Here is a 56341-nt window from a genome sequence, read left to right on the forward strand (position 1 = left end):
GCCGGCGCGCTCTCTGCGCTCGCGATCGTCGCGCGTACGCTGTCGCGGCCAGGCGACCGCATCGTCGTAGACACCCCGGTCTATCCCAACGCGATGGGCGCGCTGACACTGGGTGGCGCGCGGCTGGTCGCCGCGCCGATGGGCGACCCGCTCGGCGACGCGGGCTGGGACCTCGACGGCATCGAAGCCACATTGCGCGAGACCGCGCCACGGCTGGCCTACGTCATCGCCGATTTCCACAATCCCACCGGCCTGCTGATGGACGCGGCCCAGCGCGCGCGCTGTGCGGCCGCGCTGGCGGCGGCGGGCACGCTCGCCGTCGTCGACGAGACGCTGCAGGCGACACGGCTGTCGGACGCACCGATGCCGGCGCCGTTCGCCACGTTCGCGCGCGACGCGGTCACGATCGGCAGCGCCTCGAAACTGTGCTGGGGCGGCCTGCGAGTGGGCTGGATCCGCGCGCCGCAGCCGGTGGTCGCGCGCCTGGTCGCCGCGCGCGTGCAGTTGGACCTGGGCAGTTCGCTGTTCGATCAACTGGTGGCCGCCGAGCTGCTCGACGACGCGCCGATGCTCGCCGCGCGCCGCGACCAGGTGCGCCGCCAGCGCGACACGCTCGCGCAGGCGCTGCGCACGCACCTGCCCGACTGGCGATTCCGGCTGCCCGACGGCGGCCTGAGCCTGTGGGCGCGGCTGCCACACGGCAGTGCGACCGCGCTGGCGGCCGACCTCGAACGCGACGGCGTGCACCTGGCGCCCGGCCCGGTGTTCGGCGTCGAGGGCGGGTTCGACCGCTGGCTGCGGCTGCCCTATGCGAAACCCGAGGCCCAGCTGCTCGACGCGGTCGAGCGGATGACGCAGCGCTGGGCGGCCCTGCCGCGTGCCGGCGCACGCGGACGGCGCACGGCATCCGCCCCGCCGCTGATCGCCTGAGCGCGCAGCGATGCCCCCCCTTGTCCCTGGAGTCCACGACGTGTCGTTCCCCGATGGCCTGTGTGCGTTTCCGCTGACCCCGTTCGACGGGCAGCGCCTGGACCGGCCCGCGTTCGCGCGGCTGATGGCGCGGCTCGTCGCCGCCCGCGTGGACGCGATCTGCGCGCTCGGATCGACCGGCAGCTACGCCTACCTGCATCTCGACGAGCGCAAGGCGGTCGCGCGCAAAGCGGTGGCCCTGGCCGGCGACATCCCGCTGATGGTCGGCATCGGCGCCCTCGCCACGCGCGACGTGCTGGCACTGGCCGAGGATGCCCAGCGCGCCGGCGCCCGCGCGCTGCTGCTCGCGCCGGTGTCCTACCAGCCGCTGACCGACGACGAGGTGTTCGCGCTCTACGCGACGGTCTGCCGCAACGCCTCGGTGCCGGTGTGCGTCTACGACAACCCGGGCACGACGCACTTCGTGTTCGGCGACGCGCTGTACGCGCGCATCGCCGCGCTGCCGGGGATCGCCGCGATCAAGATCCCGGGGATCGCGTCCGACCAGGCGATCGCGACCGCGCGAATCGCGCAGCTGCGCGGCCTGCTGCCATCCGGCGTCGCGCTGGGCATCAGCGGCGACCCGATGGCGGCCGATGGCCTGATCGCCGGCTGTGACCTCTGGTACTCGGTGATCGGCGGCCTGTACCCGGAGGTCGCGATGGCGATCGTGGCCGCGGCCCGCGCCGGCGATGCCGCGCTGGCCCGCCGGCTGTCGGCACGGCTGGCGCCGCTGTGGGACGCATTCGCCCGGCACGGCGGCAGCATCCGGGTGATCGCCAGCGCCGCCGAGCTCGCCGGCGTGTGCGCGCCATCCTGCCTGCCGGCCCCGCTGCGCTCGCTGGACGGTGCCGATCGCGCTGCGCTCGCGCAGTTGCTCGAAGCGCTCGCGCTGGCCTGACGCGGGCGTGCGCGGCAGCCGCGCCGCGGATCACCGGTACGGGCCGGGTCCGCGCCAGACCGGCTCGCCGCGACGATAGACCTGCTGCATGTTGATGACTTCGCGCGCATCGCCGATGCCGGCCATGGCCGGATCGTCCGGGTCGAGCAGCCGACACGGTCCCGAATCGCGCCGCAGCGCGGTCTCCAGCGGGCAGGCCATGAGCTTGCGCGTCCCCGGCAACGGCAGGAACACCTCGGTCATGCCCTGATCGCGCCAGGCCTGCAGCCGGCTCTCGCTGCGCAGGTCGTAATAGACCTGGTAGCCGCCCACTTCCAGGCTGGGATGGTCGGCGTCCGAATCGCGGCCGCGGGTGCGCCCGGCGGTCGGGCTGCGGGTCATGCCGGCATTCACCGGCGCGGTCTCGGTGGGCAGCATGCCCGGTGGCTGGCCCCAGGTGTGATCGCGCCGCGGCGGCGCCGGCGGACTGGCGGCCTGTGCCTGCGCAGGCGCGGGTGTCGGGGGCGGCACCGCTTGCGGCGGCGCCGGCTGCGGCGCCGGGCGCGGTGGGGCCACCGGCACGTCCGCAGGCGCCTGTCGCTCCGGCGGCAAGGCCAGCTCTGCACGGTCGACGCGCGTGGTCTGCAGGCGCGAGGCGGCCGGCGGCGGTGCGACCGGCGGACGCGTGGGCGGCGGCGGGCTGGGCGGAGCCTCGACAGCCTGCGGCGGCGGGATACCGATGAAGTCCACCACCATCCGGCTGCCGGATGAGGCCCCCTGCGGCGAGGTCACCGGCACTGGTGTCGACGCCAGCAGAAGCAGCACCGCGAGCACGTGCACCAGCAGGCTGCCCAGCGCGGCGAGCCACGGCTGCAGACGTTCGAGACGGGGTTCGGTTCGGGCGTCCGCGCGACGCGCTGCACTGCTCATGCCGCCGGCAAGGCGTCGGGGAAGCGGACCTTCATGCGGATGCCAGGAGGGACGACCGGGGAGTGCGGCATCCTAACGCGAGCCGGCCCGTCATCGTCGCCTCGCCGCACCGCCGTCGCGCACGACTTGGCGCTTGGCGCCGGGTGTCGCGACAAGCCCCAAGCACGCGGCGGTCCGGCATCCGCGCACCGGACCGCCCCCGCAGTTGCCTCAGTCGCGCAGCTCGGCCGGCACCTTGCCGCCGTTCTCGGCCAGCTTGCGCATCACCGCCTTGTGCAGCGCGATGTTCTGCTCGGCGCTGCCGTGCGCACCGGCGTTGACGCCCAACTCGGTCGCCAGTTCCTTGCGGGCGTCGAGGCTGGAGTCGAGGTCGAGCAGCTTCAGCAGGTCGACGATCGAGTGCCGCCAGTCGGACTTGCCGCCCTTCTCCTGCGCGATGCCGGTCAGCACCGCTTCGACATCGACCGGCGCGGCGGGTGCCGCAGGCGCCGGATTGCGCGCGGGCGGCGACACCTTGGGATCGTTTTCGCTGCCGGTGAAGACGACGGCCTTGGGCTGCTTGGTCTCGGCCGGCGGCGCGGGGGTGGCCTTACGGCCGAAAATGCGATCGGTGATCTTGGAAAACAGGCCCATGGACATCGCTCCTGATGAGGGAACCGCAAGTGTGCGGCGGCGATCGCAAAGATCGTATGAAAGCGGCACGGTCCGGGAGCGCATCACATCCTCGGCGGCATGCCGTCGCAGTTTCCGTCGGCCGCATACGTATGCGCCGCCGACGCCTCTGGATGCTGCAGCGCGATGCCCGCTACACCGACGTCGGCGCCACGTGGCGCGGTCGCGGGGGCAAGGCACGATGGACGACATCACCGGAACGACGCCCGGCGCACGCAGGCGCCTGCCCGCCTGCCGCTGGTGCGGCCGCCTGGCGGCCTGGCTGTTGCTGGCCTGCACCACCGGCGCGGCGCAGGCCGACGTCATCCTGCACGCGTTCAACTGGCCGTATGCGACCGTCGAGGCGCGTGCGGCGCAGATCGCGCAGGCCGGCTATCGCAAGGTACTGGTGGCACCGGCCTACCGCTCGCAGGGCGACGAATGGTGGGCCCGCTACCAGCCGCAGGACCTGCGCGCGATCGAGCATCCGCTGGGCGACACCGAATCCTTCGCCAGCATGGTGCAGGCGCTGGCCGAGCACGGCGTGGAGACCTACGCCGATGTCGTGCTCAACCACATGGCCAACGAGGCGTGGATGCGCCCGGACCTGAACTATCCGGGCGCCGCGGTGCTGTCGGCCTACGCCGGCGACCCCGCGCGCTATGCCCGTCTGCGCTTGTACGGCGACCTGTCGGTCAACCAGTTCGGCGCGTCCGATTTCGGCCCGGCGCTGTGCATCGTCGACTACGGCGACCCCGACCAGGTGCGGCACAACCGCATCTGCGGCGGCGACGGCGACCCCGGCCTGCCCGACCTCGTCGCCAACGACTGGGTGGTCGCGCAGCAACGCAATTACCTGCAGGCGCTCAAGGGCCTGGGCGTGACCGGCTTCCGCGTTGATGCGGCCAAGCACATGACCTTCGAGCATATGAACCGCGTGTTCGATGCCGGCATCCGCAACGGCGCGCACGTGTTCGGCGAGGTCATCACCACCGGGGGCGCCGGCACCGGCGATTACGACGGCTTCCTCGCGCCGTATCTCGCGCAGACGCCACACGGCGCCTACGACTTTCCGCTGTTCAACGCGCTGCGCAATGCCCTGCTGCCGTCGGGCGGCCTGCAGGCGCTGGTCGATCCGGGTGCGTTCGGCCAGGCGCTGCCGGCCGCACGGGCGGTGACGTTCGCCGTGACCCACGACATCCCGAACAACGCCGGCTTCCGTTACGCGATCCTCGACCCGGTCGACGAGACGCTTGCCTATGCCTATCTGCTGGGCCGCGATGGCGGCGTACCGATGCTGTACTCCGACAACGACGAGAGCGGCGACGGCCGCTGGGTGGACGCCTGGCGCCGCACGGACCTGGTGCGCATGATCGGCTTCCACAACGCCATGCAGGGCCGCGACATGCAGGTGCTGTCCTACAGCGCCTGTCATCTGCTGCTGCGGCGCGGCGATGCCGGCATCGTCGGCATCAACAAGTGCGGCACGCCCGTCGATGCGACGGTCTCGATGGACAACAGTGTGCTGCACTGGCACGTGCCCTACACCGACGTCCTCGACGCCGGCAGCACGATCGTCATCGACCGCGCGGCCTACACCTTCCGCCTGCCGCCGCGGCAGGCGCGGATGTGGCGACGCTGACGCGCGTCCGCCGCCGGCACGCTGCACGAGGGGACGGCGCGGCTTGCTACGCTTTGTCTTCGTCTGCGCATCGGAGCCTGCATGCGACACCCCGGCACTCGTCTCGCCTGCATGCTGATCGGCCTGGCGATGATCGCCTGCACCGCCCACACGCGCGCAACGCAGCCGCGTACCTACTACGAATCGCTGGACATGACGTCTCCGCAAGCCACGGCGCAGCGTTTCGCCGCCGCCTGGGCTGCCCTGGATTTCATGACCGTCCACCAGCTGCTCTCGCCGCAGGCCGAACGGGATGCGGCGCGCGCGATCGACGACTTCGCACCGCAACACCTGGTCCCGGGCTTCGACACCGCCGATGGCGCGGCCTCGCAGGTTTATCCGGCAACGCCGGTCTCGATCGAACAGATCGCGTCGGGCGACCTGCCGATGGGCGAGTTCGACGGCGATCCGGGTCGACGCTTTGACGCGCTGCTGATGCAGGGCGCCCGCGGCGGCAAACTGCCGTTCGCGCTGACCCCTGCCACCCGCGTCGAGTTGGACGCCGCCGACGACAGCAGCGCGACCGCGACCCTGCACACACCGGATGCGCAGACGCTGACCGTGTCGCGTCATGCGCGTCGCAGGGCGCTGTCGGGCCGCGGCGTGCGATCGGCACACTGGCCTCAGTATGGACTGGCGACCGGGCGCACGATCACTTCGCTGACATCGACATCCGCCGGCTGTTCCATCGCATAGGCGATCGCGCGTGCGACCGCCTCGGGCGCGATCGTGATCCGACGAAAATCGCGCATGCCCTCGGCCGCGCCCGCATGGGTGATCGTGTCGGCGAGCTCCGAAGTCGTGGTGCCCGGGCTGACCACGGTCACGCGCAGGCGGTCGGTTTCTTGGCGCAGGCCTTCCGACAACGCCCACACCGCGTACTTGGTCGCACAGTAGACCGCCGATGTGGGAAACACGCGGTGCGCGCCGATCGAGGCGACATTGACCACGTGCCCGAAGCCCTGCCGCTCCATCGTCGGCAACACCGCGGCGATGCCGTGCAGGACGCCGCGCAGGTTCACATCGATCATCTGATTCCATTCGTCGCGTTTGAGCGCCGACAGCGGCGAGAGCGGCATCACACCGGCGTTGTTGACGATGGCGTCGATGCGGCCGTGTGCGGCGAGCGCATGGTCGGCGAAGGCCTGCATGTCGTCGGGCGACACGACATCTAGCGCACGCGCCTGCGCGCACCCGCCGGCAGCGACGATCTCGGCGACCAGCGCGTCGAGACGTTCGGTCCGCCGCGCGCCAAGCACGACGGTCGCACCGCGCGCCGCAAGCTCGCGTGCCGTGGCGGCGCCGATGCCGCTGCTGGCACCGGTGATCAGGATGATGCGGTCGGTCAGGGTTTGCATGAGATGGTCTCCAGTGGGGAGCGCCCACGGTAGGCGTCGCGCCAGGCGGCCGGAATTCCCTTGCCGCTGGACGCATTGGTTAGACTCGCTAACCAATGGAGCTCGATCTCAACCTGCTGCGCGTCTTTCTGGCCGTCGCCGACGGCCCGAACTTCCGCGCCGCCGCCGACCGGCTCGGGGTGACGCGCTCGGCAGTCAGTCAGGGCATCCGCCGGCTCGAGGATGCGCTCGGCATCGCGCTGGTCCACCGTTCCACGCGCAGCGTGCGCCTGACCGAAGCCGGCGAGCGCCTGCATCGCCAAGTCGCCACGCCGCTGGCCGCATTGGGCACCGCACTCGAGGAAGCCCTCGACGACGGCCCGGCCCGTGGCCTGTTGCGCGTTGCGGTCACCTCGATTGCCGAGCGCTTCCTGTCCGGGCCGCTGATCGCGACATTCGCCCAGGCCTATCCCGGCATCACGCTGGATGTAACTATCACCGACGAGGTCTTCGACATCGTCGCTGCCGGCTTCGACGCCGGCGTGCGCCTGGGCGAGGTGATCGAGCAGGACATGGTCGCCGTGCCGCTGACCGGCCCGCAGCGCGAAGTCGCCGTCGCCGCCCCGGACTACCTCGCCCGCCACGGCGTGCCTGCGCATCCGCGCGATCTCGTCGCCCACCGCTGCATCGGCTGGCGCATGACGCCCGCCGTCGCGCCGCACCGCTGGGAGTTCGTCGAAGACGGCCACCCATTCGACGTGCAGGTCGCGCCGCAGATCACCACCAACGACATGCTGCTGATGATCCGCACCGCACTGGCCGGCGGCGGCATCACCTTCGGCCTCGAAGAGACATTCGCGCCGTACCTCGCACGCGGCGAATTGGTACCGCTACTGCAGGATTACCTGCCGCCGTTTCCCGGCTTTTTCCTGTACTTCCCGAACCGCCGGCACCAGCCGCCAAAGTTGCGCGCGCTGATCGAGCATGTGCGGGCGTACCGGGAGCATGACCGCTGACGGCGTTGTCATTGCGATAGCGGCTCCGTTGCCTTGGTACCGATTGCGGCGCAGAACTGGGCACGGCCGCAAGGCGATCGCAGATGCCGTCGCCGCTCGCCTTTGAAGGCTGATCACGCAGCATCAGTCGGAGCGTGCTTCGAGGTGGCTGACAAGATCAGGCAAGGCAGGCTGCGCGGTGTTCTTTACCACGGCCATGTCGATCTCGAAGTCGCCGTGCGCTACGCCGCCCTCACGCATGTCATCGCGACCGCCTACAGGCATGACCAAACTTGCCGAAGGCCGACGGCGTGCACAACCCCGAACACCAGACAGATCGCTGAGCTGACGTACCAGAATGCAATGCTGTTGTCAGGGAATGTTTCCATGAGAAAGAAGAATCCCAGGCCACGCAACGGATAGGCCAGGGTCATGGCCAGCAGCACCCAGCGCAGCAAGGCCAGGCGGCCAATCAGGCCAGCACCTGAGGCCGCATACAGCGACCCTATCGCCAGGATGCCGGCGATGCTCAATGTCACGAGGGTCGGGTACCAATGCCCAGCCGCTGCCATCTGAGCCATGCCCTCGCCGGCACCGGGCAATCGGTATCCAGCAGGACCCACAGCAATGCAGACAAGATGCAGCAGCGTGGCAAGCGCGCTCCAGGTCGGACGCGATGACCAGATACTTGTTGACTGACGCAGGCAGGTTCATCACCGTTTGTCTAACTGCAGATTCAAGTTGCGCAGCGGAGTCGTGCCAGACGGAGTGAGTGATCACCTGTTTGCAAGGAAGCACGCGAGGGTCTGAGCCCTGTTGCGCAAGCATCCACTTGCTTTGAATAGAGGGGCGTGCGCTTTGCAGCCCGGCGTGGCCTTCAAGTCCCCGCAGGTTCACTTTTCCAGCCGCTTCGATCAGGCTCCTTCTCTTCGCGAACTCGATACCAACCGCCTTGCCCACCGCGCCCAAATCGCTGATGCTCGACGGCACCCGCATCCACGACATCCCGTCGTTCTACGACGAGATCAACCGCGTCTTCATGGCGGAGGTCGACTGGACACTCGGGCCGAGTTTGGATGCACTCGACGACATGCTCTACGGCGGCTACGGCGCGCTCGACGGCGATGCGCCGGTGACGCTGGTGTGGACGGCGTTCGAGAAGAACCGGCAGGACCTGGGCGTGGAAACGACGCGCCGCTTCCTGCAGGCCAAGCTCGCGCACCCCGAACGCTTCAACTTAGCGCATGTGCAGCGCCAGCTCGATGCGTTGGAGGCCGGTACCGGGCAGACGTACTTCGAGATCGTGCTTGAGATTCTGGCCAGCCATCCGAACATCGAGTTGGTCATCCGCTGACCTTGGGCCTCCTCCGGGCATGCCAGCGCGCGGAGGACGGGACCGCGATTGCGGCCCAGCTCCATCACGGCGCGGCCGCATGCGTGGTCTGCGCGTGTGGCGCCGGCGGTGCTGCGCCGGCGCCGTGGCCGTGGCTCAGTGCAGTGGCACGCGCAGCTGCGACGGGGCCTCGCGCGGCGAGGCGAACGTCAACGAGCGCCCCGGCGCGGTGGCATCGGCATAGCGCAGATCGAGGGTGTCCACGACCAGCACCAGCCTGCGGCCCGCGGGAATCTTCGCGGCTGTAGCCTCCAGCGCGATGTCCAGCGTCCGGGGCTGGCCGGGCACGGCGTCGCGCAGGCTGTAGGGCTTGTGGCTGAGCAGTTGGCCCATGCCCAGCGCGTCGACGCTGTAGAGATAGGCGAACAACGAGACCTCGCGACGGTCGGGCACCACGGTGATCCGCAGCGCTGGCGCGCCGGCCAGGATGCGCCCGGTCGGGTAGACCGGCCCGGCCCAGACAGCGGCGCCGAGCCGCGAGACCAGCGGAATCGAGGTGATCACGGGCACACCGAAGCCTTGCAGCAGGCCGCCGATCAGCACCGGCCCGGCGTCAGCGACGGTCGGCACGCCGGTGGCGATGCGGTGGTTCCAGCCGGTGGCGTCGCGTGCGGCCAGGGTGCCGGTCGCCTGCACCAGGCCGGACGGACGGGTCAGTCCGTACGTCACCTCGTCCGCCTGCACCGCATCCCAGTCCGCGTAGGCGAGCCATTGACCGTCGAGCGTGGCAAGCCGCACCTGCGGCGCGGACGTATCCGGATCCCGGCCTTTGAGATGGCGGTCGAACCAGCGGGTGGTGGCCTCGTACACCGTGTTCGGCAGACCCAACGCGCCCGGCAGTTCGGCAGTCGCATGGTCGCCCTGGCTGAGCAGCAACTGTCGGGGGCCGCGCAGCCGTTGGTAGAAATCCACGGACTGGTTGGGCGGGAAGAGGCTGTCGTTGAAGGAATTGGCGATCAGCACCGCGGTGCCGTTGCGGTTGATCTCGTCGACCTCGTGCACCGCGCCGCGGCTGGCCGCCTGCGGCAGGAAGCCCTCGACCGCGCCGTCGTAATCGCCGAGGGCGACCCGGGCGGTGATCGCCGCCAGTTCCGGGCCGGGCCGGCCGGTCAACACACCCGCGCCCACCAGCAGGGCGACACCCTGGCGGCTGACCGTGCGGTTCGCGTAGAGCGAGGCCTCCAGGTCAGCCCAGCCACTCAGCGCCGCGACCGCGCGGATCCGCGGGTCTCGCGCCGCCGCCAGCAGGCTGATGCCCGCGCCATAGGAGATGCCCGACGCGCCGATCGCGTCCGGGTCGGCGGGCGTGTGCGCCAATGCCCAGTCGATCACCGCGCTGACATCCTCGACCGAGGGCGGGCCGGCAATGTCGATCCGGCCCGCCGAATCCCAGAAGCCGCGTGAGGTGAAGCTCACCACCACGTAGCCGTCGCCCGCCAGCTGCGCGGCGCGGCCCACGTATTCCAGATTCGGGAGTGACCAGCTGGCCGGCATGACGATCAGCGGGAACGGCCCGGGTCCCTGCCCGCGCGGCACCAGCACGAGGGCACCCAGCTCGGTGCCGTCCCAGCTGGGGATGCGTTCGTAGGTTTTGTTGAATCCCGCGGCCGAGGCAGCGGTGCAGACAGCCAGCAACACGCACAGCGCAAGCCAGCGGATCAGTGAGCGGCTCATACAACGGTCCTCCAGTAAACGCCGGACAGGTGGGTCCGACCGACATCCAAAGGCCCGCCGCGGGGGAGGTGAGCAACCCGACCATACCATGAAGTATGGAGATGTGGGCAGGGGCGTCGTCGGCTTGTTGGGCGCGGTGGGCGCGCGGTCGGTAACAGGTCGTCAGCGATCACGCTCGGTGCCGCGATCCGGTGTCGGACGGCAGGGGCCGCCGAGCCGCTATCCTTGCGCGCTCGTTCGATCCGCGCGGTCTGTCCAGGCCGTCCCGTTTTCCCGTACCGGCACGGCCATGTCTCTGACGTCCTTCCTGCGCGCGCGCGACATCGAGTTCTCGCTGCGGCGCTATGGCATCGAGGCGCTCAACGCGATGACGCTGGGCCTGTTCGGCTCGCTGGTGATCGGGCTGATCCTCAAGACCGTCGGCGGCTGGACCGGCCAGGCCTGGCTGGTCGACGCCGGCACGATGGCGCAGCAGGCGATGGGGGCTGCGATCGGCGTGGCGGTGGCCTACGGGCTGAAAGGTCCGCCGATCGTGATCTTCGCCAGCGCCGCGACGGGACTGCTGGGCGCCAAGCTCGGGGGGCCGGTCGGCTGCTTCGTCGCGGTCGCGGTGAGCACCGAGATCGGCAAATTGGTCAGCCGCACCACGCCGATCGACATCATCGCAACGCCGGCCGCGGCCCTGGTCGCCGGCTTCGCCACCGCGCACGCGCTGGCGCCGGTGATCGGCAACGTGCTGGCGGTGACCGGGCAGAGCATCGAGTGGGCGATGACGCTGCAGCCGTTGCTGATGAGCGTGCTGATCGCAGTGGCGATGGGGATGATCCTGACCGGCCCGACCTCGAGTGCGGCGCTGGCGATCTCGTTGGGCCTGGGCGGTCTGGCCGGCGGCGCGGCGACCGTGGGCTGCGCGGCGCAAATGGTCGGCTTCGCGGTCATGAGCTGGCGCGAGAACGGCACGTCGGGGCTGCTCAGCCAGGGCCTGGGTACGAGCATGCTGCAGCTGCCCAACATCGTGCGGAATCCGCGGATCTGGATCCCGCCGACGCTGGCCGGCGCGATCCTCGGCCCGATCGCGACCCTGGGCTTCGGCATGCACAACGTGCCCACCGGCTCGGGCATGGGCACCAGCGGCTTCGTCGGCCAGGTCGGCACGCTGGCGGCCATGGGGAACGCGCCGTCGGTGTGGCTGTCGATCGGCCTGCTGCATTTCCTCGCGCCGGCCCTGCTGACGCTGGCCATCGCCGCGCCGATGCGCCGCCGCGGCTGGCTCCAGCCAGGCGACCTGAAAGTCGACGCCAAACTCTGATCCCCGCGATGCGGTCAGTGTGCAGGGGTCAGGTTCGCTTTTCCCTCAGCAAACAGCAGCCACGACGTCACTGCGGGGAAAAGCGAACCTGACCCCGGTGTTGCACCGCGGGTGCAAAGAAAAATCGACTCTGACCCCGGTTTTAGGCCCAGAGTTGCTCGATGGTGTGCAGGGCCAGGCCCTGGGTCGGCGAGGTCGGGGCCTGGGAGATGCAGCCGCTGACGCCGAGGTCTTCACGCATGCTTTCAACTGCCTGACGCGCGGCGTCGACGGCGGCGGCCGCGTTCTGGGCGTCTTCCGCCGCCAGGGCCGCTGCGGCCTCGGTCACCTGGGTGGGGGTCTGCGCAGCGATGTCGGCCACCGTCTGCGCCGCCTGCGCGGTCTGCGATGCCGCCGCTTCGGCGCGCGACAGGGCGGCCTCGGCGGTGCAGGCATCGCCCACCTTGGCAGCCTCGGCGGCGGCCTCGGCCGAGCTCACCGCCTCGGCGGAGGCCGGGCCCATCGACTCGACAGCGCTGGCCGCCGCGTCGTTGGCCGCGGACTGCGCGGCATCGTTGGCGGCATCGGCAGCGCTGGAACCACCGCTACCCGAAACGCCGGAAGCACCGTCCGTCATGTCGTCACTCCTGATCGGAAACTGGGGCACCGGCCTTCGCGGCACGGTGCGGACGGCTGTCAACCTAATCGCGCCCGCGACCGTCTGGACCTGGGGTCTACCCTAGGGAAACGCGCCCCGGTTCATGTTCGCGTCATCCGGTCGCGGCCGCGCCACGCCGCCCATGCGCGATCGATTGGCCCTCGCCACAGCGCAGCGGCGAACGCGCGCTGGTTTGCGTGGCGCCGGCCTGCCCGGTAGGGTGGCGTGGTGGTCATCCACACCGTGTGTCGTCCGGTGTCGTTTCGTCTTCCGCCACGCCTCCCCCTTTTATTCGAATCTCAAGGAGATCCTCATGGAGATCGCCGCTGCACGCGTTGCCAGCATCCACTACACCCTCACCAACGATGCCGGCGAGGTGCTCGACAAGTCGCCCGCCGGGCAGCCGCTGCGCTATTTCCACGGCGCCGGCAACATCATCCCCGGCCTTGAGAAGGCGTTGGCGGGCCGCAAGGTCGGCGACACGCTGACTGTCGACGTGCCGCCGCAGGAGGCCTACGGCGAGCGCAACGACGCACTGGTGCAGGTGCTGCCGCGCGACGCCTTCCAGGGCGTGGATACCGTCGAGCCGGGGATGCAGTTCCAGGCCCAGGGCGGGCAGGGTTCGGTGCTGGTGACCGTGGTGGACGTCACCGACACGCAGGTGCGCATCGATGGCAACCATCCGCTGGCCGGCCAGACGCTGCACTTCGCCGTCGAAGTGGCCGAGGTGCGCGAGGCCACCGAAGACGAGAAGAACGTCGGTCGCGTGCAGGACTGACACTGCGTTGCATCCCGGCCGCGCCGTCATGGCGCGCGCCGGCCCGTCCGCCACCCCAGCCAAGGAGATCTCCGCGATGACATTGCTGCAATGGATCGGCCTTGGCTTGGCGATCGGCGTGCTCTACGCGGCCATCCGCGCGCTGTGGGCACGTTGGCGCGGGCGCTGAGCGCGTCTGTCACGACGCGTTCGACGCGTGGTGTCAGAGCCGCGCAATCCGGAACCGCCGTCCCTTGATCTTGCCTTCGCGCAGGCGTGCCAGCGCCTGTGCGGCCTGGCCGCGTGCGATGGCGACATAGCTGCGAGTCGCGAACACGTCGATCTTGCCGATCGCCTCCTTGTGCAGGCCGGCCTCGCCGGTCAGCGCACCGACGATGTCACCGGGGCGCAGCTTGTCGCTGCGACCGGCGTCGATGCGCAGCGTGGCCATCGCGGCCGGCGGCACGTTCGTCGCCTTGCCCGACAACGGCATCAGCTTTTCCCAGCGCAGCGGCTGGCCCAGGTGCGCTTCGATCGCCGTCGTGCGCGGCAGCTCCCGCGGTGTCACCAGGTTCAGCGCCAGCCCGGTGCGTCCCGCGCGCCCGGTGCGGCCGATGCGGTGCACGTAGGTGTCGGGGTCGTGCGGCAGTTCGAAATTGATGACCGCCGCGAGGTCCTCGACATCCAGACCGCGCGCGGCGACATCGCTGGCCACCAGCACGGCGCAACTGCGGTTGGCGAACTGCAGCAGCACCTCGTCGCGGTCGCGCTGCTCCATGTCACCGTGCAGCGCCAACGCCGCGAAGCCGTAGTGCGCCAGCGAGCCGGCGACCTCGGCCACGTCGGCGCGGGTGTTGCAGAACACCACCGCCGATTCGGGCCGATAGCGCAGCAGCAGCGCGGCGAGCAATGGAGCACGGCGTGCGGGCTCGACCTCGAAGCAGAGCTGCTCGATGGCCGGGGCCTCGGTGTCGCCGCCGATGCCGATGCTGACCGGGTCGCGCAGCATCGCCGCACCCAGCGCGCGGATGTCGTCGGGAAACGTGGCCGAGAACAGCAGACCCTGGCGGGTCTTGGGCGTGCGCCCGACGATGTCGCGGATCGGTTCTTCGAAGCCCATGTCGAGCATGCGGTCGGCCTCGTCGAGCACCAGCGTGCGCACGTGCCGCAAGTGCAGCGCCTTCTTCTTGGTCAGCTCCTGGATGCGCCCGGGCGTGCCGACGACCACATGCGGATCATGAGTCAGCGACGCGAGCTGCGGCCCCAGCGGAATGCCGCCGCACAGCACCGAGACCTTGAGGTTGGGAATGCCGACTGCGAGCCGACGCAACTGCCGTGCGACCTGATCGGCCAGCTCGCGCGTGGGGCACAGCACCAACGCCTGCGTCTCCACGCGCGTGGGATCGAGCCGCTGCAGCAGGCCCAGCCCGAAGGCGGCGGTCTTGCCGCTGCCGGTGGGCGCCTGCGCGATGGTGTCGCGGCCGGCGAGGATCGCCGGCAACGCCTGCGCCTGGATCGGCGTCATCGCCGCGTAGCCGAGGGCGGCGACGCCCTGCAGCAGGGCGGGCGACAGCGGGAGGGTGGAAAACACAGTGGGCTCAGTCATGCGCACATGATCGCAGGCTTCAGGCGCGCGCGACGGACCAGGTGACCGGGATGGCGCGTGTCGCCGCGCCCGCGCAGAGTCGGCTCAGGACGACGGCATCGCCGCGCACATTGCCTCGGCGCAGGCGCTCACGCGTGCAGCCCATCCACGCCAATCGTTCGGGCAGCGGCCGAGGTAGATATCACGCGCGCGCCGCAACGGGGCGCGGCGGTCCTCCGCAAGCCGGGTCATCACGCGATCGGCCGCGACATCCTTGGCGACGATCTCGCCGCTCTCGAGGGTGACCCACATGCGCGCAAGCGTCAGCAATGCGTGGACCTCCTCGCCGACAAGATTGCGTGCGACCTCGGATCGCATGGACAGAATCGCCGCGCGAACATCGCTGCGGGGAACCGTCGGCAGCAATCGTCCGGGCGCATCGCCAAGCAGCGCCAGACCGTGCGCTCGTGCTTGCGTCAGCAGCAACGCGAGGTCGGGATCCTCGACCGGCGGCGCAACGATGCCGGCCTCCAGGTCGGCGCGAAGCCATTCACCGAACTGCAGTTCGCGCCGCGCCGGATGCCGCCAGGGATGGATATCGCGCTCGACGACGCACGTCACCTCCAGCGCGCGCATGTCCGGATCGCCGGGCGGCGCCGACACATCGAGCAAGGCGTCCATCAGTGTCCGGCGCGTTTCGTCGGAGAGTGGATGCGTCACCACAGCAAGCAGGTCGAGATCGCTGGCCGGACGCAGGCCGCCGGCCATGCACGAGCCATAGAGCACCCCCCCCACGCAAGTCCTCACCGATCAGCCGGCGCAGCACCTCGATCGCCATGCGCGCTTGCGCAGGACGCGATACGTTCTCGTTGGCATCGTCGCGGCGCATGTCTCACAGATAGACCGTCGTGCGTGCGCCGTCTTCGACAATGGCGTGGGGCACGAAGCGGGCGCTGTCTCGGGTGATCGGGCCATCGTCCTCGCGAATGCCGATGCCGCAGGCGACATCGCCGACCACCCAACTGCCGACCAGCGGATAGTGACCGTCGAACTGCGGCAGCGGGTGCAGGGCCTGGCGGATGCAGGGGCCGGCATAGGGGCCTTCGCTCTCGAGCCAGCGACCGTCTGGCAGATGCATGGCGACGTTCGCACCTTCGCGCGAATGCAGCGGCTTGCGCACCCAGCCGGCCGGCAGCGCGCCGCCGTCGTCGAACGCTGCGGCCAACAGGTTGGGATGCCCGCGGTGGCGCTCCCACAGCAGCGGCAGGATGCCCTTGTTGCTGAGCAGCGCCTTCCACGGCGGCTCGAGCAGGCGCAGGCCGGAGCCAGGCAGCGCGCGGCCGAAATCCTCGGCGAACAGGTCTTCGAGCGGGTAGAGCTTGAACAGCGTGCCGATCACGCCATCGTCGAGGTCGGTGAAGCGGCCGTCGTCCGACAGCCCGACATCCTCAATCGCGATCGGCGCGCCATGCAGGCCGGCCTGGGCGGCGCAATCGCGCAGATAGTCGACGGTGCCCTGATCTTCCTCCGAGTCGCGCGAGGCGGCGAACAGCAGCGGCGGCGGCAGTTGCATCGACAACACACCGAAGCGCTCGACCAGCGCCTCGTGGATCGAATTGAACTGGTCGGCCTCGGCCGGCAGACGGCCGGTCTCGCGCTGGTCCTCCAGCCACTGCCACTGGAAGAACGCGGCTTCGAACAGCGAGGTCGGGGTGTCGTAGTTGAGTTCGTAGAGCTTGGCCGGGCCCCGGCCGTCGTAGGCGAAGTCCAGACGCCCGTAGAGATGACCGTCGCGGCGGCGCCAACTTTCGGCGACCCAGTCGCGGAACGGCGCAGGAATCGCCAGGCGCTGCATCAGCGCATCGCTGCCGGCGATCTCATCGACCAAGTCGAGCGCCATCGCGTGCAGCTCGGCGCTCGGGTCCTCGAGGTCGTCCTCAATCTGGCGCATGGTGAACGCGTAGTAGGCGCGTTCGTCCCAGTAGCGGGCGCCGTCGATGGTGTGGAAGCGGAAACCGCTTTCGGCAGCGCGCGCGCGCCAGTCGCCGCGCTCGACGATCGGAATCCGCCGCACGCTCAGCCGCCGCTGCTGCGGCCGCGTCCCGAGGCGCCGAAGCCGCCGCGCTGCGCGGTCATCGCGCGATCCGGGGTGGCGGCGACCGGGGTCAGGCCGGCCCGGCCCGCGGCGGTCGCGCCGGACGGCCGCAGCCAGCCGTCGGTGTTGCTGCGCCAGGCCGGCGTGGCCTGCGGACGCGCGGCTGCCGCGCCGCGCGTCTGGCCCGCGGCCGGTTGCTGGGCCAGCCCGGCGCGGTTGCCGCTCATCATCTGTGACAGGAAGAAGCCGGCCATCATCGGTCCGATGAACGAGTGTCCGGCCGTCGTGCGCTGCTCCACACAGTCTTCGGCCGGATAGTCGCGCGCACACGCTTCGCGGCTGCCGTACTGCGGGGCGGCATCAGCGGCCTGCTGGCGCGCCTGCTCGAACGCGACGCGGCAGTTGGAGGCATCTCCGGTGGCTTCGGTGCAGCGCTCGACCGAGGTGAACAGGCCTTCCTGCATCTGCACCGGCTGCTCGCGCTGGCAGGCGGTGAACAGCAGGGGCGCGGCGCCCATCAGCAGCAGGGCCGTCGTCTTCGATCGCTTCATGCGCACGGGTCTCGTCGTGTGGGCGGGTTCCAGCTCGTCATGATGCCGCGTGTGCCGGGCACGGGCAAAGCGCCACGCCGGCCGATTCAGTCGACCAGCAGGCTGCGATGGGTCGCAGCGCCGGCCATCGCACCATCGCCGATCGCCAGCGCGACGCTGTGCGCGGCGCGGGCGGCGTCGCCGCAGGCGAAGACGCCGGGCACCGAAGTGGCTTGCATCGCATCGGTGCGCACGTACGCGCCCAGCGGCCCGTCTTCGAAGGCGCAGCCGAGCTGCTCGGCCAGCGGACTGGCGACGTGGGTGCGGCTGGCGACGAACAAGCCGTCGCATGCGATCCGCCGGCCGTCTTCGAGCACGACATCCGCGTGTCCGGACACCGCGGCGATCCGCACGGGCTCGATGCGCACGCCGCGCGCGGCGAGTGCGGCGCGCTGGCTCTCGTCGGGCACGAAACGGCCATCGAGGAAGAACGTCACCGCGCCCCAGTCGGGCAGCATCAGAGCGTGGTGCATCGAGATCTCGCCGATGGCGATGACGCCGATGCGGCCGCGGTCGAGTTCGTAGCCATGACAGTACGGACAATGGAATACGCTGCGGCCCCAGCGCGCCTGCAGGCCGTCGATCGGCGGCAGCGTGTCGACCACGCCGGTGGCCAGCACCAGCCGGCGCGCCTGCACCCGCTGCCCGGCAGCGTCCTCGACTGCGAACAGGCCGATGCCGCCATCGGCGCGCACCGCGGTCGCCTGTCGCCAAGTGACGGTTGGATAGGCCAGCACCTGGGCGCGGGCGTCGTCGGCGATCGCGTCCGGCGCACGGCCGTCCTGGCCGATCAGCCCGTGCGAGGCGGATGCGAAACGATTGCGGCGCTGGCCGGCATCGACGATGAGCACACGCTGACGCGCACGGGCGAGCTGCATCGCCGCCGACAGGCCGGCATAGCTGCCGCCGACGACGACGGCATCGAAGGGCGCGGTGGGATCAGGCATGGTCGGGACGCTCGCAGGGGACGGAGGGGACATGCGGCATGCGCCGCGCGAACGAGGCCGCCAGCTCGGCCAGGGTCACCTCGCCCAGGCGCGAGATCAGCAGCGCCTCGGCATCACGGAAGGCGACGTCGAGCGCCTCGTTGACGGCCTGTTCGACCAGGCACGCGGGCTGCGCCAGCCGATGGCCCATCGCGAACACGGTCGGCTCCCCGACTGCGCGATAGATGTCGAGCAAGGTCACTGCGCGCAGGTCGCAGCCCAGCGTCCAGCCGCCGCCCGGGCCCCTGGCCGAGGCGACATAGCCGCGCTCGCGCAGGCTGGCGAGCGTGCGACGGACCACCACCGGGTTCGTGCCCAGGGCCCGGGCCAGGGTCTCGGAGGTCAATGGGCCGTCGTGCTGGGCCATGTGCAGCAGCACGTGCAGGACGGAGGACAGGCGGCTGTCGGGTTTCATGTAACTCAAAATATTACATTATGCCGAGGGCAGCAAGCCAAGGCTGGCGCCGCCGCCTAGACTGCGGCGTCCTGTCTTTGGAATGCCGCCGATGCGCAAGCTGTTGCCCGTTCTCCTGTTCGCCGCCGCACCCGCGCTCGCGCAGACCGTGCCGCCGCCGGCTCCCGAGGCGCATGCGCGCGCGGTCGCGGCGGGCTACAAGGCGCTGACGCTGTGCAGCGCGCATCTGGGTGGCGGCCGCACGCCTGCGCAAGTGGACGCGGTCGAACTGCGCGGCATCTATCCCGAACACCAGGCGCAGGTAGATGCGCTGACCGCCGTGGTCGACCGCGACGCGCAGACGGTCTCGGTCGCATTCGACCCGTCGCTGCCGCCGCGCATCGCCGCCTGGCGTCCGAACCTGGGCTGCGCGCAGCTGCCGATCGGCGCCGATGCCGCCGCGGTCGCGACGCTGCCGCGCTTCGATGCCGCCGCGCCGGACCTCGATGCCCGGCCCTGGCCGCTGGGTGAGCGCGACGCGACCGCGCCGCTGCGCGGCGACGACCGCGCGCTGGCGGCCGCACTCGACGCTGCGTTCGACGCCACCGCGTTCGGCGAGGGGCACGTCACCACCGCGGTCGTCGTGGTGCAGGGCGGACACATCGTCGCCGAGCGCTACCGCGACGGCTTCGGCCCACACGTGCCGCAGCGCACGTGGTCGGTCGCCAAGAGCCTGGCCGGCGCGCTGGTCGGCGTCTCCACGGCCGAAGGCACGCTCGATCCGGCGCGCCCGGCCCCGGTGCCCGAATGGCAGCGCCCCGGCGATCCGCGTGCGGCGATCACGGTCGACCAGTTGCTGCGCATGGCCAGCGGCCTGCACAGCGACACGGCCGGCAATCGCACCGATGCGCTGTACTTCGGCGGCGCGACGGTGGCCGAAGCCGCGCCCGGCTGGCCGCTGGCCGCATTGCCGGGCACGCGGTTCCGCTACGCCAACAACGACAGCGTGCTGGCGGTCCATGCACTGCGCGCGGCGACCGGCGACGACGCGCGGGCGCTGTCGCGTCCTTACACCGACCTGTTCTGGCCCACCGGCATGACGCGCACCTTCGCCGAGACCGACTGGCAGGGCGGCTATGTGCTGTCGAGCCAGGTGTGGTCGACCGCACGCGACCTCGCCCGCTTCGGCCTGCTCCTCGAAAACGACGGCGTGGCCGACGGACGCCGGCTGCTGCCCGACGGCTGGGTGCGGCAGGCGACGACGCCGTCCGGCCCACAGCCCGAGGACGATTTCGGCTACGGCGCGACGCTGTGGCTGCTGCAACGCTCGCCGGGCGTGCCGGCCGATGCCTTCGCCGCGTTCGGCAACCGCGGCCAGTACGTGGTCGTGGTGCCCTCGCGCGACCTGGTGCTGGTGCGCCGCGGCGAGGACCCGACCGGACAGCGCTTCGATGTCGCGGCATTCGCCGCGGCGGTGCTGGCGGCGGTGGAATAGCATCGCCCGCCCCCGCGTTGGGCGGGGATCGATCACACCATCAGGCGTTCCCCAACCTCCCCCGCGGGCGAGGGAGGTGAGCTGGAACCGGCGTTCTGCGCGGAAAAGACGTCGCTGCCGGCTCAGCCGGCTTTCTTCTCGGCAATCCAGCGATCCACGCGCTGTTCGAGCAGGTCCAGCGGCAGGGCGCCGCCGCCAAGCACGGCATCGTGGAAGCCGCGGATGTCGAAGCGGTCGCCCAGCTCGGTCTCCGCCTTCCGGCGCAGGGCCTGGATGCGGATCATGCCGACCTTATAGGCGGTGGCCTGGCCGGGCATGATCAGGTAGCGGCGGATTTCCGATTCGATCGCCGCCTGCGGGATCGAGCTGTTCTGGCGGAAGTAATCGACCGCCTGCTGCTCGGTCCAGCCCTTGGCGTGCATGCCGGTGTCGACGACGAGCCGGATCGCGCGCCACATCTCCGACATCAGCCGGCCGTACTCCGAGTACGGGTCCTGGTAGGTGCCCGGCATCTCCTTGGCCAGCCACTCCGAATACAGACCCCAGCCCTCTGTGTAGGCGGTGTGGAACTGCTGGGTGCGGAACGTCGGCACGCCCTGCAGTTCCTGGGCGATCGAGATCTGCATGTGATGGCCCGGCAGACCCTCGTGATAGGCGATGACCTCCAGTTCGGTCTTGGGCATCGCGTTCATGTCCGACAGGTGCGCGTAGTAGATGCCCGGGCGCGAGCCGTCCGGCGTGCCGGGGTAGTAGTGCTGCGCGGCGCCGGGCTGCTCGCGGAACGCCTCCACGCGGCGCACCTCCAGGCCGGCCTTGGGCAGCAGGCCGAAGTACTCGGGCAGGTGCTGGCGGATGTTGTCGATCGCGGCGGTCGCATCGTCGATGTAGGCCTGGCGACCGGCGTCGGTGTCGGGGTACTTGAAGCGCTTGTCGGTGTCGAGGAAGGTGAAAAACGCCTGCAGGTCGCCGTCGAAGCCGACGCGGGTCTTGAGCGCCTCCATCTCGCCACGGATGCGCGCGACCTCGTCCAGGCCCAGCTGGTGGACCTCGTCGGCGCTCATCGCGGTCGTGGTGTTCTCGCGCAGCTGGTAGGCGTAGTACGCCGCGCCGTTGGGGTGGGTGGTGCCGACACCGGCCGGGTTCTCCAGCGCCTGCGGCCGTTCCTGCTCGCTCCACGCGATGATCCGCTCGTAGGCGGGCTTGAGCTCTTCGACGAGCGCCACGCGGGCTTCTTCCTTGAGCTGCGCGGCACGCTCGGCGGTCAGCTTGCCCTGTTCGACCAGCGCATCGGCCTTGGCCTGGGCGTCGGCCCACAGCGCGCTGGCGGGGCCGTTGTCGAACGGCGCGCCGGTGATCACCTTGCGCGACTGGTCAATCACGCCGTCGAAGGCGAATCGCGGCGGGCGGATGCCCTGCGCAGCGGCGGCGCGTCCGCGTTCGAGCAGTTGGTCGAACATCACCGGCGCAGCTTTCAAACGGGCGATGTAGGCCTGGTAGCTCTGTTCGTCGTCGACCTTGTGGATGCTGATCATGAAGGTCGGGAACGCGCTGTGCATGCCGTTCATCTGGTCGAACACATAGCCGTCGGCGAGGAACGCCATGCCGTCCTGCGCGCTTTCGTACTGGCGCTTCCACAGATCCCACGACAGCTTGGTCTCGGCATCGAGCGCGTCGTAGTCGAACTGCGCCTCCATTTCCGCGACCGAGGCCTGCAACCAGGCCAGGCGGTCGCGACTGGCCTGCTCGGACATGTCGTCAAGGCGGTCGTTCTGGTCCTTACGGCCCAGGAAGGTCAATTGGGTCGGGCTCTTTTGCAGCAGGGCCTCGTACTGGGTCTCGAACCAGGCGTTGAGCCGGGCCGATTCGTCCTGGGCGGCCTGTCCACGCGCGACACCGGTGTCGGTGGGATCGGACGGCGCGGGGGCGGACGGGCCGCAGGCCGCGAGGGCCAGGGCAAGAGCCAGCGTGGAACCGGCGGCAATGGCGCGCATGGGCGGAACTCCTGGTGGACGGAACGCGCATTCTGCGGGCCGGGCAGGGTTTGTGCCCCTGCGGAATGTCATGGACGGCGCCATGCCGCCAACCGGTGAGGCGTGCACATTTTTCCACCCTGGTCCGGCGAGCGCCGTTGCGTGAACGCAGGCTGCACGCTTTGCGAGGCAGCGCGCGCGCTTCACCGCCTTCGGACGGCGCCGGGCATAGCGTGCGGCCAATGTCCCCCGCTACCCAACGCCCCCCGGCCCCCGGAAGACGACGCGAATGAAGCACGATCCCGCCCCTGCCGCCCATCTAGCGCCCGAGCCGATGCGCGACGCGATCACGGAGATCGGCGCGGACGGCGCGTTGCTCAAGCGCTTCGCGGCGTCGCTGCAGCAAGCGCCCTACTACTCGGTGGGCCGGACCTGGGACGACTACGCGCCGGCCTACCGGCTCGGCCTGCGCAGCTGGCGTCGTCACCCGGGCGAGGAGTTCGAGACGATCGCCGCCCAGCTCGAGCGCGACTGGAAGGCGACGCGCGGCGCCTCACGGCTGGGCTGGGTGGAAGCACGCGGCGCGGTCGAAGCAGCCTGGCAGTACTGCGCGATGGAGGCGGCATCCCGGCAGGATGCGGCCCGGCGCGCCGATCGCAACGCCTGAGCGTCGCGCTGGGGCGCTGAACGGCGCCGCGCTACCATAGCGTCTTTTCCGCGAGAGCCGCGATGAGCGCTTCCCACGACGATGCCCGCAACGGCGTCCCCCGCGCCGAGGCCGAGGCCGCCGTCCGTACGCTGCTACGGTGGGCCGGCGAGGACCCGGGCCGCGAAGGCCTGCTCGATACGCCCCGCCGGGTCGCAGACGCCTACGGCGAATGGTTCAGCGGCTACGCGATCGACGCCGACGCCTATCTGGCGCGCACGTTCGAGGAGGTGGCCGGCTACGACGAGATGATCGTGCTGCGCGACATCGAGTACGAGAGCCATTGCGAGCACCACATGGCGCCGATCATCGGCAAGGTGCATGTCGGCTATCTGCCGTCGGGGCGCGTGGTCGGCATCAGCAAGCTCGCGCGCGTCGTCGAAGCCTATGCCAAGCGGTTCCAGGTGCAGGAGAAGATGACCGCGCAGATCGCCGGCTGCATCCAGCGCGCACTCGCGCCGCTGGGCGTGGGCGTGGTGGTCGAAGGCGCGCACGAGTGCATGACCACGCGCGGCGTGCACAAGCGCGGGGTCAGCATGATCACCTCGACGATGCTCGGCAGCTTCCGCGACGATGCGCGCACGCGGGCCGAATTCCTGCAGTTCATCGAGGTCGGCAACGGCCGGCGCTGACGTCCGGCCTCAACTCGCGAAGGTGTCCCAGGCCATCTTCGCGATCAGCACCACCACCAGCGTGACGAACAGCTTGCGGATCAGCGGCGTCCCGCCGCGCAACGCCAGTCGCGTGCCGACCACCGAACCACCGACATTGGCGATGGCCATCGGCACCGCGAAGGCCAGCAGCACATGGCCCGATGGCACGAAGAACGACAGCGCCGCCAGGTTGGTCGCCAAATTGACGATTTTCGAAGCGGCGGTCGCGCGCAGGAAATCCAGCCCGAAGAAGCGGATGAACAGGAAGATCAGGAAGCTGCCGGTGCCGGGCCCGAACAGGCCGTCGTAGAAGCCGATCGCAGCCCCCATCGCCAAGGCCAGCGCCAATTCGCGGCGGCCGACCTCGCGCGGACGGTGCAGCGCGCCGAAGTCCTTCTTGACCAGGGTGTAGGCCAGCATCGCCACCAGCAGCACCAGGATCAGCGGCCGGACCGCATCGCGCGGCAGCAGGCTGACCGCAGTGGCACCGGCGAAGGCGAATACGAACGCGGTCGCCGACGCGCACAGCACCGGCATCCAGGGGAATCGCACATTGCGCGCGTAGCGCCAGCCCGAGGCCGCGGTGCCGAAGATCGAGCTGAACTTGTTGGTCCCCAGCAGCGCCGCCGGGGCGTACTGGGGCAGCGCGGTGAACAGACCCGGCAGCTGGACCAGGCCGCCGCCGCCGACGGCCGCATCCACCAGCCCGGCCATGAAGGCGATGCACACCAGCCAGATCAGTTCGGGAAACAGCGCGTCCACGCAGGGCCTGGAGAACCGGGCGCGCAAGCATACGCCTTCCGCGTCGGCCCGCTCAGGATGGCTCGCGTACAATGCCCGGCCGTGCTCCGCGACACTCTTTGCCCGTGAACTCCTCGTCCCGCGCCCTCATCGAACCCCTCGTCGAACGGGCCGTCGCCGCCCTGCGCGATGCCGGCACGCTGCCTGCCGAGCTCGCCACGCCCGCCTTCGTCGTTGAACGGCCGAAGGACCGCAGCCATGGCGATTTCTCCACCAACGCGGCGATGCTGCTGGCGCGCCCCGCACGCTCGAACCCGCGCGCGATCGCGCAGGCGCTGGTCGATGCGCTGCCGGCCAACGACGCGATCGCCTCGGTCGAGATCGCCGGACCCGGCTTCCTCAATTTCCGCCTGACGCCTGCGGCCTGGCGCGACCAGTTGGTCGCGGTGCACACGCACGGCGACGCTTACGGGCACAACGACAGCGGCGCGGCGCAGACGGCCGGCGTGGAGTATGTGTCGGCCAATCCAACCGGCCCGCTGCACGTGGGCCACGGCCGGGCCGCGGTGATCGGCGACTGCATCGCGCGCGTACTCGACGCCAACGGCTGGACCGTCAAGCGCGAGTTCTACTACAACGACGCCGGCGTGCAGATCGAGAACCTCGCCCGCTCGGTGCAGGCGCGCGCGCGTGGCCTGGCGCCGGGCGACGCCGACTGGCCGGCCGATGCCTACAACGGCGAGTACATCGCCGATGTCGCCCGCGCCTGTCTGGACGGCGCCACGGTCGAGGTCGAAGGCCAGTCCGTGACCGGCACCGCGGAGACCGACGACCTCGACACGATCCGCCGCTTCGCGGTCGCCTGGCTGCGCCGCGAGCAGAACGCCGACCTGGCCGCCTTCGGCGTGAGCTTCGACGTCTACTTCCTGGAGTCGTCGCTGTACGCCGACGGCAAGGTCGAAGAGACCGTGGGCACGCTCGTCGCCAATGGCCACACCTACGAGGACGGCGGCGCGCTGTGGCTGCGTTCGACCGACTATGGCGACGACAAGGACCGCGTGATGCGCAAGTCCGACGGCAGCTACACCTATTTCGTGCCGGATGTCGCCTATCACCTGAGCAAGTGGCAGCGCGGCTACCGACGTGCGATCACCGAGCTGGGCGCCGACCATCACGGCTCGCTGGCACGCGTGCGCGCCGGCCTGCAGGCGCTCGATGCCGGCATCCCGGCCGGCTGGCCGGAGTACGTGCTGCACCAGATGGTCACGGTGATGCGCGGCGGCGAGGAAGTGAAGCTGTCCAAGCGCGCCGGCAGCTACCTGACGCTGCGCGACCTGATCGATGAAGCCGGGCGTGATGCCACGCGCTGGTTCCTGGTCGCCCGCAAGCCCGATTCGCAGCTGGTGTTCGACATCGACCTGGCACGCAGCCAGTCGCTCGACAACCCGGTCTACTACGTCCAGCTCTCGCATGCGCGCATCTGCGGCCTGCAGCGCCAGCTCGCCGAGCGCGGCCTGGCCTTCGACCTGCAGCAAGGACTTGCGCAGCTGCCGGACATGAGCGACACGGCGCTGCGCGACGTGCTGATCGACCTGTCGCGCTGGCCCGAGATCGTCGCCGCGGCCGGCGCCCAGCTCGAGCCGCACCTGATTGCGACCTATCTGCTGGAACTGGCGCAGGCCTTCCAGACGTACTACAACGATCACCAGTTCCTGGTCGACGATGCCCCGACGCGCGACGCGCGTCTGGCGCTGGCGACGGCCGTGGGACAGGTGCTGCGCAACGGCCTGGCGCTGCTGGGCGTGCAGGCTCCGGAGGCGATGTGATGGCGGCAAGACGCGGCAAATCCCAAGCGCGACGCAACGGCGGCAGCTCCGGCGGCCTGCCCGGCTGGGCGTGGATGATCATCGGCGTGGTGCTCGCGCTGGGCGTGGTGCTGGCGGTGCCGCGGCTGTTCAAGCCCGACGCCGAGGACGGCTTTTTCCGCCCGCGCCCCAATCCCGACGCGCAGCCCGCGACCGGTGCGCTCGACGAGGACGCGCCGGCGCCGCTGGCCGAGACCCCGGCCCCGCGGCCGCGCCCGCCGCAGCCACAGCCCGCGCCCGCCGCCGACTACGACTTCTACACCCTGCTGCCCGACCAGGAGGTGCCGATGTCCGACGCCGAGCTGGCCGCCAGCGCGCGCGCCGAGGCCGAGCGCCGGCAGCGCGCCGAGGCGCAGCAGCAGGCCCTGCAGGGCCGTCATCCCGACGCCGCGGACCTGGCCGGTGCCCCCACCGGCCCGACACCGCTGAGTGAGACGCCGGCGACCGCGACCACCCCGGCGACCCCGTCCCGGCCCACCACTACGGCCTCGACGACACCGGCTGCCGGCAGCGATGCCCGCTACCTGTTGCAGGCCGGTTCGTTCAGCGCCTCGGGCGATGCCGAAGCGCTCAAGGCACGCATCGCACTGCTCGGGCTGAGCGCCCGGGTCGAAGCCGGCCAGGCGCAGGGCAAGACGGTCTACCGCGTGCGCATGGGACCCTACGGCACCGCCACCGAGCTCGCCGAGGCCAAGCAGAAGCTCGGCAATGGCGGCCTGCCGGCGCTGGCGATCAAGGCCCAGTGACGGAGGCGCCCGACCATGGCTGACGACACCCGCCTGAGCGATGCCGAGCTCGACCGGCTGGACACGCTGCTCGATCGCTGCACCGATCCCGAGACCGGGCTGGGCAATCTGGAAATGCTCGACGGCTTCCTGTCGGCGCTCGCGGTCGGCCCGGTCGAAGTCGCGCTGGACACCGTACTGCCGCTGGTCTGGGGCACGGGCGAAGTCGCGCGCCGCGACGCCCGCCAGACCCGCGAGGCCGAGGCGCTGATCGCCCGGCTGGCCGACGAGATCGTGCAGCGCGTGCGCCAGGACCCGCAGGACAGCATCGCCCATGAGGCACTGATGCCGATGCTGGGCCTGCCGCCCGAAGCCGAGGATGGCGACACCGATACCGAGGCCGCGGGTGGACTGGATGGCGTGCCGGCCGACTTCCCGTTCGCGGCCGCGTGGGCTGCCGGGTTCCTGCGCGCCGCCGCCGAGCACGAAGACGCGTGGTCGGCGTGGATGCAGGAGCACGAGGCGATCGAGAACGACCTGGGCGTCATCGCCCGACTGGCAATCGTCGATACGAGTCAGCTCGAGGATGCCGAAATGGCCGAGGGCGACATGCTGTCGCTCGAAGAGCGCTTCGACCTCGCCTACGATCTGCCCGACATGCTCCACGACATGTATCTGCAGCGCCTGCACGACCGGCGCCCGCAACCGGCCCGGCGCGCCGAGGTGCCCGGCCGCAATGATCCGTGTTCCTGCGGCAGCGGCCGCAAGTACAAGACCTGCTGCGGCACGCCGACGCTGCACTGATCGACGCCGCGGCGCGATGCCGCATCCGTCCCGCCCCTCATCCGCGCCCGACGCAGGCGCCAGCCCCGGGAGAGCTCTCATGCCCCGCACCCTTCTCGTCACCGGCGCGACCTCGGGCTTCGGCGCCGCGACTGTCGCCCGTTTCCTGCAGGGCGGCTGGCGTGTGATCGCCACCGGCCGCCGCGCCGAACGGCTGCAGGCGCTGGTCGACGCACACGGCGCCGAACGCCTGCACGTGGCCGCGTTCGACATCCGCGATGCCGACGCGATGCGCGCCGCGCTCGACGCACTGCCCGAGGCGTTCCGCGGCATCGACGTGTTGATCAACAACGCCGGGCTGGCACTGGGCACCGCGCCGGCGCAGCACGCCGATCTCGCGCAGTGGACGCAGATGATCGACACCAACGTGACCGCACTCGCCACGCTGACCCATGCGCTGTTGCCGACGCTGATCGCGCGCCGCGGCGCAATCCTCAACATCAGTTCGATCGCCGGCAGCTATCCCTACCCGGGCGGCAACGTCTACGGCGGCACCAAGGCCTTCGTCACCCAGTTCTCGCTCGGCCTGCGGTCCGATCTCCACGGCACCGGCGTGCGCGTGACCTCGATCGAACCGGGCATGGCCGAGACCGAGTTCACGCTGGTGCGCACGGGCGGCGACCAGGCCGCGTCGGACACGCTCTACGGCGGCGCTGCGCCGATGACCGCCGAGGACATCGCCGAGCAGCTGTGGTGGGTCGCCAACCTGCCGCCGCACCTCAACATCAACCGGCTCGAAATCATGCCGGTCAGCCAGTCGTTCGCCGGCTTCCAGGTCCATCGCGGCGGCTGACCGCCGCGCATCGGAATCGCCGGCGGCCCTGACACCGCCGACGCCGTTGCCGCGGCTTACTCGAGCGGCGTGTCGTCGAGATAGGTGTAGCCGGTGAGCCCGGCTTCGAGCGCGTCCTTGAGCCGCTGCGCTTCCTCGTCCGCCAGCGCCGCGTCGTCGACCAGCGCGGTGTAGCGCGCGCGCAGATCGTCGAGGCGATAGCCGACGTAGTCGAGCATCACATCGGTGGTGTCGCCGCGGCGCTGCTGCGCGATGGTGATGCCGTCGCCCTCGATCTTCACCTCGACCGCATCGGTGTCGCCAAACAGATTGTGGATGTCGCCGAGGATTTCCTGGTAGGCGCCGACCATGAAGAAGCCCAGCCGGTACTGCTCGCCCGGCCGCAGCGCGTGCAGCGGCAACGAAGTGTCGAGGTCCTCGTTCTCGACGTAGGTGTCGATCTTGCCGTCCGAGTCGCAGGTCAGATCGGCGATCACGCCGCGGCGCTCGGGCAGCTCGTCGAGGCGCTCGATCGGCACGATCGGGAACACCTGATCGATCGCCCAGACATCGGGCATCGACTCGAACACACTGAAGTTGACGAAGTACTTGTCGACCAGGCGCTCGTTGAGCTCGTCGAGCAGCGGGCGATGGCTCTTCTCGTCGAAGGTCAGCCGCGCGCGGACCGCGTGCGCGATCGCGTAGAACAGGTCGTCGATACGCGCCCGGTGCACCAGGTCGAGCTGGCCGAGCGCGTACAGCGCCAGGCCCTCGGCGTGGTGGTGCTGCGCCTCGTGGAACAGTTCCACCGCCGGCCGCGCCGCCAGTTCGCCATGCAACTCGCGCAAGTTGGCCACCACTGCCGGCTCGTCACTGTGCACGTCGGGCACGCGGCCTTCGGGCGCCCGCTCGACCTCCGACACGTTGGCGACCAGCACCGCATGGTGGGCGGTCATCGCGCGTCCGCATTCGGTGACGATGCGCGGCGGCGGCAGCCCGTGCTCGGCGCAGGCCTGCGCCAACGGCTGGACGATGCTGCCGGCGTACTGGCGCACGCCGTAGTTGACCGAGTTGTAGCTGCGCGAGCGCGTGCCCTCGTAATCCACGCCGAGGCCGCCGCCGACATCGACATGGCTGATCTGCGCGCCCAGGCGCGAGAGCTCGACGAAATAGCGCACCGCCTCGCGCATGCCGTTGGCGATGTCGCGGACGTTGGAGATCTGCGAGCCCATGTGGAAATGCAGCAATTGCAGGCAATCGCCCATGCCCGCATCGCGCAGCTTCTTCCACAGGTCCAACAGCTGACGGGGATTGAGTCCGAACTTGGCCTTGTCACCGCCGCTGTTCTGCCACTTGCCCGCGCCCAGCGAGGCCAGCCGCATACGCACGCCAAGGCCCGGTTTGACGCCGAGCGCGGCGGCTTCCTCCATCACCAGCGCGAGTTCCGACGGCTTCTCGACGACGATGAAGGTCTCAAGGCCGAGCTTGCGGCCGATTAGCGCCAGACGGATGTACTCGCGGTCCTTGTAGCCGTTGCACACCACCAGACCGCCCGGGCGCGACAGCGCGAGTACGGCCATCAGCTCGGGCTTGCTGCCCGCTTCCAGGCCGAACCCCTCGCCGTGATGGCCGGCCAGCGTGCCGGCCACGCCGCGGTGCTGATTGACCTTGATCGGATAGACCGCGGTATAGCCGCCGGCGTACTCCCACTCGGCCTGGGCCTGCGCGAACGCCGCCTGCAGCCGGTGCAAACGGTCGCCGAGGATGTCGGGAAAGCGCACCAGCAACGGCAACTGGGCGCCATTGGCCCGCGCGGCATCGACCGCGTCGGGCAGCGCGATCGACGGGCCCTGCGCGCCGCGTGGCGAGACAACGATGCGCCCCGCGTCGTCGACGTCGAAATACCCCTCGCTCCAGTGCGGGATCGAGTAGGTCTTGCGGGCGTGGTCGGTCGACCAGGCAGTCATCGGCGGGCGTCCATCGGCGAGGGGGCCGCATAGTCTAGGGGTTGCCGGCGCAACCTGCGGTGACACCTGTGTGGCGCGGCACCGAGTCCCGGCCCGTCATGGGGGCTCGGCTACAATGCGCGGCCCGCAATTGACCGGAACCCTTTCGCATGTCCGCTCCGACCTGGCTCCACGAGACCTTCGATCCCACCGGCTCGTCGATCGGCTTCCGCGTGACGAAGAAGCTCGACGAAGTGCAATCGCCGTTCCAGAAGATCGAGATCTACGAGAGCACCGACTGGGGCAACGTGATGCTGATCGACGGCGCGATGATGGTCACCACGCGCGACAATTTCTTCTATCACGAGATGGTTTCGCACCCGGCTCTGTTCACCCATGCCGCCCCGAAGCGGGTGGTGATCATCGGCGGCGGCGACTGCGGCACGCTGCGCGAAGTGCTCAAGCATCCGGGGGTTGAAAGTGCGGTGCAGTGCGACATCGACGAGCAGGTCACCCGCATGTCGGAGAAGTACTTCCCCGAGCTGTGCGCCTCCAATGGCGATCCGCGTGCGCAGTTGCTGTTCGACGACGGCATCGCCTACATGCGCGACTGCGCGCCGGGCAGCGTCGACGTCGTCATCGTCGATTCGACCGACCCGGTCGGTCCGGCCGAGGGCCTGTTCAACAAGGCGTTCTTCGACAGCTGCTTCCGCGCGCTCAAGGACGACGGCATCCTCGTGCAGCAGTCCGAATCGCCGCTGGCGCTGCTCGACCTGATCCGCGAGATGCGTGCCGAGATGGGCAAGGCCGGCTTCAGCACATTCCAGACGCTCCCGTTCCCGCAGCCCTGCTACCCCACCGGTTGGTGGAGCGTGACGCTGGCGCGCAAGGGCCAGGACTTCGACTTCCGCCAGGCCGACGCCGCCGCCAAGGGTTTCGAGACCGCGTACTACAGCGCCGAGATCCACCAGGCCGCGCAGGTGCTGCCGCCGTTCGTGGCCAAGGCCCTGGAGGCCTGATCCCACGCCCGGGCGATGGCGCGGCACAACCGCGCATCGCCCGCAGCGCCCGCATCGCACTCGACCCGCTCAGCCGATGCCGGCCGCTCGCAGCCCTGCCGCTGCGAGCGCGCCCAGCACCACCACGCCCAGGAACGGCACGCCGCGCCACAGCGCGACGATCGCCACCAGCAAAGCGCCGGCCCGGGCATCAAGCACGACGCCCCCACCATCGGCGAATCCGTTGACGACCACCAGGGCGGCCAGCAACCCGATCGTCATCGCCGAGGTGATGCGCGCCATGCGTGCACCTTCGAGCCAGCGCGCGGGCACCAGGTAGCCGGTGAGCTTGATCGCGAACGCGACCGCGCAGGCGATCAGCAGCCAACCCCAGGTCGCGCTCATGTCCGGCCCCCTGCCGCGGCATCGCGCCGCGCGCGCAATCCGCCCCATGCGGCCGCGACCGCCGCCGCGACCAGAATCGGCACGCCGGCCGGCAGCCAGGGCATTGCGAGCGCGGTCGCCAAGGCACACACCACCGCGATCGCGACCGGCTCGCGGCCGCGCAACCGCGGCCACAACAGACCGATGAAGGCCGCGACCGCGGCACCGTCCAGGCCCCAACGCCGGGGATCGCCGATCACATCGCCCAGCAGCGCCCCGACCAGCGTGAACAGGTTCCAGCACACGAACACGCCCAGCCCGGCGACCCAAAAGCCGCGACGTTGCTCGTCGGGTTCGGTCTGACCGGCCGCGGTCGCAGTGGATTCGTCGATCGTGACCTGTGCCGCCAGCAGGCGCGCCCACCCGCGCGGGTGCAGCAGCCGGTTGATCTGCACCGCGTAGACCGCATTGCGCGCACCCAGCAGGCTGGCCGCCCCGAACGCCGCCGCGCCCCCCCCGCCACCGGCGAGTACACCGACGAACGCGAACTGCGAGCCACCGGTGAACATCAGCAGACTCAGCGCCATCGTCTGCCACAGGTCGAGCCCGGCGGCGACCGACAGCGCGCCGAAGGACACGCCGTAGAGCCCCGTGGCAAGTGCGATCGACAGGCCGATCCGCGTGGCCGGCGTCAGTGAAAGTTCCATGCGGTCATTCTCGCCGCCGCCCCCGGGCCCGCGTCAACGCACGGCGTCGCAGTCGGCCGGGCGCGCGAGGTCGGGCATCGCCGTAGGTGTAGCGCAGCAGCGCAGCCGGGTCGTCCGGGGATTGCACCCACAGCAACACCGAACCGTCGGCGTGGAAGTACACGAAGCGGTGCAGCCGCAGCGCGTGGCCGCGCAGTTCCGGTCTCGCCGCAAGACCGGCCAGCAGCGCACGGAAGTACGCCGGGCGGTGGAGATGATCGGGCTTGGCGGCGTGCACCGGCGCCGTCGGCGGCGGTGCCGCCGAGGGACGTTCGCAGCCGGCGAGAAGGCAGGCGAGCGCGATCACCGCAATGGCCGCGCGCGCGCGCCAGGGGTCCCCGCACCGGGCCTGCGGACCGCCATCGCTCGGCCCAAGCCGGTCATCCGGCGACGCCCGACTCGCGACCTTGTACACCGGAGCCGCAACGCCGCAAGGCGAGCCGGCACAGCCGCTCGCACAACGCCGGGAATGCGATGCCCATCGCCGCCGCCGACTGCGGCAGCAGGCTGGTCGCGGTCATACCCGGCAACGTGTTGAGTTCCAGACACCACAGCCGGCCTTGCGCATCGAGGCGGAAATCGGCGCGGCTGTAGTCGCCGAGCTTGAGCGCGACATGCGCGCGCAGTGCCAGCGTCCGCGCCTGTTCGGCGATCGCAGGCGGCACGTCCGCCGGGAATACCTCGCGCACAACCCCCTGGTACTTGTCCTCGTAGTCGAACACGCCATCGGCCGGCAACACGATCTCGCCGACCGCGAGCGCTTCGCCTTCGAGGACGCCCACCGTGAGCTCGCGGCCGGGCACGAAGCGCTCGAGCATGACCTCGGCATCGAGTGCCTGGGCACGTTCGATCGCAGGTCGCAACCCGGCGGCCTCGCGCACGACCGACAGGCCGATCGTCGAGCCCTGCCGGTTCGGCTTGACCACCAGGGGCCAGCCCAGATGCGCGATCTGCGCCTCGTCCGCCGGTTGCATCGCCCAGTCGGGCGTCGGCACACCCGCGGCCCGCATCAGGCGCTTGGACAGGTCCTTGTCCATCGCGACCCCGCTGCCCAGATGGCCGGTGCCGGTATAGGGCAAGCCGGCCAGATCGAGCAGCGCCTGGAGTGTGCCGTCCTCGCCGGTGCCGCCGTGCAACGCCAGGAAGACGACGTCGCAATCGCGGGGAAACGTCGCGGCCAGACCGCCAGCCGTCGACGGAACGAGCGCCATCGATCCGGTGTCGGGCGGCGCCACCGCCACCTTGGTGTCCAGCAGCCGGCGTTCGGCCTCGGCGTCGAGCAGGCCGTGCGCCGTGTCGACGACCCGGACTTCATGGCCGAGCCCGCGCAGCGCGCTCACCACCTGCGCGCCGCTGGCGATCGACACGTCGCGCTCAGCGCTGGTGCCGCCGCACAGCACCGCGACCCGCAACGCCCCGCCGCTCACAGTGCGTCGGCGTCCAACTCGCCGGTGCGGATCCGCACCACGCGCTCGAGGTCGTAGACGAAGACCTTGCCGTCGCCGATCCGGCCCATGCCCGCGGACTTGAGCACGGTCTCGACCACGGCGTCGACGATGTCGTCGGTCACCGCGATCTCCAGCTTCACCTTCGGCAGGAAATCCACGACGTACTCCGCGCCGCGGTAGAGCTCGGTGTGGCCCTTCTGGCGGCCGAAACCCTTGACCTCGGTGACAGTGATGCCGGTCACGCCGACCTCGGCGAGCGCCTCGCGCACGTCGTCGAGCTTGAACGGCTTGATGATCGCCATGACCATCTTCATCGCAGGATCTCCGGTCGGAATGCGCCAAGGATACGCCACCCTCACGCGTCGCCCTACACGATGCCGGGCACGCGGCGCAGCACGCTTGTGCGCTTGCCAGGACGCATGGTCTAGTGCGCCCCGCGCCGCGTCCCGGGAATTCTCTGACGACGCGCCGCGGAGGCGGCCGACTGCATGTGTCCGGCATGCAAGCGACGCTATTCGTACACCGTGAGGACTGACTGATGATCGATCTGAACAACATCGACGAGCTTGCGCGTCGCCTCAGCGGGCTGGTGCCCGCCGGCCTGCGCGAGACCCGCGAGGAACTGCAGGAGAACTTCAAGGCCGTGCTGCAATCGGGCCTGGCGAAGCTGGACCTGGTCACGCGCGAGGAATTCGAGGTCCAGCGTGCGGTGCTGCTGCGCACGCGCGAGAAGCTCGAGACCCTGGAAGCCCAGGTCCGCCAACTCGAGGCCCAGGGCACGTCCCAGGCCACGCCGCCTGCCCCGTCGCCGGGCAACTTCGACACCGCCCACTAAAGGACAACGCCATGGGACTTGCGCTCGTGCACGGACGTGCGCGCGCAGGCATCCGGGCACCCGCGGTCGAGGTCGAGGTGCACCTGGGCGGCGGCCTGCCGTCGATGTCGATCGTCGGCCTGCCCGAGGCCGCGGTCCGCGAAGCCAAGGACCGGGTCCGCGCCGCGATCCAATGCGCGCAGTACGAGTTTCCAGCGCGCCGGATCACCGTCAACCTCGCCCCGGCCGACCTGCCAAAGGGCGGAGGCCGCTTCGACCTGCCGATCGCGCTCGGCATCCTGGCCGCCAGCGGCCAGGTTCCGGTCGAAGCGCTGCGCGACTGGGAGTTTCTCGGCGAGCTCGGACTGACCGGCGAACTGCGCGCAGTCGACGGCGTGCTGCCGGCCGCGCTCGCGGTCGCCGGCGCCGGTCGCGGACTGGTGGTCCCGGCCGGCAACGGCGCAGAAGCGGCGCTGGCGTCCGACATCGAGGTGCGGACCGCACGTACATTACTGGAAGTCTGCGCGCTGCTCGGCGGCACCAAGCCATTGCCGGTCGCAGTCGCCCCGCCACAGCGCGCGCTGCCCGGCCCCGACATGCGAGAGGTCCGCGGCCAGGCCCAGGCCCGGCGCGCACTGGAGATCGCCGCGGCCGGTGGCCACCACCTGCTGCTCGTCGGCCCGCCGGGCTGCGGCAAGACCCTGCTCGCCTCCCGGCTGCCGGGCCTGCTGCCCGACGCCACGGAGGCCGAGGCGCTGGAGACCGCCGCGGTGCTCTCGGTCAGCGGCCGCGGCCTCGACCCGACACGCTGGCGCACGCGCCCCTTCCGTAGCCCGCATCACACCGCGAGCGCCGTCGCGCTTGTCGGCGGCGGCTGTGAATTCCGCGTAAAAGCGAGACTCACCGCTAAAAAAAGCGACTGTAAGACTTAGACCGCGTAATCCAGTTGAGACAGCCCCAGCTATCGCTGTGCGACGTATGCGCCGCCACGAATCACTCGAGAGAGGGTGCCCGCGTTCGAATGTCCCCTAGGGTGCCAGCCCTGACATGTCCGCAGCCTGCCCCCACTCACCACTGTGGGAGAGCAGCGGGAATCGGCGGACACTCGGAGCTCAGCGCCAACTCTCTCGCGCTACATGCGGCGGCGGCCGACGACATGGCATCCCGTCTGCAGAAGGCCTAGATCCGATTTCCCGAAGGAGCTGTGCTAACGAAAAAATGGTAAACAGAGCAATGTGGCCGAAGTTGTACTTCCAACAGCAATTAAGGACTGATATCTGATGAAAGTATTAACGCTGCGAAAATCCATGGTTTGGGGCATCACCGCCGCACTCTTCGGGATGGGAACAAGCTCAGCTATGGAGCAAGGAGACCCCGTTCTGGAGGCTTATGCATCGAGTTACGATCTAAGTTACGAGGAGGCACGCGACAGGCTGGCGATGATCAACCCTGTCGAAATGGATTTATTAGAGAAGCAGCTTAGTGCTCTTCCTGGCTATGTGGGGATGCGGATCGTCCACAAGCCCGAACTACGAATCCAGGTGTTCGCCGATGGAAACGCCACGCAACTGGCTGCCAAGGCAAGGACAAGGGTGCCCATAGAGCCAGTAAATGTGCCTCGATCGATTGCTCAACTCGAGCAGGAGGCGACTGCAGTAAGCGCTGTCCTCAGGTCGAGAAAGATTGGGCACATGTACTATTTCGATTTGCCAGCCGGAAGAATCGAGTTCCATATCGAGGCTAAAACCACCGCTGATCGAGAGCTTCTGAATTCGTTGTCTAGCAAGAGCGCTGGCATACGGATCACCTATGTAGGCTCAGTAATGGAAGAAACCGCGAATTTTGTTGGCGGCCAGAACGTCAACGGCTCTCAGTCCTGTACCTCCGGTTTCACCGTCTACAGAATCTCAAACCCAGCTGTGCGGGGAGTGATCACCGCTGGCCACTGCACGGATAGCAACCAAAGCTCTGTGGTGGTTAACGGGGTGAATTTCAGTAATCCTCAAAATCGCATGTATTTGGGAAATTACGATCAGATGTGGTTCACCCAAGCCGGTCATACGTGGACCAACACAATAGCCACTGGGCAGTCGGAGCCGGCTACGATTCAAATTAACGCTACAGCAAGCCCACAAGTGGGATTATTTTTGTGCAAATTCGGACAAACGACGCTTCAGACTTGCGGTGAAGTTATCCAAACCTACGCCCAGGTTTACAATCCAGATAACAATTCGACTGGCAGCTGGATTCTGGTGAAAAATATTCTGCTCGGACCTATGACAATGGCAGGCGACAGCGGAGGCCCTGTCTTTGGCTCAGGAGGCGTAGCTCTTGGGATAGTCATCGGGCGTGGAGGGCAAGGCTCACCCAACATAGATAATATGTTTTTCGCGCCAGTGTCCAGATTTGGCGCAATTAACGTTTCTATTTTAACGACAAACTGAAACTGAATTAGGGGCCGATCGATTCGATTGGCCCCTATTTAAATGAAGTATTGAGCGCGATTGTATTCCGCGCGTCCGGCCTTGTTGCCTGTTCTATCTACTCTCTGAGGTGCTGAGAGTTTTTCGACCGCGTCTAGCCATGCCTAGGTTAATGATGTGACCCGGAACGATTGAGAGATTGCACAGAGCGTTGCCATCGCACGCGGCTCCCACGCTTGCCTCCATACCATGCAATAGTGTCTCTGCGGATGGACCTTAAGATCACGCCTCTTTTGGAATCAGGACTTCACAACGCTATCCTCGGAGGAGAAGTGACTGGGAACTACGACAACAGCAAATCACTTGAGCGGCTAGGCCCATCGAACTTAGAGACCCTACTGGCAACATCGCCAAGGGACTGGAAGCAAGAAGACTGGCTCCGGGCGGTTTACATGGCTGATGACCACGGTGCGTCTCGTTACGAGCTACAGAGCAAGCTAAGCGAGACCTATTCAGAGGCTCCGAAGCAGTTATTGAGCGTGCTTGATTTTTTCGAATGGCGTGAGGCAATAACTGGTCCAATGATTGATACATGACCCTAAGCTAGCTGCTGCTACTGCGTTGCTCGCACCGTGTCGAGGTGTTCAACATAATTCGAGACTGGGTTATGTTGTGCGTCACCGGGGCCCTCACGCTCATAGCGTCCATGCCGATTATCGAAGAGTTCCCACCTGACAATGTCTACCGACTCGTCAAATGGGTGGACAAGTTCACGCTTCCGCATCTGACCACACGCTCGACTTCTGTTACCGTGCGGCTGCAACGACTTCCGTTTCAGCGCCATAGCGACCTGAATCGGCTCACGCGCGAGAGCGCTATTGCGTTGCTTCCTCTGGATAGGGCCGACGCGGGGCAAGCACAGTACACATCCGTGGCCGTACACGCGGGCCTTCTACCGCATCTGGCCATCGGCCGCGTGTATCGCGGCCAACGCCTTGTCGGCGAACTTCCCACCCGCCAGGCGACCCTCACTTTGGCCGATGCTGAGCTGTCCTGCCAAGAAGTCAGGATCGGTGAGGAGCTGCCGGCGCCTGCAGGATGGACCTATCCTTACAAGCTGCTGCTTTCGCGGGAGTTTGGCGGGATCCAGACCGAGTTCAGTGCCTCACGTTGCCTGGTCTTTGTTGATGCGAGGGGCATCGAATACGTCATTCCAAGAGCCCTGATTTTTCAAAGGTTCTACGCCATCCAACGCGAGTTGGCTAACGCCTTCACCAGCGGCCCTTGGTCACAAACCAGGCACCGGATTGTCTACGAGGGCCGGCTGACGTCCGGCTTGGAGACAAAGATAGATCCAGCCACGGGAGCGTGGCACGTCATACTGCAGACGCACGTGGACAATGACTTCGCGCGCCTGGCGGCGCTGCTTTACTTCGACAACTACGCGGCGGCTCGGGCCGAGTCGATTTACACCGGAATGCTGTCCGATCGGCGTGCGAACATGCACGCGCCCTGGTTCGCCAGCGCGCAGATTCCGTTCCGTGCAGAAGCCAAACCGCTGCGTTTGCAGGTTAAGGGTTTCATGCTGCCGCCGCGCTTGGGCCGCCGGGAAGGCGGTAGCAAGCCCGTGGTGTACAAGCAATCGTTTCTGGTGACCTCGATCCTGGGCAGCAGCTGGCCGAGCTATACGCCGCCGATCAGGGCGGGACGCTTGAACAGCGGCGACAAGGGTAGAGAGCAACTGCCCGCACAGGGTGACAGGCCCTACTCAAACCAGCTGCGCGCCAGGCCGGCAGGCAGCGAGCTGGTCACGACCAGCGCGACCGACGCCTCGCCTGCACACGGAAATGCCGTCACCCTCGAAGACACCTTCTCGTGGCTGGACGGTGAAGAGCCGGAGAAGCTCACCAAGGATCGCAGTCAGCTATACAGCGAAGGCGACCTTCATCCTGCGCCGCCGCCGCCCAGTGCGGCGTCCGGTGGTGAGCGCACACATCAGCATGGCAATGCTGCCCCGGCGCATCACAAGGTGCTAGTGCGGGATCCTGTTAATCGCTTCCGCTATCTACTCGAAGCGTTCGAGTTGTTGCGCACTGCGGGCGATCTGCGGCGCTACACCGTCTTCCAGCCAGCAACTCCATCGCAGCTGGCTCAATGTGGTGGCCTGAGCTGTTGGAATTTTCTGGGCGACACCGCACGGCGCACCGGCCGATGGCCGAGTTCGGGATGGCGCATGCTTGAGCGCGCGCGAGGAGTAGGCGCCGAGCGAACTATAGGCAAGCCGCGGTGTGTCCTGGTGGTCCGGATTGAAATCGGAACAAACGTCGGCTACTGGTTCGAGATCGAGACTAGGCCTACCGAAGGGGGCGTGCTCTCTCCCGTTGTGGCCAGCGCAGGGACAGACGAACAAACGACCGTGTCACATCTAGTCGAATCCATCGCTCGTGCCGACGGACGCAATCTCAGGCAGGCGATGGCCGCAGCAGCACATGAAATTGGCTCCGAAGCTGCCCAGTGCTACAAGCATCACTATAAGGGCAATAATAATTCGGAGATCGATCCAAATTCTCTGAGGCGCTTTTTGATTAAGTGGGGCAGCTAGCTTTTTTGCCTTCACGGCTCTTCAAAGCGCCAGAAGCGCCAGCGTGCGGTGACAGCACAGGCCAGTCGGACTTCCGAGTTGCGTGTCCGCACCTATCCGGAGCTAGAGCGCCGCTTGGGGTAAGAAGTGATTATCGAAGGTTTTGAGCAACGAAGAATCATTCACAGCCTTGACTGCAGCACGCAAATCCTCACCTTCAACGATTCGAAGCTCAAACTTGCTACTGTTAGCTTGTCGTGTTTTCTCGATGCGTTTGTGAGCTTCGGGCGAGAGTGCACCACTTGTCCAGAGTTCGAATCGCGGAAGCGGGCCTGACCAGCCTAGTTGCTGAAGATGGTGGCGCACGCGCTTGATGCGCGTGGTCAACCACAGACTCACTTCCTCATCGCTTACCGTCGTGCCAGGCGCTATGCCCTTACATTCGACCATCTGCGCCTCAATCCCCTCGTTGAGGTGATAGACATCCACCTCCGCGATTCCATCCTCCCCTTTGCAAATCCTGTTCAGCCGCACTTGCCCCGCAGCCCTCTTACGAATCAGCTCACCCACCAGTAGCTCGAAGAAGGCGCCGCGCATGTTGCCGATCGCGCCTTCCAGCTTTCCAAGTTTGGAGAAAAGCTGATCGAATTTTTCAGGGTCGATACTGCCTTTTGCAGCCTCACCAAGGGTCTTGACCAGATCGCGAAATCCATCGGCTACGTCTTTCCCAAAGAGAGACGCAGGCGTCGCTGGCATAATTCCCGCTGATCGCAGGGCTTTGAACGCGTCAGCGTCGTAACGCTGCGCCACCATGATGAACATCGTTCTACCGATATTCTTTAGTACTTGGATCGACCGCACCTTGTGCATGAAGGGCTCGACGTGAGCGAGCCTCGCATTTTCTATCAGCAGCACATCACAAACGACCCAGCCCGGCTTTACACCTTTACCTTTCGAGTGGGTCAGAACTGACGTGAGATAGCTGGGTGCGGTGAGATCCCATGCGAAAGGGCCAACGCGAGGCAGTTCCGTATCGCGCGTACGGACAGTGTTGAAGCTGACCATCGCCAGCCGCCGTAACCACTCCTTAATGCTATCGAGTAAGACGCTTTCCGCTACTAGGCGCGCGCGGGTGGTAGCTGCCAATCCATCCAAATCTATCTGATTCTTCTCGTACGTCTCCTTCCCCATCACACACATCCCCAATCCAGGCAATGGGTATCTAACTAAGACGTTGGCATCAACCATCCTGTCTAGCACCGTTTGGGCAGACAGCTGCTTCTTCTGCGCAATCGGCGCACCACATGCTCCTAGGAAATGTTCGAGTGGTACGGCTTCCCGCGCTTGTACAGAACCAAGTGCACGAGCGTATGGGCCATTGGTCGCCAAAATGGCTGCATGCAAGCGATCCCAGTAATGTGGGGAAGCGTACTGATCTTGGTGGTAAAGGAATCGAGCCTTGCGAGCAAATGGCAAGTAAGCAAGACGCTTGACCTGCGGCTCCCCTCGGCTGACCCGCTGGCGCGCAGCAGCCGGAGACAGGCCGCGATGGGCCACCAGAAGATCCGTCAACTCCGTACTCAAGCAGGGACCAACGGCCTTTAAAATTTCTGCGAGCACGCGCACCCCCTTTGTCACAGAGCGCTATTTATAACATTCCACTACGTGGGGCAGTCCTTTTTCTGCACGCCCTCCAAATAGCCCTTATTTATCAATAGCTTAAGGCGGAATATTCGTGTCAATCTCACCGCTATGTCACAGAGCTACGTCACGTCCGCCCTTTAGCGCACAGGCAGACCCTCGATCACGCGTCGTGCGATGCCGCAGGCGCGATTGAAAGCGTGGCCGGCGGGCTATTGTGAGCCAGGCGACTGACAAGAAAGCTAGAGGACAGAAGCGTATGGCTGCACCGCAAATCCGTTGTCTCGAACTAACCCGATTCCGCGGAATGGAGTCAGTCGTTTGGCGACCCGCAGCTGGTGTCAACCTGATCCTCGGTGGAGGCGACGTCGGTAAGTCGACGCTCTTGGAGGCCGTATGGCTTCTTTTGTATCCAACCAACGGCTTTGTTCTGAGCGACACCGACTATTTCAATCGCATCGTTGAAGACGAACTATTCGTTGAAGCGGTGATGTCGCTTCCCGAATCCACCGGGATCCATGATCAGTCTTGGGCCGCTTGGCCCTGGGAGTGGGACGGTGAAAATGCGGTGCTACCGGATCAGGACACCGACGGCCCCACGCGCGACCCCGTCTATCGTGTGCGGGTACGAGGTACTGCGGAATCGGATCTGGCATACGAGGTGGTGCAGCCAGACGGCAGCGTGGCGCCTTTTTCTACAGGCTTGCGCAGGCGCATCGGATTGGTACGCCTAGCGGCCGATGATCGCAGTGATCGCGACTTGCGCTTGATACAGGGCGGCGCACTGGATCGCCTTCTGGATGATCGAACGCTTCGATCGAGGCTAGGCAGGCACCTCGCAAGGACCTGCTCTGCCCCAGGCGTGCACGCCTCGCAATGAGGCTTGCCGCTGGCCAACAGACCAGCAACCACACGGTAACGTCGGCAGGTGCCGCAGCTTCGGTGCGTCAACTTGTTGCGGCATGCACTGCAGATTTTTTCCTCGATCCCTAGGCGTGGCGCCCGTGATAGGCGGACGCTCTCCACGCCGCACCACGCGCAAGGTTCTACCTGCAGGAAGTAAGGCCCGCATGAACCGCATACAGGCCGCCCGTCGACAAGTCGTGCCGCCTTTCCCTGCACCGGACGCTCGCAACGCAGGCATTTTCGGATCGCCCGTTCGCATTGCCGACAGAGGGGCTCAGTGGTGGCATGCCGATGGGTTCGCGTTGGCCGCGTGCAGCGGGCGCATGGAAGAGGAACAAAAACCCGCGCATAGCATGACGAGCAATACTCCGCTTCCTTGTGGAGGCGATGGGCATTGACGATCGTGCGGCCGCATTCATCGCAGTACCGCTGTCCCTTCGTATCGATGCTCATCTAACCGCCGCTTCCCAAAGCAGTGCCGCGCGCGTAGTCCGCCAATCCATACTACGACGCCGGTCATATTCCAACTTGGCTCGCAGCGCGTGGCGCTTCTTGGGCAGTGAGTGACGCGCCCTTCCTGCCGGTAGCTCTTCCACGGCTGATCTCAGCCAATCTGGCAACGAACTTCTCACGAAGCTGCGTTGCGTCAAGTTTTGCTCTTTCGCGATCCTCTTGAGCTCCAGCGGCCAGCTGGCCAACGCCTCGGCAACGCGCAGTACGACGTTTGCCCGAGGTTGGACGCGGGCAAGCTCAAATGAGCGCCGGCGTTGCCCTGCAGGAGCACGCGGCAAGGGTAAGCGGGGCGCCAGCATGCTGGCCAACACCCGGGCGCCTTGGAACAGGTCCTCGCGACAGACGGCCTGACCGCCGATCTCCCCAGTGCCGCCATGCAGGGCGCGCTCGAAGTAGGACTGCGCCCGCAACAGCGTGTCGATCGGCACGCTCGCATCCTGTGGAATCCTTCCCAGCACACGGCTGCAGTGGTGACACAGCTGCATCGAGAGCATCTGCCGGTGAATGGCCAGCGGCGCATCGCAATGGGGACAGGCGTCTTGCAGTAACCGCTGATGGCGGCTGCACACCACCATGAAGGACATGCGCCAGGCCTGGCAAAGGACCGGCCGCTCTGCCAGACAATCGGGGCAGTACTGCAAGCCCCAGCCTCTCCGCAAGCGATGATAGATGCCGACCCGATTGATCCAGTGTGCGGAGCCGCGTGCCGCGCCCTTGCTCAACTTGGCCTCCGCGCCGCAGAGTGTCATTTGCGCCACACGCGTGGTTGGCAACCCCGCCTTGACTCCGAGTGCGGCGATCAGCGAGTCCGATGCCGAACGATCAATGTCCCGATTCCAGACCGGAACACCCGGAAAGTGGAATGCGCAGAAGCGGTAGGGTGACAGACCATGCTGCTGTGCGGCCCTGACTAGGAAGGAGCTCAGCAGCTCCTCTTCCAAAGGCTCGACTGGCAACGGCCAACGCTTCTGGCTCACACCACGCGCGCCACTGCGTCCCAATCGCCTAGGCGCGTCCACCCCAAGTCGTCTAAGACAGGGGCAGTGATGCGCTCCACGCCGATGTTGATGGCGTGTGCCGATGCGGCCTTGAGCAACTTCACCGTGCCACCAATGGTGTCCCCTGCCATGCCATACAGCTTTGGAGCGAGCTCACGGCTGGCCAGCTGCGAGGGCTCGGCCAGCGGCAGCAGTTGCTCGTAGCTGGCCAGAAACCGCAGATACTCACTGTTGAGCTTCCACCGATCCAGCGCCGTAGGCTCAAAGCGCGACTTCATTTGTGGATCGGAGTTCAGCGCGTTGATAGCGGCCTGCGTGCCGGCCGCTACGATCGAGATCTTCAGCTCGTTGCTCAGGCCTTTGATGGCTGCCAGTAGATCGCCCGCGGCCTTACCAGCATTGACGAGATTGTTGAACTCATCGATCACTAACAGCCGCACGTTGGCGTATTGCAGGACGGACTTGGCCTGTCGCTTCTTGATCGATGCCGGATCCTTCTCGCGATGAGAGATCGCCAGCGACCAAAGCAATGTCGACCAGAACTCTGTCTCGTCCGGCGTCTCCGGCATTTCGATGCGCAAGATCGGTGCGATCGGCGAACCCGATTCCGTCATCTGAAGCGGATGTCGGTTGGTGAAGTGCTCGATAATCGAACTCTTGCCGTTGCCACTACGCCCGACCACCAGTAGGTTTGGCATTCGCAGGCTTCGCGGATAGGTCAACAGCTGATCCAGTTGATCAAGAACTTGCGTTGCCCGGGTGTAGCCGATCCAACGATCGGTCTGGCAGAACGTGATCCGCTCAGACTTTGGCAGCTCCAAGGCCTGCGCAACGGCCGGAGTGAGGTGGCGGTATCGCGTCATCGGATCAGGGAGACCTCATCGAAGGGACGGATCGGCTCTCCGAACGGATCCGGCTCGATCGTGGATGCTGGCGCCGACAGCTGCGGCATGGAAGGCGACGCCGCAGGCTTGGGAACATGATGCTTGGCCGCGGCCGGGTTGCGGGTGGCCTGCCTCCTAGCGGCCTTGCTCTTCCGCTTGGCCTCGGCAACCTTAGAGCGCATGCGCTCTAGGGCCTCGAAGATCAGATTCTCATCCACTCCCCTGCGTCCCTCAGCTTTCAGCCGCGCCTGGACCTCTCTCAGCTCCCACGCACTCATCGCTGGATAGCCGATGTTGCGGTACGGCACGGCCGTATAGCGCCCGTCCTTCGGGTCCAAGAAGTACACCTTGCTGATGTCCCGCGGATCGCGTCGAATCAGGAATTCGCGCTTGGCTTTGACATTGTCCGGATCCATCGCGCTGACGTAGGGATCAAGAATTGGATCGTAGTAACTGATGTTGTCGATCTGGATTCCGTACTGTTGCACCGAGCGATGGAAGAACGGCATGAAGTCCAAGTGGATCCGCAACGGGTCTTCCGGAATCGGGAACATACCGATGCCCGTGGAGTTCGCATCGCCCAGGATGCCCAGACTCCACTTGGTTTTGGGCGACATGCCCAGTTCTGAATGCATACGCTGGTGATAGACGTTGACGATAAAGTCGACCAAATGATTCTCGAACTCTTTGAGCGTCAGTGCCGCCATGGCCTCGGAGTCGTAGCCGCGGCGCTGTTGGGGGTTGGAAAAGGTTGCCCCTGGTAGCTTACGGAGCTGATTTGCCATGGTGCCCATGAGGCGCTCGATGTGGCCGCCAAAGTGCGGGAGCGTGACCGGGCGCCATTGCAGATCCATGCCGTACTCCTCGCAAGCCCGCTTGAGCATCTGGCCCCGGAACTCCTTGCCGTTATCGCTGTGGACCACACTCATCGAGCCCCACACCGGCCACTCACCCCCCACTCCTAGCTCGGCGAGATACTCCCTCTTAGGGCAGATCGCTTGCGCCAGGCACATGCCCACCGCAATTGCCGCAGGCTTCTCAAACGTGACGTAGATGCCCGCGACCATGCGGCTGCACACATCGATCGCCAGGGTCACCCAAGGGCGTCCGATCGGTTGGCGATGCACTTCATCCACAAGGATGACGTCCGCCTCGGTGTGATCGATCTGGACCACGGCAAGAGGATGGTTCGCACCTGGAAAGACGCCTTGGATCGCCTCGTAACGGTTACGCGCCACGTCCCGAAACCCACGGCGGCGTAGGGTCTGCGCAGGTTCCAGCGCAGCAATCCGGTTTCGGACCGTGTTTGCACTAGGCGCATCGATCTTGGCCAAACGGCATCGCCGGATCACTTCATCCACAACGTCCTGCTTGTTGTGGCGCTGCTTGCTTAGATAGATGTCCTCGATGGCAGAGCCAATGACCTTTTCCTGCTCATCGCGGAGTAACAGCGTGCCGCTTTTGCGGCCGCGCTTTTCTGGTACCAGCGCCGATACGTGTCCTGCGGCTTGGTACAGCTTCAACCACTTGTACAGAGTAGAGACGTGGACATGCACCTTCTCGGCGAGCTTCTCGGCCATCGCGCGTGTGCGAAGGGGATCTTCGAGCAATGGCTTGATCGCGGCGAATCGCCGCTGGGCTTCGGCCCACTCTTCCTTGCTGTAGTGCGCCAAGTCCCGCTCAACTTCACCTCCTGATTGCGTCGCGACCTCCGGTGCGAGCGGCGCAATCGACTCCACTCGCAGACGCTGGCTTTCGTGGCTTTCCAGATCGACTGCGAGCACGCTGTCCACAGACAATAGATGGGTGATGCGAAAACGCCGATCGCCATAACCGACCACCTGGCCAGGTTCTGCGCGGAAGAACGCTTTGGAAATTCCGCTCATGCGTTGCTTCCCGGCAGCCAGATGGGCGCGCTCATGGTGAGCGGCACATGGAGATCAGCACTGAGTCGGCCGCTGGCGATGAGCTTCCACAGCATGGGCAATGCGGTCATCCTCGACTCTTCGGCCCAATACGCCGCTGCCAAGAGCGCCTGCGGCGTGGTCCTACCAAGTGCCCGCAGCGTGTACAACAGCTGCTGCACATACAGATCCTGCTCGGGCAGTGCACGATAGCGACGCAGGAACCTGGCGTTATCCAGCAGCGCCGTTCGAATGTGGCGCTCAGTCACGAGCTTGAAGCGCCAGCCGTGATCCTGGCAGTACCGGACAGCGGCCTTGAACCGCGGGCGGTACGCCGACCAGTTCAAGCGCAGTTCTTCAGAGGGCTTCACCTCGTACACCACCGTGGCCACACCTGTCGCCAATCTGTAATCAGCCCGCACGTCTGGCGTGTAGCGACGCGTCGCCCCTTCATGCTGATAGTGAAGGGAGAAAGGCTGGACCTGGATGGCATGGACACGGCGGTCGAAGTCGAGCGCCAACAGCCAGTCACGCTCTAGCGACGACTCGAAAGCGGCGACCCCTCCGTCGCCCAAAGTCACGCGTCCCGTGAGGCTTCTTCGGCTCGTTCGTAGCTCGCGTGTAGGGGTGTCAGAACTTAGTCGCGCCATTAAGCAGCATCCCAGAAGCAGTCGCTTCTATTGCGGTGGCTCGTTCGTGCTATTTGCTGAAATCATCCGCGCCAGCGCCTTGATTTGCAGTACATTGAGTCTCCTAATTAGCTGGAATTCACAGCGGCAACGAACCACGCCCGGGCGAAATCTCGCTGGCGCACAACGGCGTGCTGTTCCTCGACGAACTCCCCGAATGGGACCGCCGCGCCCTGGAAGTGCTGCGCGAGCCGTTGGAGTCGGGCACGGTGACGATCTCGCGCGCCGCGCGGCAAAGCGAGTTTCCGGCCCGCTTCCAACTGGTCGCGGCGATGAATCCCTGTCCTTGCGGCTGGGCCGGCGACGTGTCGGGGCGTTGCCGCTGCAGCAATGAGGCGATCGCCCGCTACCGCGCCCGCATCTCCGGTCCGCTGCTCGACCGCATCGACCTGCATGTCGACGTCCCACGGCTGCCGCCCGCCGCGCTGCGCCCCGACGCGCCGCAGGGCGAAACCAGCGCCGCGATCCGGGTCCGCGTCGACGCCGCACGCGCACGCCAGCACGCCCGCGCCGGCACCCTCAACGCCCGGCTCGACCAGACCGCGACCGCCCGCCACTGCAGGCTCGCCCCCGCCGACCAGGCCCTGCTCGAACGCGCGATCGAGTCACTGCACCTGTCGGCACGCGCGATGCACCGAATCCTGCGCGTGGCGCGCACGATCGCCGACCTCGACGACAGTGCCGACATCGCGTCGAAACACCTCACGGAGGCGTTAGGGTATCGGGGGTTCGATGCAACACCGCCCGCCGCGGCCTGAGATTCGCGAAAGAGGATAGCATGCAAGAAATCCCAAAAGTGCCGCGCCTCGGAAGCCTCCTTGCGACGCAATTCGTCGCCAGCTTTCTTGTGCTGAGCCCCGTCGCGCAGAGCGCTTCAACTCCATTCGCTTCGAAAGAGATGCGCACACTCGACAGGGCGACCATTGACCGCATCACGCGTCTACTGGAAGAACGGATCGAATGCGTAATGAGAGATCAGGGATCGCCGGGCGCCACATTGCGCTCGGTGACGATCTCAACGGATGACGCGGTCGTCAGGGTGGACATTTCCAAAAGCTACCTTCCCGCGAACGTCGACTATGTGGGAGCCGAGCTGGAGGATCGGCTCACTGCGTTGCAGAACATCGTACTTGGCGTGATCGAGAACGCACTCGGGTACAGGGTGAGCCAAGTCCTGTTCTTGTTCGACGGTCGGCCACTCGAGTTCTATTACCCCAACGACTTCGCTACCCAGGCGCGCAGCGCAAGAAAATCGGAAGCCACGCGATGAGTCGGCGCATTGCACCTGCCTGCACCACGCCAGCCTGGACTTCAACCGCATGTTCGCGGTGGCGCATTGGAGCACCCAATCACTCGTCGCGCCGGTCTCAAGCTGGCGACGATGTCCGGTCCAATCGGACACCATGGTCGTGCGTCTGTTCTGCAGCCCCATGGGCTCTCAGCACCCCGACGACACCGATGACCGTGGAGGAAGACCGGACGCCGCGCCGGCACGAGATAGCCGGCGCGGCGCGAGACATCGCAGAACGGCACCGATACGCGTGGGGCACTGATCGCAGACGGCACGCAACGTCACCTGTGATATCGCGTCAGCTCCGCGCCGCGACCCGGCGGCGACGCCACGCACGCCAGGCGATCGCGACGATGGCGACAAACACCCACAGCGGCCAGAGCAGCGCCACCACGACGCCGGCGTCGAGCAGGCCCTGCCAGCCGGCGCGCAGCGCCTGGCCGATCCGCACGAAGAAGCCGGGGCGGTGCTGGGCGAACACGGCGTCGGGGTCCACGCGTTCGCTGTGCCGGACCTGCGAAGGCTGGTAGAGCGACAGGTCGATCGTCGCAAACGCGATTCGGTCCTCGACTTCGCGCTGCGTCACGCGGGCGTCGTCGCGGGCCGCAAGCGCGCGTTCACGGGCGGCGAACACATCGCCTTTGCGGTCCAGCCGGTCGCCGGTCTGCACTGCCTGCGCCAGCAATTGCTGCAACTCCTGGCTGCGGGCGTACGCCAGTTGCTGGCGCAGCAGGTCGAACTGCACGTCGCGCGCGTCGAAGTCGCGGCTGTCGAGGAAGGTCATCTGCTTGGCGAGCTCTCGCAGGAACGTCTGCGCGCGCTCGCTGGGCACGCGCACGGTCAGCTCGCCTGCAGTGGTGTACTCGGTCAGCTCCAGCAGCTTGCCGTCGCCGATTCGGTGCCGCTGCACGCCCTGGGTCTCGGACCGGATCCGGTTGGCGACCACGAAGCCGCCTTGCGCAGCGGCGAGATCCTCGATCGCGAGCGCCGAGCGGTAGACGTCGTCGACCGCGAACCGCGCCTGGGCGGTGCGGACGAAGCGGCGCGCGGGATCGGTCTGCGCCAATGTGCCGGAGGCCATCTGCACGGCGGCATCGACCCCCGCCACGGGCGCGACAGGCCCGGCGCCCGCTGCCGGGACGACATCGCATCGGCTTGCAGCGGCTCGGCCGGTGGCGGAGACGGGGCGTCGGCCGCGAACTCGGTGGCGGTCTCAGCCGACTGCTGCGCGCAGGCGGCCAGCAGCACGCAGAGCAGGCCGGTCGACAGCAGCCGGCGATGACGGAAGACAGGCATGGAGGTCTCCAGAAGGGGCGGGTGCATGGTCAACGCGCGAGGCCGAGCATCGGGGCTGATGGCGCGAGGCACAAGCAGGCATCGCCCCCTGCCATCAGTCACCCCTGGGCTTTAACGCGAAGCCAACATCTCGCGGTCGCCGCCCCGGTAGCGTCATGCGCGACACATCCGTCACCTGGGGATTTTGATGCGCCACCTGTTGCTCGCGACCGCGGTCGCGATGGGCCTTGCCGCCTGCGGCGACCGTCCGCCCACCGATACCACCGCCACCACGCCGGCCGCCCCCACCGCCAAGCCGATGTCGCTGGACGATGTGGAACTGATTCCGCGCGATGCGCTGTTCGGCAATCCCGAGCGCGCCGGCGTGCAGCTCAGCCCCGACGGCCGCTATCTGAGCTGGCTCGCGCCGGTGGACGGCACGATGAACGTCTGGGTGGCGCCGGCCGACGATCCGGGCGCGGCGAAGGCGGTCACCCAGGATGCGGCGCGTGGGATCCGCAACTACTTCTGGTCCTATCAGCCCGGCACGTTGCTGTACCTGCGCGACACCGGTGGTGACGAGGACTTCCATCTGTTCGCCGTCGATATCGACAGCGGGCGCAGCCGCGACCTCACGCCGTTCCCCAAGACCACCGCGCAGGTGGTCGGCATCAGCCATCGCCATCCCGATGCATTGCTGGTGGGCATGAACGATCGCGACCCGCAGTGGCACGACTTGTACCGCGTCGACCTGGGCAGCGGCGCGCGCGCGCTCGTAGAGCGCAACGACGACCGCATCGGCAGCTACCTGGCCGATGCCGATTACACGCTGCGCTATGCCTCGCGCTCGCGCCCGGACGGCGGGATGGACGTGCTGCGCCGCGACGGCGACGGCTGGGCGACGCTCGAAGACGTGCCCTTCGAAGACGTGCTCAGCACAGAGCCGGCCGGGTTGACCGACGACGGCGCGACCTTGTACATGCGCGATTCGCGCGATCGCGACACCGCCGCGCTATTCGCGGTCGACACCGCCAGCGGCGAGAAGCGGCTGGTGCACGAGGACGCACGCGCGGACGTCGGCGACGCCCTGTCCGACCCGCGCACCGGCGTCGTGCAGGCGGTGTCGGCGAACTACCTGCGCGAGGCCTGGACGGCGGTCGACGACCGCATCCGCGCCGATCTCGACACACTCGCGGCGATCGGCCCGGGCGAGGTCTCGATCAACAGCCGCACGCTCGACGACCGCCACTGGCTGGTCGCCTATTCGGCCGCCGAATCACCGGTCGTCTACTACCGCTACGACCGTCCAGCCAACGGCGGCGCAGGCACGCTGACCCAGCTGTTCTCCGGACGTCCGGCGCTCGAAGGCAAGCCGTTGGTGCCGATGTGGCCGCTGGAACTCAAGTCGCGCGACGGGCTGACGCTGGTCAGCTATCTCACGCTGCCCAAGCACGCCGACGCCGACAACGACGGCAAGGCCGACGCGCCGGTGCCGCTGGTGCTGCGCGTGCACGGCGGGCCCTGGTCGCGCGACGGCTACGGCTTCAAGCCGACGGACCAGTGGCTGGCCAACCGCGGCTATGCGGTGCTGAGCGTCAACTTCCGCGGCTCGACCGGCTTCGGCAAGCAGTTCACCAATGCCGGCAACGGCGAGTGGGCGGCCAAGATGCACGACGACCTGATCGACGCCGTGCAGTGGGCGGTCGACAGCGGCGTGACCACCGCCGACAAGGTCGCGATCATGGGCGGCAGCTACGGCGGCTACGCGACGCTGGTCGGGCTGACGTTCACGCCCGATACCTTCGCCTGCGGCGTCGACATCGTCGGCCCATCGAACCTCAACACCCTGCTGTCGACGGTGCCGCCGTACTGGGCGAGCTTCTTCGAGCAACTCGCCCGCCGCATGGGCGACCCGCGCACCGAAGCGGGCAAAGCCTGGCTGACCGAACGCTCGCCGCTGACGCGCGCCGATGCGATCACCAAGCCGCTGCTGATCGGCCAGGGTGCCAACGATCCGCGGGTCAAGCAGGCCGAGAGCGACCAGATCGTCGAGGCGATGACCGCCAAGTCGATCCCGGTCACCTACGTGCTATTCCCCGACGAAGGCCACGGCTTCGCGCGCCCGGAGAACAACACCGCGTTCAATGCGGTCACCGAGGGCTTCCTGCAGACGTGTCTGGGGGGTCGGGCGGAGCCGATCGGCGACGACTTCGCAGGCTCGAGCATCACCGTGCCCACTGGCGCCGACAGCGTGCCGGGGCTGGCCGAGGCGCTGAAGACGCATACCCAGGACGTGCGCAAGTAACGCCGGTTTGACGGCCCGTCGCCGCCTGCGCGGCGGCGGGCCGAGTTTCAGGAGGTGCGCAGTGCAGCGCGATGCGATGCACCGCATAGGACGCCTTCGACGTGCCGGCCGCCGCCTGCTGTTCCGATCAACGTCGCTTGCCCTTGCCGCGGGCCGCGCCCGGCAAGGTCTGGCGCAACGTCTCGAATCCCGCCCACGGGTGCGTGCCGAGCCGCTTGAGACGGGCCGGCGCATTGCGCAGCGTCCATTGGTTGCCCGCCTTGACCCGGCCCAGCTCCTCCCAACGCAACGGCATTGCGACCGGCGCACCGGCCCGCGCGCGCAGCGAGAACGACGCCACCGCAGTCGCGCCGCGGCCATTGCGCAGGTAGTCGACGAAGATCCGCTCCTTGCGGAACTTCTTGGTCGCCGTGGCCACGTAGGTCAACGGCTCGAGCTGCGCCAGGCTCTGCGCGAAGGCCTGCGCGAAGGGCTTGACGACCGACCAGGCGCAGCCCGGATCGAGCGGCACCACCACGTGCAGGCCCTTGCCGCCGGAGGTGCGCACGAACGATTCAAGGCCCACCTGCTGCAGCAATCCGCGGATCTGGCGCGCGGCCGCGACGATGTCGCGCCAGGCGATGCCCTCGCCGGGGTCGAGGTCGAAGACGATGCGGTCGGCGATGTCGGGCGTCTTGGCCTGCGCGCCCCAGGGATGGAATTCCAGCGCGTTGAACTGCACCAGCTCCAGGGCGGCCGCCGCGTCGTTGACGACGAGGTAGTCACCGGCGCCGCCCGATTCCTCCTTCAATCGCACCGTCTCCACCAGTTGCATGCCGGCGGTGTGGTGCTTCTGGAAGAAGCAGGCGCTGTCGATGCCGCCGGGGCAGCGGATCACCGACAGCGGCCGGCCGGCGATCTCGGGCAGCAGCCAGTCCATGACCGTTGTGTAATACGCGGCGACGTCACCCTTGGTCAGCGTGTCACCGGGAAACAGGATCTTGTCCGGACTCGACAGCGTCGGTGGCGCGCGCGCGTCTGCGGGCGCGCTGCGATTCCTTGCCTGCTTCGCGGGCGCGGCCGCGCTCGCGGCAGCACGCTTGCGGGCGGGCGTCTTGCTCCGGGTCTGCGTCGCCATCTCGTCGTCTCCTCCGGGGTCGCCGCGGTCGCTGTCGTGCAGATCCTCGATCGACTTGTCGGGCCGCACCGCCTTGAGCGAGGGCTGGCGCAGCAGGCCATGGCCGCCGGTGCCGCGCGAGAACACCTCGACCACGAAACGCGGCGCGAACCAGCGCGCGGCGCGCAGGTCGGTGTCGTTGGGCGGCACGTGGACCGTCGGGGCATTGCGCCCGGCCTTGCCGATGCGCTGGGCGATCTCGTCGAGCAGCGCATCGCTGAAGCCCGAGCCCACGCGCCCGGCGTAGCGCCAGCCATGTTCGGGATCGGGCCGGGCGAGCAGCAGCGAGCCGAACCCGCTGCGACTGCCCTTGGGCGGGGTGTAACCGACCACCGCGTACTCGTCGCTGGCCAGCTCCTTGGTCTTGCGCCAGTCGTCGCCGCGCCCGGGACGATAGCCGCGATCACCGCGCTTGGAGATGATGCCCTCGAAGCCGGCCTGCGAGGCCAGCTCGATCGCGGTTGCCGCCTCGCCCTCGATGTGCGAACTCCACGCCAGGTGCGCGGGCGGCGGATCGCCGAGGATGCGCTGCAGCAGCGCCTTGCGTGCGAACAACGGCGCCTCGCTGACATCGACCCCATCGACATGCAGCAGGTCGAACAGCACCAGCGCCAGTGCGCCCTGGCGCTCGCCCGACAACGTCTGTTGCAGCAGGTTGAAATCCGCACGCGCGCCGCGCCCGGCAATCAACTCGCCGTCGAACGCAGCCGAACGCAGCCCCAGCCGCGTCAGCGCCTCGGTGATCTCGGGCACCTTGGCGGTCCATTCGAGCGCGTTGCGCGACCACAGCCGCACCTTGCCGCGCGCGATCGTGACCAGTAGCCGGTAGCCGTCCCATTTGAGCTCGTGCAACCAGGCCTCGCCGGTCGGCGCGCGCTCGCCAAGCTTCGCCAGCTGCGGCGCGAACGGGCCGTCGGGCGCAGCGGCGCGGCGGGCGCCGTCGAGCTTGCGTGCGGCCGCCGCCCAGTCGTGCTTACGGCGCGTGGCGACGGCGACCTCGCGCTCGCCGCGCTTGCGCGTCTTGCCGGTGCCGGCACGCTTGGCGTCCTCGGGCGGCGGCGGCGCGATGTCGCCGAGCAGGTCGTCAGCATCCAGCTTGCCGGCGTACGCGTCGCGGTCCTTGAACAACAGCCATTGTTGTTGCCTGCCCGACCGGGCCGTGCGCACCAGGTGCCAGCGGCCCTTGAGCTTGCGGCCGAACAGCTCGAAACGCAGGTGGCCCTTGGCCAGCGCCTGCTCCGGGTCGCCGTCCGCGACCCAGGCGCCGGTGTCGAACCTGGCTACGTGGCCGCCGCCGTACTGGCCCTTGGGAATCTCGCCCTCGAAGCCGGCATAGTCCAGCGGGTGGTCCTCGACCTGCACCGCCATGCGCTTGACGTCGGGGTCGTAGCTCGGCCCCTTGGGCACCGCCCAGCTGCGCAGCGCATCGCCCACCTGCAGGCGGAAGTCGTAGTGGCGGTGGCTGGCGTGATGCAGCTGCACGACGAAGATCGCCCGCTTGCCGCGCGGCGCGGCCTTGCCCGGCTCCGGCTCACGAGTCGCGTCGAACCTGCGCTTGCGGCGGTACTCGGCGAGGGTCATGGCGTCATGAGGCCTTGCGCACAGCCTTTTTCGCGGTCTTCTTGCTCGCCTTGGCGGCGCGCTTCTTCGCCGGTGCTTTCTTCCGGACGGGGGTCTGCTTGCTCGCGGTCTTCTTGGCCGGCGTGCGCTTGTTGCTCTGCAGGCTCTGTTCGAGCAGCGAGACGAAGTCGACCACGTTGGTGGCTGCGTCCTCGCGCGGCGCGGGCTCCTCGGTCACGCGCGTGGTCGCGCCCTTGGCCTTGATGCGCTTCTGGATGATCGCCGCCAGGCGCTCGCGGAACTCGTCGTGATAGCCCTCGGGGTCCCAGTCGGCCGACATTGATTCGATCAACTGCGTGGCCATCTGCACTTCTTTGTCGGCGATGCGGTACTTGGACGTATCGCCGGTGGGCAGCTTGTAGTCATTGGGATCGACCAGCTCCTGCGGATAGCGCAGCAGCATCAGCACCAGCGCATCGTCCTCGGGCAGCACCGCGCACAGGTATTCGCGCGTGCGGATCACGACCCGCGCGATGCCGATCTTGCCGGTCTTCTTCAGCGTCTCACGCAGGAGGACGTAGCCCTTTTCGGCTTTCTTGCCCGGCACCAGCACATAGGGCTTTTCGAAGAAGCGCGTGCCGATGCTGCCGGCATCGACGAAGGCCTCGACATCCACCGACTCGTGCGACTCGGGCGCGGCCGAGGCGATGTCCTCCTTCTCGATCACGACATAGCTGCCCTTGTCGTACTCGAAGGCCTTGACGATCTCCTTCCACGGCACTTCCTCGCCGGTGTCGGCGTTGACCCGCTCGAAGCGGATCGGCTTCTTGTCGCGCGAATCGAGCATGCGGAAGCTCAGGTCGGTGCGGCGCTCGCCCGACATCAGCGACACCGGGATGTTGAGCAGGCCGAACGACAGCGAGCCGGACCAGATGGGACGTGCCATGGAATCTCCGATGCGCAGCGGCGCAGGTGCGCGCGACCTGCACGGCATGGCGGGACGCGGTCCTCGCAGGCTGGCAAAGGCCTCGTGGACCCCGCGTCAACCTGGCCGCCGCGCGCCTTGTGCTCGGGCAAGACACGGCGTCGGCCGAGGCGCCCGCATCGAACTGACCGGACCGCCCCCGGGGGCTGCCGACCCTGCGCACCTGGGCCCCCCGCGCGGGCGCTTTCACGTCTGGTTGCGCCCGCCGGCGCACAGTGATCGGCATGCACCCAGACCACGACATCGACAAGACGCCCGACG

General features: G+C 67.7%; 51 protein-coding genes and 2 pseudogenes (2 of these 53 cut by a window edge). 25 read left to right on the forward strand and 28 right to left on the reverse strand.

Features of this window, described 5'->3' with window-relative positions; genetic code table 11:
* On the forward strand, positions 1–930 hold the 3' portion of the coding sequence (locus MNO14_RS16030) for a PLP-dependent aminotransferase family protein (protein WP_241944673.1). 519 nt of this gene lie to the left of the window's left edge; the window shows 930 of its 1449 coding nt (coding positions 520–1449); the start codon falls outside the window, past its left edge; the stop codon is at positions 928–930.
* Positions 931–970: 40 nt separating this feature from the next.
* Positions 971–1870, forward strand: a complete 900-nt coding sequence (locus MNO14_RS16035; protein ID WP_241944674.1) for a dihydrodipicolinate synthase family protein — start codon at positions 971–973, stop codon at positions 1868–1870.
* A 30-nt stretch (positions 1871–1900) separates the two neighbouring features.
* On the opposite strand, the gene MNO14_RS16040 is transcribed toward MNO14_RS16035, so the two are convergent.
* Positions 1901–2779 (reverse strand): type II toxin-antitoxin system RelE/ParE family toxin, encoded by an 879-nt coding sequence (locus MNO14_RS16040; protein ID WP_241946384.1) that lies wholly within the window; start codon positions 2777–2779, stop codon positions 1901–1903.
* A gap of 210 nt (positions 2780–2989) precedes the next feature.
* Positions 2990–3412 (reverse strand): DUF3597 domain-containing protein, encoded by a 423-nt coding sequence (locus MNO14_RS16045; protein WP_241944675.1) that lies wholly within the window; start codon positions 3410–3412, stop codon positions 2990–2992.
* A gap of 289 nt (positions 3413–3701) precedes the next feature.
* Here MNO14_RS16045 and MNO14_RS16050 point away from each other — a divergent pair, with 289 nt between their 5' ends.
* Entirely contained in the window at positions 3702–5072 is a 1371-nt protein-coding gene (locus tag MNO14_RS16050) for an alpha-amylase family protein (RefSeq protein WP_241946368.1), read from the forward strand.
* Positions 5073–5153: 81 nt separating this feature from the next.
* Complete coding sequence (locus MNO14_RS16055; RefSeq protein WP_241944676.1) at positions 5154–5807, forward strand: hypothetical protein; 654 nt, start codon at positions 5154–5156, stop codon at positions 5805–5807.
* On the opposite strand, the gene MNO14_RS16060 is transcribed toward MNO14_RS16055, so the two are convergent.
* On the reverse strand, positions 5735–6469 hold the full coding sequence (locus MNO14_RS16060; RefSeq protein ID WP_241944677.1) for an SDR family oxidoreductase: 735 nt from the start codon (positions 6467–6469) through the stop codon (positions 5735–5737). The genes MNO14_RS16055 and MNO14_RS16060 overlap by 73 nt on opposite strands.
* 95 nt (positions 6470–6564) lie before the next feature.
* Between MNO14_RS16060 and MNO14_RS16065 the strand changes: the two genes are divergently transcribed.
* Complete coding sequence (locus MNO14_RS16065; RefSeq protein WP_241944678.1) at positions 6565–7464, forward strand: LysR family transcriptional regulator; 900 nt, start codon at positions 6565–6567, stop codon at positions 7462–7464.
* 254 nt (positions 7465–7718) lie between these two features.
* On the opposite strand, the gene MNO14_RS16070 is transcribed toward MNO14_RS16065, so the two are convergent.
* Positions 7719–7982 (reverse strand): hypothetical protein, encoded by a 264-nt coding sequence (locus MNO14_RS16070; RefSeq protein WP_241944679.1) that lies wholly within the window; start codon positions 7980–7982, stop codon positions 7719–7721.
* 437 nt (positions 7983–8419) lie between these two features.
* On the opposite strand from MNO14_RS16070, the gene MNO14_RS16075 reads away from it, so the two are divergent.
* Positions 8420–8797 carry a barstar family protein gene (locus MNO14_RS16075; RefSeq protein WP_241946369.1) on the forward strand — a complete coding sequence of 126 codons (378 nt, stop codon included), beginning with the start codon at positions 8420–8422 and terminating at the stop codon, positions 8795–8797.
* Positions 8798–8932: 135 nt separating this feature from the next.
* On the opposite strand, the gene MNO14_RS16080 is transcribed toward MNO14_RS16075, so the two are convergent.
* Complete coding sequence (locus tag MNO14_RS16080; RefSeq protein ID WP_241944680.1) at positions 8933–10510, reverse strand: CocE/NonD family hydrolase; 1578 nt, start codon at positions 10508–10510, stop codon at positions 8933–8935.
* A 289-nt stretch (positions 10511–10799) separates the two neighbouring features.
* Here MNO14_RS16080 and MNO14_RS16085 point away from each other — a divergent pair, with 289 nt between their 5' ends.
* Positions 10800–11819: a PTS sugar transporter subunit IIC gene (locus tag MNO14_RS16085; RefSeq protein WP_241944681.1), complete on the forward strand. Its 1020-nt coding sequence runs from the start codon at positions 10800–10802 to the stop codon at positions 11817–11819.
* A 142-nt stretch (positions 11820–11961) separates the two neighbouring features.
* On the opposite strand, the gene MNO14_RS16090 is transcribed toward MNO14_RS16085, so the two are convergent.
* Complete coding sequence (locus MNO14_RS16090; protein ID WP_241944682.1) at positions 11962–12435, reverse strand: hypothetical protein; 474 nt, start codon at positions 12433–12435, stop codon at positions 11962–11964.
* A gap of 334 nt (positions 12436–12769) precedes the next feature.
* Between MNO14_RS16090 and MNO14_RS16095 the strand changes: the two genes are divergently transcribed.
* Complete coding sequence (locus MNO14_RS16095; protein ID WP_241944683.1) at positions 12770–13234, forward strand: peptidylprolyl isomerase; 465 nt, start codon at positions 12770–12772, stop codon at positions 13232–13234.
* 202 nt (positions 13235–13436) lie between these two features.
* Here the strand turns inward: MNO14_RS16095 and dbpA are convergent, their stop codons facing one another.
* The 6 genes from dbpA to MNO14_RS16125 form a co-directional block, all read right to left on the reverse strand.
* The gene (gene dbpA, locus MNO14_RS16100) at positions 13437–14819 is read right to left on the reverse strand and encodes an ATP-dependent RNA helicase DbpA (RefSeq protein WP_241944684.1); all 1383 of its coding nucleotides are present in this window, start codon (positions 14817–14819) and stop codon (positions 13437–13439) included.
* An 84-nt stretch (positions 14820–14903) separates the two neighbouring features.
* A complete protein-coding gene (locus tag MNO14_RS16105; RefSeq protein WP_241944685.1) occupies positions 14904–15566 on the reverse strand; it encodes an aminoglycoside adenylyltransferase family protein in 663 nt (220 codons plus the stop codon).
* Positions 15567–15690: 124 nt separating this feature from the next.
* Positions 15691–16872, reverse strand: a complete 1182-nt coding sequence (locus MNO14_RS16110; RefSeq protein WP_241944686.1) for a glutathionylspermidine synthase family protein — start codon at positions 16870–16872, stop codon at positions 15691–15693.
* A 2-nt stretch (positions 16873–16874) separates the two neighbouring features.
* On the reverse strand, positions 16875–17444 hold the full coding sequence (locus MNO14_RS16115) for a DUF1190 domain-containing protein (protein ID WP_241944687.1): 570 nt from the start codon (positions 17442–17444) through the stop codon (positions 16875–16877).
* Between the two features lie 86 nt (positions 17445–17530).
* Entirely contained in the window at positions 17531–18430 is a 900-nt protein-coding gene (locus MNO14_RS16120) for an NAD(P)/FAD-dependent oxidoreductase (RefSeq protein WP_241944688.1), read from the reverse strand.
* Positions 18423–18884: an Rrf2 family transcriptional regulator gene (locus tag MNO14_RS16125; RefSeq protein ID WP_241944689.1), complete on the reverse strand. Its 462-nt coding sequence runs from the start codon at positions 18882–18884 to the stop codon at positions 18423–18425. Before MNO14_RS16125 ends, MNO14_RS16120 begins: the two co-directional genes overlap by 8 nt.
* Positions 18885–18975: 91 nt before the next feature.
* Between MNO14_RS16125 and MNO14_RS16130 the strand changes: the two genes are divergently transcribed.
* Complete coding sequence (locus tag MNO14_RS16130; RefSeq protein WP_241944690.1) at positions 18976–20358, forward strand: serine hydrolase; 1383 nt, start codon at positions 18976–18978, stop codon at positions 20356–20358.
* A 122-nt stretch (positions 20359–20480) separates the two neighbouring features.
* Here MNO14_RS16130 and MNO14_RS16135 read toward each other — a convergent pair whose 3' ends face one another.
* Positions 20481–22349, reverse strand: coding sequence for a DUF885 domain-containing protein (locus MNO14_RS16135; protein WP_241944691.1), 1869 nt, complete (start codon positions 22347–22349; stop codon positions 20481–20483).
* Positions 22350–22617: 268 nt separating this feature from the next.
* Here MNO14_RS16135 and MNO14_RS16140 point away from each other — a divergent pair, with 268 nt between their 5' ends.
* Both MNO14_RS16140 and folE read left to right on the forward strand, forming a co-directional pair.
* Positions 22618–22995 (forward strand): hypothetical protein, encoded by a 378-nt coding sequence (locus MNO14_RS16140; protein ID WP_241944692.1) that lies wholly within the window; start codon positions 22618–22620, stop codon positions 22993–22995.
* A gap of 62 nt (positions 22996–23057) precedes the next feature.
* Positions 23058–23666 carry a GTP cyclohydrolase I FolE gene (gene folE / locus MNO14_RS16145; protein WP_241944693.1) on the forward strand — a complete coding sequence of 203 codons (609 nt, stop codon included), beginning with the start codon at positions 23058–23060 and terminating at the stop codon, positions 23664–23666.
* A 9-nt stretch (positions 23667–23675) separates the two neighbouring features.
* On the opposite strand, the gene MNO14_RS16150 is transcribed toward folE, so the two are convergent.
* Positions 23676–24401, reverse strand: a complete 726-nt coding sequence (locus MNO14_RS16150) for a TSUP family transporter (protein ID WP_241946370.1) — start codon at positions 24399–24401, stop codon at positions 23676–23678.
* 152 nt (positions 24402–24553) lie between these two features.
* On the opposite strand from MNO14_RS16150, the gene argS reads away from it, so the two are divergent.
* The 4 genes from argS (at position 24554) to MNO14_RS16170 (ending at position 28654) form a co-directional block, all read left to right on the forward strand.
* Positions 24554–26254, forward strand: a complete 1701-nt coding sequence (argS, locus tag MNO14_RS16155) for an arginine--tRNA ligase (RefSeq protein ID WP_241944694.1) — start codon at positions 24554–24556, stop codon at positions 26252–26254.
* The gene (locus MNO14_RS16160; RefSeq protein WP_241944695.1) at positions 26254–27039 is read left to right on the forward strand and encodes an SPOR domain-containing protein; all 786 of its coding nucleotides are present in this window, start codon (positions 26254–26256) and stop codon (positions 27037–27039) included. The genes argS and MNO14_RS16160 overlap by 1 nt, the downstream gene beginning before the upstream one ends.
* Before the next feature lie 15 nt (positions 27040–27054).
* Positions 27055–27822 carry a UPF0149 family protein gene (locus MNO14_RS16165; protein ID WP_241944696.1) on the forward strand — a complete coding sequence of 256 codons (768 nt, stop codon included), beginning with the start codon at positions 27055–27057 and terminating at the stop codon, positions 27820–27822.
* A 79-nt stretch (positions 27823–27901) separates the two neighbouring features.
* On the forward strand, positions 27902–28654 hold the full coding sequence (locus MNO14_RS16170; protein ID WP_241944697.1) for an SDR family NAD(P)-dependent oxidoreductase: 753 nt from the start codon (positions 27902–27904) through the stop codon (positions 28652–28654).
* Positions 28655–28710: 56 nt separating this feature from the next.
* Here the strand turns inward: MNO14_RS16170 and speA are convergent, their stop codons facing one another.
* Positions 28711–30600, reverse strand: a complete 1890-nt coding sequence (gene speA, locus MNO14_RS16175) for an arginine decarboxylase (RefSeq protein WP_241944698.1) — start codon at positions 30598–30600, stop codon at positions 28711–28713.
* A gap of 149 nt (positions 30601–30749) precedes the next feature.
* Between speA and speE the strand changes: the two genes are divergently transcribed.
* The gene (speE, locus tag MNO14_RS16180) at positions 30750–31598 is read left to right on the forward strand and encodes a polyamine aminopropyltransferase (RefSeq protein WP_241944699.1); all 849 of its coding nucleotides are present in this window, start codon (positions 30750–30752) and stop codon (positions 31596–31598) included.
* A 69-nt stretch (positions 31599–31667) separates the two neighbouring features.
* On the opposite strand, the gene MNO14_RS16185 is transcribed toward speE, so the two are convergent.
* The 5 genes from MNO14_RS16185 to MNO14_RS16205 all read right to left on the reverse strand — a co-directional run bounded on the left by MNO14_RS16185 (position 31668) and on the right by MNO14_RS16205 (position 34469).
* Positions 31668–31982, reverse strand: a complete 315-nt coding sequence (locus MNO14_RS16185; protein WP_241944700.1) for an AzlD domain-containing protein — start codon at positions 31980–31982, stop codon at positions 31668–31670.
* The gene (locus MNO14_RS16190) at positions 31979–32668 is read right to left on the reverse strand and encodes an AzlC family ABC transporter permease (protein WP_241944701.1); all 690 of its coding nucleotides are present in this window, start codon (positions 32666–32668) and stop codon (positions 31979–31981) included. Before MNO14_RS16190 ends, MNO14_RS16185 begins: the two co-directional genes overlap by 4 nt.
* A gap of 4 nt (positions 32669–32672) precedes the next feature.
* Positions 32673–32945, reverse strand: a complete 273-nt coding sequence (locus tag MNO14_RS16195; protein WP_241944702.1) for a hypothetical protein — start codon at positions 32943–32945, stop codon at positions 32673–32675.
* Positions 32946–33087: 142 nt separating this feature from the next.
* Positions 33088–34134, reverse strand: a complete 1047-nt coding sequence (locus MNO14_RS16200; protein WP_241944703.1) for a D-alanine--D-alanine ligase — start codon at positions 34132–34134, stop codon at positions 33088–33090.
* On the reverse strand, positions 34131–34469 hold the full coding sequence (locus tag MNO14_RS16205) for a P-II family nitrogen regulator (RefSeq protein ID WP_183425161.1): 339 nt from the start codon (positions 34467–34469) through the stop codon (positions 34131–34133). The genes MNO14_RS16200 and MNO14_RS16205 overlap by 4 nt, the downstream gene beginning before the upstream one ends.
* 224 nt (positions 34470–34693) lie before the next feature.
* Between MNO14_RS16205 and MNO14_RS16210 the strand changes: the two genes are divergently transcribed.
* From MNO14_RS16210 to MNO14_RS16225, 4 genes and pseudogenes are all read left to right on the forward strand, one after another.
* The gene (locus MNO14_RS16210; RefSeq protein WP_241944704.1) at positions 34694–34990 is read left to right on the forward strand and encodes an accessory factor UbiK family protein; all 297 of its coding nucleotides are present in this window, start codon (positions 34694–34696) and stop codon (positions 34988–34990) included.
* An 11-nt stretch (positions 34991–35001) separates the two neighbouring features.
* Positions 35002–35844, forward strand: a pseudogene (locus MNO14_RS16215) (magnesium chelatase domain-containing protein); the annotation flags it as partial.
* Between the two features lie 405 nt (positions 35845–36249).
* Positions 36250–37413: a S1 family peptidase gene (locus tag MNO14_RS16220; RefSeq protein ID WP_241944705.1), complete on the forward strand. Its 1164-nt coding sequence runs from the start codon at positions 36250–36252 to the stop codon at positions 37411–37413.
* 685 nt (positions 37414–38098) lie between these two features.
* Complete coding sequence (locus MNO14_RS16225) at positions 38099–39994, forward strand: hypothetical protein (RefSeq protein WP_241944706.1); 1896 nt, start codon at positions 38099–38101, stop codon at positions 39992–39994.
* 102 nt (positions 39995–40096) lie between these two features.
* Here the strand turns inward: MNO14_RS16225 and MNO14_RS16230 are convergent, their stop codons facing one another.
* Positions 40097–41545: a hypothetical protein gene (locus MNO14_RS16230; RefSeq protein WP_241944707.1), complete on the reverse strand. Its 1449-nt coding sequence runs from the start codon at positions 41543–41545 to the stop codon at positions 40097–40099.
* 376 nt (positions 41546–41921) lie between these two features.
* Here MNO14_RS16230 and MNO14_RS16235 point away from each other — a divergent pair, with 376 nt between their 5' ends.
* Positions 41922–42494 carry a hypothetical protein gene (locus MNO14_RS16235; RefSeq protein ID WP_241944708.1) on the forward strand — a complete coding sequence of 191 codons (573 nt, stop codon included), beginning with the start codon at positions 41922–41924 and terminating at the stop codon, positions 42492–42494.
* A gap of 475 nt (positions 42495–42969) precedes the next feature.
* Here MNO14_RS16235 and MNO14_RS16240 read toward each other — a convergent pair whose 3' ends face one another.
* Genes MNO14_RS16240 through MNO14_RS16255 form a run of 4 tightly spaced genes read right to left on the reverse strand, consistent with a single transcriptional unit; the run spans position 42970 to position 47400 of the window.
* Positions 42970–44052, reverse strand: coding sequence for a TniQ family protein (locus MNO14_RS16240; RefSeq protein ID WP_241944709.1), 1083 nt, complete (start codon positions 44050–44052; stop codon positions 42970–42972).
* A complete protein-coding gene (locus MNO14_RS16245; protein ID WP_241944710.1) occupies positions 44007–44894 on the reverse strand; it encodes a TniB family NTP-binding protein in 888 nt (295 codons plus the stop codon). The genes MNO14_RS16240 and MNO14_RS16245 overlap by 46 nt, the downstream gene beginning before the upstream one ends.
* Positions 44891–46801 (reverse strand): Mu transposase C-terminal domain-containing protein, encoded by a 1911-nt coding sequence (locus MNO14_RS16250; protein ID WP_241944711.1) that lies wholly within the window; start codon positions 46799–46801, stop codon positions 44891–44893. The genes MNO14_RS16245 and MNO14_RS16250 overlap by 4 nt, the downstream gene beginning before the upstream one ends.
* Positions 46798–47400 carry a TnsA endonuclease N-terminal domain-containing protein gene (locus tag MNO14_RS16255; protein ID WP_241944712.1) on the reverse strand — a complete coding sequence of 201 codons (603 nt, stop codon included), beginning with the start codon at positions 47398–47400 and terminating at the stop codon, positions 46798–46800. The genes MNO14_RS16250 and MNO14_RS16255 overlap by 4 nt, the downstream gene beginning before the upstream one ends.
* Before the next feature lie 65 nt (positions 47401–47465).
* Between MNO14_RS16255 and MNO14_RS16260 the strand changes: the two are divergent.
* A pseudogene (locus MNO14_RS16260) lies at positions 47466–48266 on the forward strand (ATP-binding protein); the annotation flags it as partial.
* Positions 48267–48286: 20 nt separating this feature from the next.
* Positions 48287–48778 (forward strand): GerMN domain-containing protein, encoded by a 492-nt coding sequence (locus MNO14_RS16265; protein ID WP_241944713.1) that lies wholly within the window; start codon positions 48287–48289, stop codon positions 48776–48778.
* 319 nt (positions 48779–49097) lie between these two features.
* Here the strand turns inward: MNO14_RS16265 and MNO14_RS16270 are convergent, their stop codons facing one another.
* On the reverse strand, positions 49098–49880 hold the full coding sequence (locus MNO14_RS16270) for a DUF4349 domain-containing protein (protein ID WP_241946371.1): 783 nt from the start codon (positions 49878–49880) through the stop codon (positions 49098–49100).
* 402 nt (positions 49881–50282) lie between these two features.
* Between MNO14_RS16270 and MNO14_RS16275 the strand changes: the two genes are divergently transcribed.
* Positions 50283–52379, forward strand: a complete 2097-nt coding sequence (locus MNO14_RS16275) for a S9 family peptidase (protein ID WP_241944714.1) — start codon at positions 50283–50285, stop codon at positions 52377–52379.
* Between the two features lie 127 nt (positions 52380–52506).
* On the opposite strand, the gene ligD is transcribed toward MNO14_RS16275, so the two are convergent.
* Complete coding sequence (gene ligD / locus MNO14_RS16280) at positions 52507–55116, reverse strand: DNA ligase D (protein ID WP_241944715.1); 2610 nt, start codon at positions 55114–55116, stop codon at positions 52507–52509.
* 4 nt (positions 55117–55120) lie between these two features.
* Positions 55121–56041 carry a Ku protein gene (locus MNO14_RS16285; protein ID WP_241944716.1) on the reverse strand — a complete coding sequence of 307 codons (921 nt, stop codon included), beginning with the start codon at positions 56039–56041 and terminating at the stop codon, positions 55121–55123.
* 263 nt (positions 56042–56304) lie between these two features.
* Here MNO14_RS16285 and MNO14_RS16290 point away from each other — a divergent pair, with 263 nt between their 5' ends.
* Positions 56305–56341, forward strand: partial view of a hypothetical protein gene (locus tag MNO14_RS16290; protein ID WP_241944717.1) — the 5' end (the start) only. The gene runs 161 nt beyond the window's last position; only the first 37 of its 198 coding nucleotides appear in the window; the start codon lies at positions 56305–56307; its stop codon lies off the right edge, out of view.

This window comes from Luteimonas sp. S4-F44, assembly GCF_022637415.1.
Classification (GTDB): Bacteria; Pseudomonadota; Gammaproteobacteria; order Xanthomonadales; family Xanthomonadaceae; genus Luteimonas.

Excerpts from the sequence above, each read along its gene's own strand:
- MNO14_RS16040 (WP_241946384.1), bottom strand. The coding sequence starts at position 2,779 with ATGAGCAGTGCAGCGCGTCGCGCGGACGCCCGAACCGAACCCCGTCTC.
- MNO14_RS16045 (WP_241944675.1), bottom strand. The coding sequence starts at position 3,412 with ATGGGCCTGTTTTCCAAGATCACCGATCGCATTTTCGGCCGTAAGGCC.
- MNO14_RS16055 (WP_241944676.1), top strand. The coding sequence starts at position 5,154 with ATGCGACACCCCGGCACTCGTCTCGCCTGCATGCTGATCGGCCTGGCG.
- MNO14_RS16060 (WP_241944677.1), bottom strand. The coding sequence starts at position 6,469 with ATGCAAACCCTGACCGACCGCATCATCCTGATCACCGGTGCCAGCAGC.
- MNO14_RS16065 (WP_241944678.1), top strand. The coding sequence starts at position 6,565 with ATGGAGCTCGATCTCAACCTGCTGCGCGTCTTTCTGGCCGTCGCCGAC.
- MNO14_RS16075 (WP_241946369.1), top strand. The coding sequence starts at position 8,420 with ATGCTCGACGGCACCCGCATCCACGACATCCCGTCGTTCTACGACGAG.
- MNO14_RS16080 (WP_241944680.1), bottom strand. The coding sequence starts at position 10,510 with ATGAGCCGCTCACTGATCCGCTGGCTTGCGCTGTGCGTGTTGCTGGCT.
- MNO14_RS16085 (WP_241944681.1), top strand. The coding sequence starts at position 10,800 with ATGTCTCTGACGTCCTTCCTGCGCGCGCGCGACATCGAGTTCTCGCTG.
- MNO14_RS16090 (WP_241944682.1), bottom strand. The coding sequence starts at position 12,435 with ATGACGGACGGTGCTTCCGGCGTTTCGGGTAGCGGTGGTTCCAGCGCT.
- MNO14_RS16095 (WP_241944683.1), top strand. The coding sequence starts at position 12,770 with ATGGAGATCGCCGCTGCACGCGTTGCCAGCATCCACTACACCCTCACC.
- dbpA (WP_241944684.1), bottom strand. The coding sequence starts at position 14,819 with ATGACTGAGCCCACTGTGTTTTCCACCCTCCCGCTGTCGCCCGCCCTG.
- MNO14_RS16105 (WP_241944685.1), bottom strand. The coding sequence starts at position 15,566 with ATGGCCGGCGGCCTGCGTCCGGCCAGCGATCTCGACCTGCTTGCTGTG.
- MNO14_RS16115 (WP_241944687.1), bottom strand. The coding sequence starts at position 17,444 with ATGAAGCGATCGAAGACGACGGCCCTGCTGCTGATGGGCGCCGCGCCC.
- MNO14_RS16120 (WP_241944688.1), bottom strand. The coding sequence starts at position 18,430 with ATGCCTGATCCCACCGCGCCCTTCGATGCCGTCGTCGTCGGCGGCAGC.
- MNO14_RS16125 (WP_241944689.1), bottom strand. The coding sequence starts at position 18,884 with ATGAAACCCGACAGCCGCCTGTCCTCCGTCCTGCACGTGCTGCTGCAC.
- MNO14_RS16130 (WP_241944690.1), top strand. The coding sequence starts at position 18,976 with ATGCGCAAGCTGTTGCCCGTTCTCCTGTTCGCCGCCGCACCCGCGCTC.
- MNO14_RS16135 (WP_241944691.1), bottom strand. The coding sequence starts at position 22,349 with ATGCGCGCCATTGCCGCCGGTTCCACGCTGGCTCTTGCCCTGGCCCTC.
- MNO14_RS16140 (WP_241944692.1), top strand. The coding sequence starts at position 22,618 with ATGAAGCACGATCCCGCCCCTGCCGCCCATCTAGCGCCCGAGCCGATG.
- folE (WP_241944693.1), top strand. The coding sequence starts at position 23,058 with ATGAGCGCTTCCCACGACGATGCCCGCAACGGCGTCCCCCGCGCCGAG.
- MNO14_RS16150 (WP_241946370.1), bottom strand. The coding sequence starts at position 24,401 with ATGGCCGGGCTGGTGGATGCGGCCGTCGGCGGCGGCGGCCTGGTCCAG.
- MNO14_RS16160 (WP_241944695.1), top strand. The coding sequence starts at position 26,254 with ATGGCGGCAAGACGCGGCAAATCCCAAGCGCGACGCAACGGCGGCAGC.
- MNO14_RS16165 (WP_241944696.1), top strand. The coding sequence starts at position 27,055 with ATGGCTGACGACACCCGCCTGAGCGATGCCGAGCTCGACCGGCTGGAC.
- MNO14_RS16170 (WP_241944697.1), top strand. The coding sequence starts at position 27,902 with ATGCCCCGCACCCTTCTCGTCACCGGCGCGACCTCGGGCTTCGGCGCC.
- speA (WP_241944698.1), bottom strand. The coding sequence starts at position 30,600 with ATGACTGCCTGGTCGACCGACCACGCCCGCAAGACCTACTCGATCCCG.
- speE (WP_241944699.1), top strand. The coding sequence starts at position 30,750 with ATGTCCGCTCCGACCTGGCTCCACGAGACCTTCGATCCCACCGGCTCG.
- MNO14_RS16185 (WP_241944700.1), bottom strand. The coding sequence starts at position 31,982 with ATGAGCGCGACCTGGGGTTGGCTGCTGATCGCCTGCGCGGTCGCGTTC.
- MNO14_RS16190 (WP_241944701.1), bottom strand. The coding sequence starts at position 32,668 with ATGGAACTTTCACTGACGCCGGCCACGCGGATCGGCCTGTCGATCGCA.
- MNO14_RS16205 (WP_183425161.1), bottom strand. The coding sequence starts at position 34,469 with ATGAAGATGGTCATGGCGATCATCAAGCCGTTCAAGCTCGACGACGTG.
- MNO14_RS16210 (WP_241944704.1), top strand. The coding sequence starts at position 34,694 with ATGATCGATCTGAACAACATCGACGAGCTTGCGCGTCGCCTCAGCGGG.
- MNO14_RS16220 (WP_241944705.1), top strand. The coding sequence starts at position 36,250 with ATGAAAGTATTAACGCTGCGAAAATCCATGGTTTGGGGCATCACCGCC.
- MNO14_RS16225 (WP_241944706.1), top strand. The coding sequence starts at position 38,099 with ATGCCGATTATCGAAGAGTTCCCACCTGACAATGTCTACCGACTCGTC.
- MNO14_RS16235 (WP_241944708.1), top strand. The coding sequence starts at position 41,922 with ATGGAGTCAGTCGTTTGGCGACCCGCAGCTGGTGTCAACCTGATCCTC.
- MNO14_RS16245 (WP_241944710.1), bottom strand. The coding sequence starts at position 44,894 with ATGACGCGATACCGCCACCTCACTCCGGCCGTTGCGCAGGCCTTGGAG.
- MNO14_RS16250 (WP_241944711.1), bottom strand. The coding sequence starts at position 46,801 with ATGAGCGGAATTTCCAAAGCGTTCTTCCGCGCAGAACCTGGCCAGGTG.
- MNO14_RS16265 (WP_241944713.1), top strand. The coding sequence starts at position 48,287 with ATGCAAGAAATCCCAAAAGTGCCGCGCCTCGGAAGCCTCCTTGCGACG.
- MNO14_RS16270 (WP_241946371.1), bottom strand. The coding sequence starts at position 49,880 with ATGGCCTCCGGCACATTGGCGCAGACCGATCCCGCGCGCCGCTTCGTC.
- MNO14_RS16275 (WP_241944714.1), top strand. The coding sequence starts at position 50,283 with ATGCGCCACCTGTTGCTCGCGACCGCGGTCGCGATGGGCCTTGCCGCC.
- ligD (WP_241944715.1), bottom strand. The coding sequence starts at position 55,116 with ATGACCCTCGCCGAGTACCGCCGCAAGCGCAGGTTCGACGCGACTCGT.
- MNO14_RS16285 (WP_241944716.1), bottom strand. The coding sequence starts at position 56,041 with ATGGCACGTCCCATCTGGTCCGGCTCGCTGTCGTTCGGCCTGCTCAAC.